We start from the raw sequence: 55,241 nt of genomic DNA on the forward strand, positions 1-55,241 counted from the left end.
ACGTCCTCGCGCGCCGCCCGCTGACCGGCGAGCGCGACGCACGCAGCGAGGACCGCCAGCTGCTGCTCGACGCGCTGCTCGCCGCCGACGAGACGCTGGTGATCACCTACACCGGCGCCAACGAGCACACCGGGGCGACCCGGCCGCCCGCCGTACCGCTGGGGGAGATCCTCGACGCCGCCGACCGCACGACCTCCGCGCCGGTGCGCGACCGGGTGCTGGTGCGCCACCCGCTCCAGCCGTACGACGCCCGCAACCTCGAGCCCGGCGGGCTGGTCGGCGACGAGCCCTTCAGCTTCGACCGCGCCGCGCTGGCTGCCGCCGAGGCCGCGGCGGGCGAGCGCTGCGAGCGCCCGCCGTTCCTGCCCGGGCCGCTGCCCGCCCGGGCCAGCGACGACGTCTCGCTGGCCGACCTCAAGGCGTTCCTCACCCACCCGGTGCGCACCTTCCTGCGCCAGCGCCTCGACGTCGGGTCCCCGCTCGCCGCCGAGGAGGTCAGCGACGCGATCCCGGTCGACCTCGACGCGCTCGAGGTGTGGGAGGTCGGCGACCGCCTGTTGCGCGAGGTGCTGGCCGGCCAGGACCCGACCGCGGTGATGGTGGCCGAGCAGCTGCGCGGTACGTTGCCGCCCGGCGGGCTCGGCACGCGCGCCCTGACCCGCGTCGTCGAGGAGTCGCAGCGCCTCTTCACGCGCACCGCCGAGCTCCGGGCCGGCACGCCGCGCAGCATCGACGTCGACGTCGACCTCGGTGACGGCCGGCGGCTGACCGGCACCGTCGGCGGCGTGCACGGCAGCCGGATCGTCTCGCTGGGCTACTCGCGGCTCAAGCCCCGGCAGCGGCTGCTCTCGTGGGTCGACCTGCTGGCCCTGAGCGCCGCCCTGCCCGACGAGTCGTGGACCGCCCACGCGGTCGGCCGCGACCGCGCCGGGCCCAAGCGGGCGCTGGCCGGGCCGCTCGACCACCGGGCCGTCGACTGGCTGCGCGACCTGTGCGACCTGCGCGACGAGGGGCTCCGCGCCCCGCTCGCCGCCCCCCTGCTGACCGCGCAGGCCTGGGCCGAGGCGCACGCGCTCGAGCTGATGGGCAACGACCGGCCTCCGGCGCAGGCCGCGGAGAAGGCGTGGCGCACCGACGCCAACAATTCCTTCGGCATCCAGGGCGAGGACGCCGACCCCGCCCACGTGCGGGTGTGGGGCGAGGGTGCGCCGGTCTCGGTGCTGCTCGACGCCGGCCTCGCGGCCCACGCGTGGCGGATCTGGGAGCCGCTGCTGACCGGCGGGGAGCGGGTGGCCGCGCTGTGACCCCGACCCCCGCGACCCCGCGTCCCGCCCCGTTCGACGTCTGCGGACCGCTGCCCACCGGCACCACGCTGCTCGAGGCCAGCGCCGGCACCGGCAAGACCTGGACCATCGGTGCGCTGGTCACCCGCTACGTCGCCGAGGGGGTGTGCCGGCTCGAGGAGATGCTGGTGGTCACCTTCGGCCGTGCCGCCAGCCAGGAGCTGCGTGAGCGGGTGCGGGCCCAGCTGGTCGAGGCCGAGCGGGCCCTCGCCGACGACCCGTCGCTGCCCGCGGTCGAGCCGTCGTCCCTGATCGACCTGCTCCTCGACGCGGACGCCGACGAGCGCGCGCTGCGGCACCGCCGGGTGACCGAGGCGCTCGCCGGCTTCGACGGCGCCACGATCGCGACCACCCACCAGTTCTGCTCGATGGTGCTCGACAGCCTCGGTGTCGCCGGCGACACCGACTCCCGGGCCCGCCTGGTCGAGGACCTCGACGACCTGCTCGTCGAGGTGGTCGACGACCTCTACCTGCGCGCCTTCGCGTGGGCCGAGGGCGATCCGGTCTTCTCGTTCGCCGAGGCGATGTCGATCGCGCGCACCGTGGTCGGCGACCCGCAGGCCCGCATCGAGCCGGCCGACGCCCCGCCCGACACGCCGGCCGGCCGGCGGGTGGCCTTCGCCGGCAAGGTGCGCGAGGAGATGGAGCGCCGCAAGCGGCGGCTCGGCATCCTCTCCTACGACGACCTGCTCAGCCAGCTCGCCGACGCGCTCGAGGACGCCGATGCCCCCGCCCGCGCGCGGATGCGGCAGCGCTGGCGGATCGTGCTCGTCGACGAGTTCCAGGACACCGACCCCGTGCAGTGGCACGTGCTCGACCGGGCGTTCTCCGGCCACGCCACGATGGTGCTGATCGGCGACCCCAAGCAGGCCATCTACGCCTTCCGCGGCGGTGACGTCGCCACCTACCTCGAGGCCGCGGCCACCGCCACCACCCAGCAGACGCTCGGCGTGAACTGGCGCAGCGACGCCGACCTGCTCGCCTCGCTGCAGACCGTGCTCGCCGGCGCCGAGCTCGGGGACCCCCGGATCGTCGTCCACGACGTCGAGGCGCACCACCAGGACTCGCGGCTGTCCGGGGCCCCGCACGACGCGCCGTTCCGGCTGCGCGTCGTACGCCGCGAGCACCTCGGGCGCCGCGGCAACGCGCCGCTGCTGGTCAACCTCGTGCGGCCGCACGTGGCCCGCGACCTGGCGCACGACGTCCGAGCCCTGCTCGCCTCGGGGGCGCAGTTCGAGGGGCGGCCGCTCGAGCCGCGTGACGTCGCGGTGATCGCCTACCGGCACGCCGACCTGGCCATGGCCCGGGCCGCGCTGCTCGAGGCGGGGGTGCCGGCCGTCATCGCGGGGGGTGGCAGCGTCTTCGCCACCCCGGCGGCGCGCGAGTGGCTCGAGCTGCTCGAGGCCCTCGAGCAGCCGCACCGCAGCACCCGCGCGCGCACCGCGGCGCTGACCTGCTTCGTCGGGCACTCCGCGGCCGAGCTCGCCGCGGGGGGCGACGACCTGACCGACGGGGTGGCCGACCGGCTGCGGCAGTGGGCCGACGTCTTCACCCGGCGCGGCGTCGCGGCGGTGCTCGAGGCGGCCACCGAGGCCGGGCTCGCCTCGCGGGTCCTGGCCCGGGTGTCGGGCGAGCGGCTGCTGACCGACCTGCGTCACATCGGCGAGGCGCTGCACGAGGTGGCCCTCACCGAGCGGCTCGGACTGGTCTCCCTGCTGGCCTGGCTGCGCGGCCAGGTCGCCGAGGCCGCCGACGGTCGCGGCACCGAGCGCACCCGCCGCCTCGACTCCGACGCCGCGGCCGTGCAGCTGGTGACCATCCACGCCAGCAAGGGGCTGGAGTACCCCGTCGTCTACGTGCCCGCGCTCGCCGACCGCAACGTCCCGAAGCCCTCGATGCCGCTCTTCCACGACGCCGAGGGCCGGCGCTGCGTCGCCGTCGGCGGACCGGGCGCGCCGGGGTGGGCCGACCACGTCGCGCGCTGGCAGGCCGAGGAGGCCGGCGAGTGGCTGCGGCTGCTCTACGTCGCGGTGACCCGCGCCCGCTCGCAGGTGGTGGCGTGGTGGGCGCCGACCCGCAACACCCCGGCCTCCCCGCTGCAGCGGCTGCTCGTCGGCCGTCGGCCGGGGCTGGCCGAGGTGCCCGCGGAGTTCGCCGTCGACAGCGACGACGACGTGGCCGCGTTCCTGGAGCGCTGGCACGCCGCCGGAGGTCCCGTGCCCGAGCCCGCCGTACCGGCCGACCCCGGCGACGAGCCGCCGCGGCCGCCGCAGCCGACGCTCGCCGTCCGCACCTTCGACCGCCAGGTCGACACCGCGTGGCGGCGCACGTCCTACTCCTCGCTGACGGCGGTCGACCTGCCCGTCGTGACGGGTGGCGTCGGCAGCGAGCCCGAGGTCGTCGCCCGCGACGACGAGGAGGTCGCCGAGGTCGCCGTGCTGCCCGAGCCGACGGGTCCGGCGGCGGAGGTGCCCTCGCCGATGGCGGGGCTGCCGGTGGGCGCGACGTTCGGCTCCCTCGTGCACGCGGTGCTCGAGCACGCCGACCCCGACGCCCCCGACCTCGCCGCCGAGCTGCGCGCCCACGTCGACGAGCAGCTCGTGCGGTGGCCGGTCGACCTCGGTGAGGGCGGCCCCGACGCGCTCGTCGACGCGCTGGTCGCGGTCTGCGACTCCCCGCTCGGCAGCGTCGCCCCGACCACGTTGCGCGAGGTGCCGCTGCGCGACCGGCTGCGCGAGCTCGAGTTCGAGCTCCCGCTGGCCGGCGGTGACCTCGCCCGGGGCGCCGCCGCCGAGGTGACCCTGGGCGACCTCGCGCCGCTGCTGCGCCGGCACCTGCCCGAGGGCGACCCCGTCCGTGGCTACGTCGACCAGCTCGCGCACCCGGTGCTCGGTGGCCAGCCGCTGCGCGGCTACCTGACAGGCTCGGTCGACGTGGTGCTGCGGCTGCCCGGTCCGCGCTACGTGATCGTCGACTACAAGACCAACTGGCTGGGCCCGCGCGACGAGCCGCTGACCGCGCACGCCTACCGGCCGGCGGCGCTCGACGCCGCGATGGGCCACTCCGACTACCCGCTCCAGGCGCTGCTCTACGCGACCGTGCTCCACCGCTTCCTGCGCTGGCGCCAGCCGGGCTACGACCCGGCGACCCACCTCGGCGGCGTGCTCTACCTCTACCTGCGCGGCATGTGCGGCCCGCGGACCCCGCTGGTCGACGGCGAGCCCTGCGGTGTCTTCGCCTGGCGGCCACCGGTGGCCCTGGTCGAGGAGCTGTCCGACCTGCTCGACGGGAGGGTGCCGGCGTGACCACCACCCTGTTCGAACCCGTCGGCGACCACGACTGGCGGCTCGTGGCCGGCGCCACCGGCCTGCTCGGCGACCTCAACCGCGCCGGCGTGCTCGAGGCCTCCGACGTCCACGTGGCCCGGCGGGTCGGCGACCTCGGCGACGAGAGCGACCCGTCGGTGCTGCTGGCCGTGGCGCTCGCCGTGCGTGCCGTGCGGCACGGCTCGGTCGCCGTCGACCTCGCCTCGGTGGCCGAGGTGGCACCGGAGCTGGCGTGGCCCGAGCCCGCGGCGTGGCAGGCCGCCGTGGCCGCCTCCCCCCTCGTCGCGGCCGGTGCGGTGCGGGTCGAGCACGGGCTGCTCTACCTCGACCGCTACCACCGCCTCGAGCAGCAGGTCTGCGCCGACCTGCTGGCGCGGGCCGACCAGGCGCCGCCGCGGGTGGACGGGCCCGCGCTCTCGGCGGCCGTGGAGCGGATCAGTCGCGGCCACCTGAGCGACGAGCAGCGCGACGCCGCCGTCGCCGCGGTCCGGCAGTGGACGACCGTCATCACCGGAGGTCCCGGCACCGGCAAGACCACCACCGTCGCGCGGATGCTGGCGCTCCTGGCCGACCAGGCCGACCGCCGCGGCTCGCGGCTGTCGGTCGCGCTGAGCGCCCCGACCGGCAAGGCCGCGGCCCGGCTGCAGGAGGCGGTCGAGACCGAGCTCGCCGCACTCACCGACGACGACCGCCGCCGGGTCGGCCGGCCCGAGGCGATGACCCTCCACCGGCTGCTTGGCTGGCGGGCCGACAACGCCACGCGCTTCCGCCACGACCGCACCAACCGGCTCAAGTACGACGTCGTGGTCCTCGACGAGTCCTCGATGGTCGAGCTGACGATGATGGCCCGGCTGCTCGAGGCCGTGCGGCCGCAGTCGCGGCTGGTGCTGGTCGGCGACCCGCGCCAGCTCACCTCGGTCGGCGCCGGGGCGGTGCTCTCCGACCTGGTGGCCGGTTTCGAGGGGGACCCCGCGAGCCCGGTCGCCTCGCTCAGCGAGAACTTCCGCGCCACCGGCGACCTCCGCGAGCTCGCCGAGGCCCTCCGTCTCGGCGACGCCGACGCGGTGCTGGCCCGGCTGCGGGCACCGTCGACCCAGATCGAGTTCATCGAGACCGACGACGCCGCGGGCGCTCTGCGCGCCGACACGGTCGCCTCGGCGCTCGCGGTCCGCCGGGCGGCCGAGGTCGGAGATGCCGCTGCTGCCGTGGCGGCGCTCGACGAGCACCGCCTGCTCTGTGCCCACCGCGAGGGACCCCACGGCGTACGCCACTGGAACCGGCAGGTCGAGGCCTGGCTGGGCGAGGAGCTCGGCCTCGACCTCCGCTCGCCCTGGTACGTCGGTCGGCCGCTGCTGGTGACCACCAACGACTACGCGCTCGAGGTCTACAACGGCGAGACCGGCGCGGTCGTGCTCGGCGACGACGGCCGGTTGCGCGCATGGATCGCCGGGTCGCGCGGCCTGCGCAGCTTCGCGCCGGGGCGGCTCGACGCCGTGGAGACCATGCACGCGATGACCATCCACAAGAGCCAGGGCAGCCAGGCCCGGCGGGTCACGGTGCTGCTGCCCGAGGCGGGGTCGCGGCTGCTGACCCGCGAGCTCTTCTACACCGGCGTCACCCGCGCCCAGGAGCAGGTGCGCGTGGTCGGGTCCGAGGAGGCCGTGCGGGCCGCGGTCGCCACCGACGCCCGCCGCGCGACCGGGTTGGTGCAGCGGCTGCGCGCCGCCCGCGCGACCTGACCGGCTGCTGGAACGATTCCCGGGCCGCGAGCGCGGTGTTGGCTACCGTGGGCGCATGTCCTTCCTCCTCCGCGTGGAGCTGCCCGACGTCCCCGGTTCGCTGGGACGGCTGGCGAGCGCGATCGGTGAGGCGGGCGGCGACATCGAGGCGATCGAGATCATCGAGAAGTCCGGCGACGGCACCGCCGTCGACGACGTGCTGCTCGAGCTCGTGGGCGGCACGATGCCCGACTCGATCGTGTCGGCGTGCACCGAGCTCGACGGCGTGCGCGTGCTGTGGATCAGCCGCTACGCCGCGGGCGGCAACGTCTTCCTCGACCTCGAGGCCGTCGAGGACCTGACGGCCCACCCCGAGCACGCGATGGACCGGCTGGTCGACCTGCTGCCGGCGGTCTTCCGCTCCGACTGGGGCGCCCGGGTCAGCAGCGACGGTCGCGTGCGGCACCGCACCGACGCGGCCCCCGACCACGTCTCGTGGGCCGACCTCGCCGGCACCGCGCGGCTGCACTCCGACGACGACGTGACGCTGCTGTGCGCGACGCGTGTCGACGAGGAGGAGATCGTGGTGCTCGGCCGGCACGGCGGCCCCGAGTTCCTCGACTCCGAGCTGGCCCGGCTCGGCCACCTCACCCAGCTGGCGCGCTCCATCCACCGCGCTCCGAAGGTCACCGCCGAGGTCGTCGAGCCCGCCTGACACCCCGCCTGTGGACAACCTGACGCTGACCCGCCGTTGGTTGACGGCGGGTCAGCGCGCGGAGCGGTGTCGGGCCAGGGTGAAGATCGCAGGGGGCTCGGCCACGCCGAGCACCAGGTCGCGCACCAGCTCACCGACCCACGGGACGAACTTGAAGCCCTCGCCGTTGAAGCCGGCGGCGACGGTGACCGGTCCGACCCGGTCGATGACGAAGTCGCCGTTGTCGGTGTTGTCGTAGACGCAGCTGATCGCTGTGGAGCGGTCGGCGTCGAGGCCGGGGAACCAGTCCCGGACGTAGGACCGCAGGACCTCGTCGCGACGCGGTTCCGGGAGGAAGTCGCGGTGGTCGGGGTCGACCACCACGCCACCGGCATGGAGCCCGACCTTGACCGTGCCGTCCTCGAGGAGGCCGTAGCTCTCGATCCGGCCCCACTCGCCCGTCTCGTGCCGCCAGTGCACGAAGCACGGCCACGCGTGGGCCGGGTCGCGCGGCTCGAACAGCCGGGGCTGTTCCTGGGTCGCGGTGATCGCCGGCATCGTCAGCACGCCGGCGAGCAGGGACGCCGTCCACGGGCCGGCGGTCACCACCAGTCGGCGCGCCCGGATCGTCTCGTCGCCGGCGCGCAGGCCGACGCCGTCACCGTCGCTGTCCACCGTGACCTGTTCGACCCGGACCCCCGTGCGGAACGTCGCACCGGCGTCGCGGGCCAGCCGCTGGAGGCCGGCCACCACACGGTCGGCGTGGATGACCGCGCCACCGGGCTGGAGGAGCACCGGGCCCTCGAAACGCATGCCGGGCCACCGGGTGGTGGCCTCTCCCGGGTCGAGGACCAGGTGGTCGACCCGGTGCTCGGTGAGCAGGCCGGAGAAGTCGGCGATCACCCCGGCGCCGAGACCGTGCTCGACCGCTCCCGTCACGGTCAGCAGTCGCGTGTCCAGCTCGGACTCGAGCTCGCCCCAGAGCGACCGCGCCTGCTGCGCCATCTCGAGGTAGTGGGTCTGCTCCGTGCCGACCCGGAAGATGCGGGTCCTGCCGTGGGATCCGCCCCGGTCGTGCCCGAGCCCGAGCTGCTCCAGCACGAGCACCTCGCGCCCGGACCTCGCGAGGGCACGGGCCGCGGCCGAGCCCATCGCTCCGGCGCCGATGACGGCCACGTCGTAGGAGTGGGTCACGCCGGCTCACGATAGCCGTGGCAGGCGGCGCGGAGCTCAGGCGGCCGGGAGCCTCCAGACCGAGACGTGCTGCTCGCTGTCCCCGGTGAACGGCGCGCGGTGCCAGTCGGCGTACCGCGCCTCGAGCTCCATGCCGGCCAGCCGCGCCATCAGGTCGAGCTCGGAGGGCCACACGTAGCGGAAGTGGTGCGCGCCGTACCGCATCCGGCCATCGGCCTCGCGCGTGTAGTGGTGGGAGACGGCGTCCTGGGTGGCGAGGTCGAAGGTGTCGAAGCCGACGTGGCGGTCGCTGACGTCGAAGGGCACGGCGGTCTGCCCGGGCGGGAAGCGGCGCAGCGGCGGGACCTCGACCTCGATCACGAACCGGCCACCCGGGGCGAGGTGCAGCGCGGCGTTCGCGAAGGTCGCGACCTGCTCGTCCTGGGTGCGCAGGTTCCCGATGGTGTTGAAGACCAGGTAGACGAGCGCGAACCCACCGGCCCCCCCGACCCGGGTCGCCGCCATGTCGCCGACGGCCACCGGGATCGTCGCCTCGCCGACCTTCTCGCGGAGCCTGGCCACCATCGGCGCGGAGAGCTCGATGCCGCTCACCGGCACCCCGCGCTCCGCCAGGGGTACGGCGACGCGGCCGGTGCCGATCGCCAGCTCCAGCGCGGCGCCGTCCCCGGCCAGGTCGGCCAGCAGGTCCACCGTCGGCCGGAGCACCTCCGGCGCGAACATCTCCGGCACCGCCTCGTCGTACCGCTCGGCGTCGTCCTCGTCCCACAGGTCGCTGCTCGTCACCCGCTGACCCTCCCCGGTCATCCACACCCTGTCGACCGAATTTGCGCTGACCCGCCGTTAACTAACGGCGGGTCAGCGTCAGGGGACGCTGCGGATACGGGTGACGAAGACCGAGCCGAGGATGCTGACCGCGAAGGCCACGGCGTACAGCCAGAAGTAGCCGACCGAGAAGCCGTCGCCGCCGGTCTCCACGGTGCCGCCGCCGGCCTCCACGATGTTGAGGATGATCGTGGCCAGCACGGGCGCGAACACCTGGGGCAGCGCGTTGGCGATGTTGATGACGCCGAGGTCCTTGGCGCGGTCGGCGGCGCCGGGCAGCACCTGGGTGATCATCGCGAAGTCGACCGAGGTGTAGATGCCGAACCCGCAGCCCATCACCGCGGCCGCGGCCAGGGCGGTGCCCCAGTTCTGGCCGACGCCGAGCATCAGCGCGGCCACGCCGGCGACGACGCCCGACCAGATCACGAACACCTTGCGGCGTCCGATCCGGTCGCTCCAGATCCCGAAGACCACGGCGGTCAGGACCAGCGTGACGGCGTAGATCGCGGTGAGCACGAACACCCGGTCCTCGGCCGCCTCCTTGCCCGAGCCGACGACGTCCTGGAGGAAGTAGAGGAGGTAGAGCAGGCCGAGGGCGTTGCCGAGGTTGACCAGGAACCGCGTGCCCCACGCCCAGGCGAAGTCGGGGTAGCTGCGCGGGGAGACCCAGAACGACTGGGCGAACCGGCGTACGTCGAACGGCTCGCGCGCTGCCTTCGGCAGCGGGATGTCGCGCGAGTCGAGCGCGTAGGGGACGGTGAGCACAACCAGCACGACCGCGGTGGTCAGGTAGCCGACGGCGATGCTGCCGGTGATCGACGCGATGGCGGTGCCGCCCACCACGCCGAGGGTCTGGGCGACGGCCAGGATGCCGCCGACCCGGCCGCGCCGGTCGACCGGCACCTGGTCGGGCACGGTGGCGGTGACCGCGGCGAGCATCGCGTTGAGCGCGGCCTGCACGCCGCACCAGCCCAGTGCCATCAGCCACACGCTGGTGGCGGTGGAGAGCACGGCCAGTGCGACCGCGCCGCCGAGCGCTCCACCGACGATCCACGGGAGGCGTCGCCCGGCCCGCAGCGTGGTGCGGTCGGAGAAGGCGCCGAAGACCGGGTTGCAGATCGTCGAGACCAGCGCGCCGAGGCCGAGGACGAGGGAGAGGATCTCCTTCTTGGCGTCGGGGTCGATCGACTCCGCCTGCTGGGCGAGCAGCACCTGGATCGGGCCGAAGAAGCCCGCCCACAGGCCGATGCTGGCCAGGGTCAGCGCCGCCACCCATCGCGCGGGCGGGTGCTCGGTCGGTTCGGCCAGCGCCGCGGGCAGGGCGGCCGGCTCGGAGGTGCTCACGGGCACATCATGGGCCCCGAACACGCTGACCCGCCGTCAACCAACGGCGGGTCAGCGTGGATGTCTGGTCTCAGACGCGCTCGAGGACGAAGACCGGGATCTCGCGGTCGGTGTTCTGCTGGTACTCGGCGTACGGCGCGAACTGGGCGACCGCCCGCTCCCACCACACCGCCCGCTCCTCGCCCTCGACGATCCGCGCGACGTACTCCTGCGGCTCGGGGCCGTCCTGCAGGAGGACGTGGGGGTCGGCGACGAAGTTGTGGTACCACTCCGGGTGCTCCGGAGCGCCGCCCTTGGAGGCCACCGCGGCGTACACGCCGTCGTGCTCGACGCGCATGACCGGGTTCTTGCGCAGCTTGCCCGAGCGGGCGCCGCGCGAGGTGATCACGACGATGGGCCAGTCCGGGTTGCCGCGCAGCACGTTGGCGCGGGTCCCGCCCGAGGCCTCGTACTCCTCGACCTGGTCGCGCACCCACTGCGACGGGCTGGGTTCGTACTCTCCGACGAGCGTCATGACCGTCCCAACACCCGACGGCCCGGGGAGATTCCGGCCGGCGATAGCGTGCGGGCCATGAGCGCGATCCCCGGCGTGTCCGACACCTTCGACCCCGAGGCCTGGCAGGAGGTGCCTGGTTTCGAGGACCTCACCGACCTCACCTATCACCGGGCGCGCGCCCACGGCACCGTGCGGATCGCCTTCGACCGGCCCGACGTGCTCAACGCCTTCCGCCCGCACACCGTCGACGAGCTGCTGCGCGTGCTCGAGCACGCCCGCACCTCCAGCGACGTCGGCTGCGTGCTGCTCACCGGCAACGGCCCGTCGCCGAAGAACGGCAAGCACTCGTTCTGCACCGGCGGTGACCAGCGGATCCGCGGCCGAGCCGGCTACCAGTACGCGGAGGGCGAGACCGCCGAGACCGTGGACAAGGCGCGCCTCGGGCGGTTGCACATCCTGGAGTGCCAGCGGCTGATCCGGTTCATGCCCAAGGTCGTGATCTGTCTGGTGCCCGGCTGGGCGGCCGGCGGCGGCCACAGCCTCCACGTGGTCTGCGACCTGACCCTGGCCAGCGCCGAGCACGCGGCCTTCAAGCAGACCGACGCCGACGTCGGCTCCTTCGACGGCGGCTTCGGGTCGGCGTACCTCGCCCGCCAGGTCGGCCAGAAGATCGCCCGCGAGATCTTCTTCCTCGGCCAGGAGTACTCCGCGGAGGAGGGCGTGCGGATGGGCACCGTCAACCGCGCAGTGCCGCACGCCGACCTCGAGAAGGTCGGCCTCGAGTGGGGGCGCCTGGTCAACGGCAAGTCGCCGACGGCGCAGCGGATGCTCAAGTACTCCTTCAACCTCATCGACGACGGCCTGGTCGGCCAGCAGCTCTTCGCCGGCGAGACCACCCGCCTGGCCTACATGACCGACGAGGCGCAGGAGGGTCGCGACCAGTTCCTCGAGAAGCGGGAGCCCGACTGGTCGCCGTTCCCCTGGTACTACTGAGCTCTTGACCTGGCGGGCGGGATACTGGACGCGACCCGCCCCCGACCCCGGAGGTCCGCGTGCGCAGCCGCGCCCCGCTCATCGCCGTCGTGCTGACCGTGCTGCTGGCCGCGCTGGTCGTGCTCGTCTGGGGGCGCAGCATGTTCTCGTCGGTGGCCGCGGTCTCGCAGTCGGAGCTCGAGCAGGAGGTCGCCGGGCGCTACACGCCCGGGGCGTCGGGCGAGGGCGTGACGGCGAGCTGCGACGGGGACCTCGAGTCGGAGGTCGACGCCACCCAGGACTGTGCCGTGCAGGTCGGCGCGGACGTCGCGCGCGTGCACGTCGTGGTGGACCGGGTGGACGGCACCGACGTCCGCTTCACCTCCACGCCGTACCTCTCCGCGGCCGACGTCGCGGAGGCGATCAGGAAGTCGCTGGGCAGCGGATTCCAGGTGGATACCATCGAGTGCGCGGGCGAGCTGCAGGGCGTCGAGGGGAGCCGGACGACCTGCACGTACACGCCGCCCGCATCGGGCCGCGAGGTCGAGGCCGAGGTCACCGAGGTCGACGGGCTGATGATCAACTTCGACTTCCAGGAGACGAGCTGACGTGCGGGTGGTCGTCCTCACCGGTGCGGGCGTGTCCGCGGAGAGCGGCGTCCCGACGTTCCGTGACGCCGACGGCCTCTGGGAGGGGCACCGGGTCGAGGACGTCGCCACCCCCGAGGCGTACGACGCCGCGCCGGACGTCGTGCACCGGTTCTACGACGCGCGCCGCGAGGCGCTCGCCGCGGTGGAGCCCAACCCGGCCCACCACGGCCTGGCCCGGCTCGAGCAGCACCTCGGCGACGCGCTGACGGTGGTCACGCAGAACGTCGACGACCTCCACGAGCGCGCCGGCTCGCAGCGGGTGCTGCACATGCACGGCGAGCTGCGCTCGGCGCTCTGCCGGGCCTGCCGGCGCCGGGTGCGGTGGCTGGAGGGGCTGGGGCACCAGCCGCCCTGCCCCGGCTGCGGCCTGCGCGCCCTGCGGCCCGACGTGGTGTGGTTCGGCGAGGTGCCCTACGAGATGGACCGCATCGTGGAGCTGCTCCGCTCCGCCGACCTGTTCGTCGCGATCGGCACCTCCGGCGTCGTCTACCCCGCCGCGGCCTTCGTGCAGCTGGCGGCCCGGGCGGGGGCGCGCACCCTCGAGCTCAACCTGGTGAGCAGCGGCGTCTCCCCGGACTTCGACGAGGCCCGCCGCGGGCCGGCCGGCGAGCTGGTCCCGACATGGGTCGACGAGGTCGTCTCCGCGACCTGAGCACCGGTGTGGTCTGATGCTCCGGACGTCGAGAGGAGACGCATCGTGGGCAGGTACCGGATGCTGGCCGTGGGGGCGGGCGCGATCGCCCTGCTGAGCGGTTGCGGGGGCAACGACTTCGCCGAGGAGTCGGCGGCCGACATCGTGAAGGCGGCGGGCGCCGACATGCAGGACCTGTCGTCGCTGCGCATGCAGGGAGCCCTGACCAGCAACGGCCAGGACGTCAGCATCGACCTCGCGCTCAACACCGACGGTGACTGCCAGGGCAGCATCGGCCTGGGTGACGGCACCGCGGAGATCGTGCAGCAGGGCGGCCAGGCGTGGTTCAAGCCCGACCAGGCGTTCTGGGAGGCCAACGCCCCCGACCAGGCCGACCAGATCATGCAGGTCGTCGGCGACAAGTGGGTCGTGCTGCCCCCCGGCGACGAGAGCTTCACCTCGTTCTGCGACCTCGACACCCTCCTGAAGGACATCGGCGACGGTCCCGAGTCCGACACCAGCACCGAGGGCGAGACCGAGGAGGTCGACGGTCAGGACACCGTCATCGTGAACTCGACCTCGGACAGCGGCGACCCGGTCAAGGCCTGGATCGCGACCGACGACCCGCACCACATCCTGAAGATGCAGGTCACCCAGGGCGACGAGCCCGGCACCATCACCTTCTCCGACTTCGACGCCGACCTCGAGATCGAGGCGCCGGCGGACGAGGACACCATCGACCTCAACAACATGCAGTAGGTCGAACCGTCACTCAGATCATTCGAACCGTCAGTGGGGGCGGTTCGCTCGCGACCGAAGTGACGGCTCGGTGGATCTGAGTGACGGTTCGGGTGTCAGCGGGTGAGGGCGCCGGCGTGGGGTGGGAGGTGCAGCCCCTGGGTGGTCAGGGCCACGCCGTCCCCGGTGCTGAAGAGCAGCTCGCTGCGGCCGGCGACGTCGGCCGGGGAGTCGCCGGTGTTCACGGCGACGAGCAGGTTGCCGCGCCGCATCGTGAACAGCCCGCCCTCGACCCGGCACGACGTCGACCCGAACGACGGGTCGGTGAGCTCGGGCAGGCTGCGACGCAGCGCGACCAGCTGGCGGTAGCGCGCGAGCAGCCGCGCGTGGACGCCCTGCTCGCGCTCCGACCAGTCGAGCCGGGAACGCTCGTAGGTCGCGGGGTCCTGGGGGTCGGGCACGGCCGCGGGGTCCCAGCCCATCTTCGCGAACTCCTGCACCCGTCCCTCCGCGGTGGCGAGGGCCAGCTCGGGCTCGGGGTGGCTGGTGAAGAACTGGAACGGCGCCGACGCGGCCCACTCCTCACCCTGGAACAGCATCGGCGTGAACGGCCCCGTCAGCGTCAGCAGGGCGGCGCAGCCGAGCTGGTGCTCGTCGAGAGCCTCCGTGAGGCGGTCGCCGGCGGCCCGGTTGCCGACCTGGTCGTGGTTCTGGTTTGAGACCACGAGCCGCCACGTGGGCATGGTCGCCGTGTCGATCGGGACGCCGTGGTCGCGCTCGCGGAACGACGACCAGGTGCCGTCGTGGAAGAACCCGCGCTCGCACACCTTCGCCAGCGCCTCCAGCGGCTCGAAGTCGGCGTAGTAGCCGCTGGTCTCACCGGTCAGCGCCACGTGCACCGCGTGGTGGAAGTCGTCGCTCCACTGGGCGTCGACCCCGTAGCCGCCCGCCTCGCGCGGCGTCACCAGCCGCGGGTCGTTGAGGTCGGACTCCGCGATCAGCGTCAGGGGCCGGCGCAGGTGCGCAGACAGCGCGGCCACCTCGACCGCCATCTCCTCGAGCAGGTGCACCGGCGACTCGTCGACCAGGGCGTGCACGGCGTCGAGCCGCAGCCCGTCGACGTGGTAGTCCTCGAACCACATCCGCACGTTGTCGAGCACGTAGCGGCGCACCTCGGCCGAGCCCTCGCCGTCGAGGTTGAGCAGGTCGCCCCAGGTGTTGCGGCCCTCCTTGAGGTACGGCGCGTAGAGCGGCAGGTAGTTCCCCGACGGCCCGAGGTGGTTGTGCACGACGTCCTGGACCACGCCGATCCCGCGCGCGTGGCAGCCGTCGACGAAGCGCTGGTAGCCCGCCGGCCCGCCGTACCCCTCGTGCACGGCGAACCACAGCACGCCGTCGTAGCCCCAGTTCCGGGTGCCGTTGAAGGCGTTCACCGGCATCACCTCGACGAGGTCGACACCGAGCTCGACGAGGTGGTCGAGCCGCTCGAGCGCGGCGTCGAAGGTGCCCTCGGGGGTGAACGTGCCAACGTGCAGCTCGTAGACGACCGATCCCGCGAGCTGGCGGCCGGTCCAGCGCTGGTCGGTCCAGGAGAAGGCGTGGGGGTCGAAGGTTCGCGAGCGCTCGTGCACGCCCGCCGGCTGACGCCGCGACCGCGGGTCGGGCCGGGGCGTGTCCGCGTCGTCGATCAGGTAGCCGTAGTCGACCTCCCCCTCCGGCACGGGCTCCGCGGGCGTCCACCACCCGTCGTCCCCGGCCGTCATCGGCACGGTCTCACCGGCCACCGACAGGGACAGCCGCGACGCCCGGGGAGCCCAGACGTCGAAGCGGCCCCGCGTCGCCCGGATCACGCGTCCCTCCTCACCAGCAGGGCCACGGGGTACCCGTCGAGCAGGTCGCCCACGCGTGCCGACGCGGGCCGGTCGGCGACGACGTCGTGCCAGTCGCCGGGCGGGAGGTCGAGCTCGGTGTCGCCCCAGCCGCCGCGCGAGGCCAGCCCGACGGGCAGCCGGGTCGCGACCGTGATCGCGCCGCCGCGGTCGAAGGCGAGCACGTGGTCGGCCGCGTGCCCGCGCGCGTCGACCGGCGCGTACGACGTGAACAGCTCCGGCCGGTCGCGCCGCAGGCGGAGCGACGACGACACGACCCGCAGCTTGGCGGCCCCGGGGTCGTCGGTGCCGGAACTGAGCGGCGACCGGTCGTCGGCGACCAGCATCAGCCCCCGCAGCGCGAACTCCACCGGCCGCCGGTTGTCGGGGTCGACCAGGCTCTGCTCCCACAGTTCGCTGCCCTGGTAGACGTCGGGCACGCCCGGCACCGTGATCGACAGCAGCTTCGCGGACAGCGCGTTCACCCAGCCGGGTCCGGCAGCCCGCTCGACGGCCGTCTCCAGCACGCCGCGCACCCGCGCGTCGTCGTACGCCGCATCGACCGCGGCGTGCACCGCGGCCTCGTAGGCCTCGTCGGGGTCGGTCCATGTGGTGCGGTCACCGGCCTCGCGCATCGCCTTCTCGGCGTAGGTGTGCAGCCGCTCGCGCGACAGGGGCCACGCGCCGACGGCCGCCTGCCACAGCAGGTCAGCGAACCCAGCGTCGGGGAGCGGCGCCAGCGACTGCAGCTCCGCGAGCGTCGCCGCCCACACCGCGGGCAGCTCGGCGAGCACGGTGATCCGCGCGCGGACGTCCTCGCTGCGCTTGGTGTCGTGGGTGGTCAGCGTGGTCATCGCGTGCGGGTGGGTCGCCTGCCGCACCGCCATCGCCTCGTGGAAGCCGCCCACCGAGACCGAGCCCACCGAGGGGTCGCCGCCCACCTCGGTGAGCGAGGTCAGCCGCGGGTAGCGGTAGAACGCGGCGTCCTCGACCCCCTTGGCCATCACCGCGCCGCTCGTCTGCTGGAACCGCAGCGCCGCGGGCTGCTCCGGGTCGGCGAGCACCGGCTCGATCAGGTCGTACGACGCGGCGAGGTCGGGCCGGCTCGCGCGCGCGGCAGTGAACGCGGCGTCGAGGTGCTCGCGCCCCTCGGGGAGGTAGGAGCGGTAGACCGGGAAGCAGGCGAGCAGCTCTGCCACCGCGTCGACGAGCTCGTCGCCGTCGTCGTTGGCGTCGAGCGGCAGCTCGCGGACCACGCGTCTCACCTCCGACCCCAGCACGCCGTCGGCGGCGGCACGCTTGAGGTCGTGCACCAGTGCGTGCCAGTCGACGTCGGCGTGCGGCAGCCGCGCCACGCCCTCGGAGTCGGTGAGCACGCGGTCGATCGAGGCCAGCGCGTCGTACCCGGTGGTGCCGGCGGTCGCCCACGACGCCGGCAGCTCCTCGCCGGGCTCGAGGATCTTCTCGACGACCACCCACGCCCCGCCGGTCAGCGCGGCCAGGTCGTCGAGGTAGCCCCGCGGGTCGCGCAGGCCGTCGGGGTGGTCGATCCGCAGGCCGTCGACGAGACCCTCGTCGAACCACCGCCGCACCTCGACGTGCGTCGCCTCGAACACCCGCGGCTCCTCGACCCGCACCCCCGCGAGCGTGTTGATCGCGAAGAACCGCCGCCAGTTCAGGCCGTGGTCGGCGACCCGCCAGTGCACCGGCTCGACGTAGGGACTGTCCGGCAGCGCGATCGCGAGGTCGTCGAGGCCGCCGTCGCCGAGCACGGGCAGCCGCACCTTGCCGTCGCCGGCCTCCCAGTCGACGTCGAAGGCCTCGGCGTACGCCGACTCCGGCCCGTGGGCGAGCAGGTCCCACCACCACGCGTTGTGCTCAGGCACGGCCACGCCGACGTGGTTGGGCACGATGTCGACGACCACGCCCATGCCGAGGCGGCGGGCCTCCTCCGACACGGCGGCCAGCCCGGCGGCCCCGCCGCGGGCGGCGTCGACCCGGTCGTGCGCGACGACGTCGTAGCCGTGGTCGCTGCCGGGCTCGGCCTCCAGGATCGGTGAGAGGTAGACCCAGTCGACGCCGAGTTCGTGCAGGTAGGGCAGCAGCCGGGCGACGGCGAACAGGTCCTGCTCGGCCGTGACCTGCACCCGGTAGGTGCTGGTGGGGACGCGCACGGGTGTCAGCGCCTCCCCGCCTGCTGCCGGACCGACGCCGCCACCGAGTGGTCGGGTGCCTCCTCCACCGGCGCGTGCTCGCGGAGCACGACCACGCAGCGCGCGTCGAGTGAGATCGTCTCGCCGGCCCTGACCGGCGTCCCCTCGGCCAGCGAGGCGCCGGTGTCGATCACGACGTCCCAGGCGGCGGCGTACTCGTCGGGCGGCAGGTGCACCTCGACGGCGTCGCCGGCGTTGAAGTAGAGCAGGAAGTGGTCGTCGGTGATCGCGCCGCCGCGGTCGTCGAGGCCGGCGATGCCGTGCCCGTTGAGGTACATGCCGAGCGCGCGCGACCCGTTGCTCCAGTCGTGCTCGTCCATCGGCGTGCCGTCGACGTGCAGCCACACGATGTCGTTGAGCCGCTCCTCCTCGCCGGTGCGCACCGTCGTGCCGGTGAAGAAGCGCTTGCGCCGGAACGTCGGGTGGTCGCGCCGCAGCCGGGCCACCGCGGCGGTGAACTCGACGAGCGGCTGGTCGGCGTCGTCCCAGTGCACCCAGCTGATCTCGGAGTCCTGGGCGTAGGTGTTGTTGTTGCCGCCCTGGGTGCGCCCGAGCTCGTCGCCGTGCAGCAGCATCGGCACGCCCTGGCTCAGCAGCAGCGTCGCGATGAAGTTGCGCTGCGACCGCGCCCGCGACTCGAGCACGGAGGGGTCGTCGGTCGGGCCCTCGACGCCGTGGTTCCAGGAGCGGTTGTGGCTCTCGCCGTCGTTGTTGTCCTCGCCGTTGGCGTCGTTGTGCTTCTCGTTGTAGGACACGAGGTCGCGCAGGGTGAAGCCGTCGTGGGCGGTGACGAAGTTGATGCTCGCGACCGGACGTCGGCCCGTGTGCTCGTAGAGGTCCGAGGAGCCCGAGAGCCGGCTGGCGAACTCACCCAGCGACGGCTCGCCGCGCCAGAAGTCGCGCACGATGTCGCGGTAGGCGCCGTTCCACTCGGTCCACTGCGGCGGGAAGCCGCCGACCTGGTAGCCGCCCGGGCCGACGTCCCAGGGCTCGGCGATCAGCTTCACCTGGCTCACGACCGGGTCCTGCTGCACGAGCTCGAAGAACGTCGCCAGCCGGTCGACGTCGTAGAACTCGCGCGCCAGTGCGGAGGCGAGGTCGAACCGGAAGCCGTCGACGTGCATCTCGCTCACCCAGTAGCGCAGCGAGTCCATGATCAGCTGCAGCGAGTGGGGGTGGCGCACGTTGAGAGAGTTCCCGGTGCCCGTGTAGTCCATGTAGTACTGCGGGTCGTCCTCGACCAGCCGGTAGTACGCCGGGTTGTCGATGCCCTTGAAGCTCAGCGTGGGCCCGAGGTGGTTGCCCTCGGCCGTGTGGTTGTAGACGACGTCGAGGATGACCTCGATGCCGGCGGCGTGCATCGACTTCACCATCGACTTGAACTCCTGCACCTGCTGGCCGAGGTCGCCGGTCGCGGCGTAGTCGGCGTGCGGGGCGAAGAAGCCCAGGGTGTTGTAGCCCCAGTAGTTGCGCAGGCCCTTGTCGAGCAGCGTGTTGTCCTGCACGAACTGGTGGACCGGCATCAGCTCGATCGCGGTGACGCCGAGCTTGGTCAGGTGGGAGGTGATCGCCGGGTGCGAGAGCCCGGCGTAGGTGCCGCGCTGCTCCTCGGGCACCTCGGGGTGCAGCTCGGTGAGGCCCTTGACGTGCGCCTCGTAGATGACCGTGCGGTCGAGCGGGATGTCGAGGCGGCGGTCGCCCTCCCAGTCGAAGAACGGGTTGATCACCACGCCGTAGGTCATGTGGGGCGCGGAGTCCTCGTCGTTGCGCGCCTCGGGGTCGTCGAAGTCGTAGCCGAACAGCGACGGGTGCCAGTCGATCTCGCGCGCCGTCGCCTTGGCGTAGGGGTCGAGCAGCAGCTTGGCGGGGTTGCAGCGCAGGCCGCGCTCGGGGTCCCACGGGCCGTGCACGCGGTAGCCGTAGCGCTGGCCGGGCTGCACGCTCGGCAGGTAGCAGTGCCACACGTAGGCGTCGACCTCCGTCACGGGCATCCGGACCTCGGTGCCGTCCTCGTCGAAGAGGCAGAGCTCGACGCTCTCGGCGGCCTCGCTGAACAGCGCGAAGTTGGTGCCGCTGCCGTCGAAGGTGGCGCCCAGGGGGTAGGCCTGTCCGGGCCAGGTGTCCACGTGCCACGTCCATTCGTCTCGGGGGTTGCCGGGGTCGCCGGTACCCGCGGTTTGGATCGATCAAACCATAACGGTCGGCGACCTCCGCCTGCTGCCGTGAACGCCGTTCCCGGGCCGTTGCTACCCGCGAGTAGCATGCTGCTCATGAAGCGCGAGATCTACGACGACGACCACGAGGCCTTCCGCGCCTCGGTCAAGGAGTTCCTCGACCGCGAGGTGGTGCCCCACCTCGACGAGCACGCCGAGAGCCACGGCCTGCCGCGCTCGTTCTGGAAGGCCGCCGGCGCCCAGGGCTTCCTCGGCCTGGAGATCCCCGAGGAGTACGGCGGGTCCGAGGCGGGCGACTACCGCTTCAACGCGGTGCTCACCGAGGAGCTGGCCAAGGTCAACATGACGCTGCCCTCGTGCCTGGGCATCCACGCCGACATCGTGGCGCCGTACCTCGTGCACCTGACGACCGAGGAGCAGAAGAAGCGCTGGCTCCCGGACTTCTGCTCCGGTGACCTGCTCACCGCGATCGGCATGACCGAGCCGGGCGGCGGCTCCGACCTGGCCAACCTGAAGACCACCGCCGTGCGTGACGGCGACGACTGGATCATCAACGGCTCCAAGACCTTCATCACCAACGGCGGCAGCGCCGACCTCGTCGTGGTGGCCGCGCGCACCAGTCCGGAGAAGAAGGCCAAGGGCATCTCGCTCTTCGGCGTCGACACCAGCCTCGAGGGGTTCTCGGTCGGCCGGGTGCTCGACAAGGTCGGCCAGGACGAGTCCGACACCGCCGAGCTGGCCTTCGAGGACGTGCGCGTCAGCAACGACGACCTGATCGGCGAGCTCGACACCGGCTTCATCTCGATGATGCAGTTCCTCCCGCAGGAGCGGCTCGGCTCGGCGGTGACCAACCTCGCCCACGCCGCGCAGATCCTGCGCGAGACGGTCGAGTACGCCAAGGAACGCAAGGCCTTCGGCCACCCGATCGGCAGCTTCCAGGCCAACCAGTTCCTGCTCGCCGAGCTCGTCACCCAGGTCGAGGTCACCCAGGCCTACGTCGACCAGTGCGTGATCGCCCACACCAAGGGCGAGCTGACGGCCGTCGACGCCGCCAAGGCCAAGTGGTGGACCTCGCAGGTGCAGAACGACGTGCTCGACCACTGCGTGCAGCTCTTCGGCGGCTACGGCTACATGAACGAGTACCGCGTGGCCCGGGCCTGGCGCGACGCCCGCGTCACCAAGATCTGGGCCGGCTCCAACGAGATCATGAAGATGCTGATCGGTCGCGACCTCGGGCTGTAGCAGGCCGGTCCTTAGCCCAGCCTCGCCTTGCTTGCCGGGGCCTGTCAGGACGCGAAGGATGGACCCATGACCTCCGACACCGGTGCCGTCGACGTCCCCGTCGGCCCGCACGCCGACGAGCCACACGCGGGTGGCGTCAACAACCGTCTCAACTGGCTGCGTGCCGGGGTCCTCGGCGCCAACGACGGCATCGTCTCGACCGCCGGCATCGTGATGGGTGTCGCGGGCGCGACGAGCAGCCGGTCGGCGATCATGATCGCCGGCGTCGCGGGCCTCACGGCCGGGGCGCTGAGCATGGGCGCGGGGGAGTACGTGTCCGTCAGCACGCAGAGCGACAGCGAGCGCGCCCTGCTGCGCAAGGAGCGCCGCGAGCTCGAGGAGGAGCCCGAGGACGAGCTCGCCGAGCTCGCCGGCCTGTACGTCGCCAAGGGGCTCAGCGACGACCTCGCCCGCCAGGTCGCCCTCGAGCTCACCGAGCACGACGCGCTGCGCGCCCACGCCGAGGTGGAGCTGGGGATCGATCCCGACGACCTCACCAACCCGTGGCACGCCGCGTGGGCGTCGATGCTGGCCTTCACCGTCGGGGCGCTGCTGCCCCTGCTCACGATCCTGTTCGTCGGTCAGTCGGCCCGGGTGTTCGTCACCCTGGGCGTGGTCGCCGTGGCGCTGGCGATCACCGGCTGGATGAGTGCCCGCTTCGGCTACGGCTCCGCCGGTCCTGCGGTGCTGCGCAACGTCGCCGGCGGGGTGTTCGCGATGGTCGCGACCTACCTGATCGGCGCGGCGCTCGGCACGCGCATCGGCTGACCGGGGCCGCGCGCGGTGCGGATGTTCGCGGCCCTGGTGCCGCCGCCCGGAGCGCTGGAGGACCTCGAGGAGTTCCTCGAGCCGCGCCGGGAGGCCGGGGCCTTCCGGTGGTCGCTGCCCGAGCAGCTGCACGTGACCCTCGCCTTCTACGCCGAGGTGCCCGAGCGCCACCTCGACGAGCTGGTCGAGCGGCTGGGCCGCGCGGGACGACGTCGTACGCCCTTCGAGGTGGCGGTCGCCGGAGGCGGTGCGTTCCCCCACGCCGCCCGTGCCCGGGTCCTCTGGGCCGGACTGCGCCCCGACACCACAGGGGAGGTGGAGCTGCCGCGGCTGGCGACGGGTGCCCGGGCCGCGGCCGCGCGTACCGGCATCGCCGTCGACGGCCAGCGGTTCCGCGCCCACCTCACCCTGGCCCGGCTCGGCCGCCCCGCCGAGGTGTCGTCGTGGGTGCGGCTGCTCGAGGGGTACGCCGGGCCCACCTGGACCGCCGACCGCCTGCACCTCGTGGCGTCGCACCTCGGGGAGGGACCCCGCCGCCGGCCGCGCTACGAGACGGTCGCGGAGCTCCCGCTCGGGCGCTGAGGTCCCGGGACTTCGGTCACCTCGTGCGATTCCTCACCACGAACCGCCGTGAGATGCCTGTCGGTGAGCGGCAATCCCGTCTAGGTTGCGACGGGTGAAGATCGCGGTGACAAGGGAGACCCGGGACGCCGAGGCCCGGGTGGCGATGGTGCCCGAGCTGGTCGGCAAGCTCACCGGCCTGGGCTACGACGTGGCGGTCGAGCCGGGCGCGGGGGCACATGCGCTGATCTCCGACGAGGAGTACGTCGCCGCCGGCGCGACGGTCGCGGACAACGCGCTCAGAGGCGCCGCCCTGGTGCTGTCGGTGCAGCCGCTGCCGCTCGAGGTGGTGCGCGGGCTGCCCGCGGGCACCACGACGATCTCGTTCCTGCCCTCGCACCAGGAGCTCGAGCTGGTGGCGGCGCTGCGGGACAACGGCGTCACGTCCTTTGCCGTCGAGCTGGTGCCGCGCATCAGCCGCGCGCAGTCGATGGACGCCCTGTCGTCGCAGGCGCTGGTGTCCGGCTACCGCTGCGCGGTCGTCGCGGCCGGCATGCTGCGGCGCTTCTTCCCCCTCAACATGACCGCGGCGGGCACCGTGCAGCCCGCGACCGTGGTGGTGCTCGGCGCCGGTGTCGCCGGTCTCCAGGCGATCGCCACCGCGAAGCGGCTCGGCGCCGTCGTGCACGCCTACGACGTGCGCGCGGCCGCGGCCGAGGAGATCGCCTCGATGGGCGCCAAGCCGATCGACCTGAAGCTCGAGACCCTCGAGGGCGCGGGCGGCTACGCCCGCGAGATGACCGAGGACCGCGCGGCCCGCCAGCGCGAGCTGCTCACGCCGTACATCGCGGCCGCCGACGCACTGATCACGACGGCGGCCGTGCCCGGCCGGACGGCGCCGATGCTGGTGACCCGCGAGATGGTCGAGCAGATGAGCCCCGGCTCGGTCGTGGTCGACCTCGCCGCCGAGACCGGCGGCAACGTCGAGGGCTCGGTGCCCGGCGAGGTGGTGCGGATCGGCAACGCCTCGGTGTGGGGCGGGCGCAACGTGCCTTCCCAGATGCCTGGGCCCGCCTCGAGGCTCTACGCCCAGAACCTCGTCAACCTGGTCACCCTGATGACCGCGGAGCCCGACGGCGACGAGGGGGGCGACGGCGGGCCCACCGGCCTCCTGGCCCCCGACTTCGAGGACGAGATCGTCATCGGGTCGTGCGTCACCCACGCCGGCGAGGTCCGGCACGCCCCGACCCGCGAGGCCATGGAAGGAACCCAGGCATGAGCGAGCCCGTCGTCTGGCTGACGATCTTCGTGCTCAGCGTCTTCGTCGGCATCGAGGTGATCTCCAAGGTCTCCTCGACGCTGCACACGCCGCTGATGTCCGGCGCCAACGCCATCCACGGCATCATCCTGCTCGGCGCGATCATCGTCACCGGCAGCACCGACAACACCATCGCGCTCGTCGTGGGGCTGATCGCGATCGTGCTGGCGACGGTGAACATGGTCGGCGGCTTCGTGGTGACCGACCGGATGCTGCAGATGTTCGTGCGCAAGAAGCCGAAGGCGCCCGCCGGCGGGACTCCCACCGGCGGCTCCACCCCGGGCGGTGCGGCATGACGCCGACCTGGGTGCAGCTGGTCTACCTCGCCTGCGCGGTCTGCTTCATCCTCGCGCTCAAGGGGCTCTCCGGCCCCAAGACCGCCCGCAACGGCAACCTGCTCGGCGCCGCGGCGGCCGTCGTCGCCGTGATCGTCCCCTTCATCTACCTCGACCTCGACCACGTGCCGCTGATCCTGGTCGCGATCGCCATCGGCACCGTGGGCGGCGTGGTCGGCGCACAGCGCGTGCAGATGACGCAGATGCCGCAGATGGTGGCACTCTTCAACGGCGTCGGCGGCGGCGCGGCGGCGCTCGTCGCCCTGCTCGAGCTGCACGAGATGATGCCGTTCATCGAGCTCGAGGGCGGCCGCAACGCGGTGGGCTGGTTCACCCTCGCGGCGACCGCGTTCACGATCGTGGTCGGCTCGGTCTCCTTCGCCGGCTCGCTCATCACCTTCGCCAAGCTCCAGGAGCTGATGACCTCGCGGCCGGTGGTCTTCCCCGGCCTCCCGCTGGTCTTCGCGGGGGCGCTGCTGGCCGCCGTCGTCCTGTCGGTCACCACGGTCACCAGCACCGCGCTCTGGATGGGCATCGTGCTGGCCCTGCTCGGCCTGCTGATCGGCGTGCTGCTGGTGCTGCCGGTGGGTGGTGCCGACGTGCCGATCGTGATCTCGCTGCTCAACGCCTTCACCGGCCTGACCGTCGCCGCCGGCGGCTACATCCTGTCCAACACGCTGCTGCTCGTGGCCGGCACTCTCGTCGGGGCCAGCGGTACCTTCCTCACCCTGCTCATGGCCAACGCCATGGGCCGCTCGGTGACCAACATCCTGTTCGGCGCGCTCAAGGGCGGCTCGACGCTCGGCAGCGGCGAGGTCTCGCAGCGCCCCGTGCGTTCGGCGGGCCCGGCCGACGTCGCGATCATGCTCGCGTACGCCGACCGCGTGATCATCGTCCCCGGCTACGGCCTCGCGGTCGCCCAGGCGCAGCACACGCTGCGCGAGCTCGTCGACGTGCTCAGCGCGCGCGGGGCGAAGGTCGACTACGCCATCCACCCGGTGGCCGGCCGGATGCCCGGGCACATGAACGTCCTGCTCGCCGAGGCCCAGGTGCCCTACGAGCAGCTCAAGGAGATGGACGACATCAACGGCGACTTCAAGGACGCCGACGTCGTCCTCGTGGTCGGCGCCAACGACGTCGTCAACCCGGCCGCCAGGAGCGAGCCCAGCGCCCCGATCTACGGCATGCCGATCCTCAACGCTGACCAGGCCAAGCAGGTGGTCTTCATGAAGCGGTCGATGCGCCCCGGCTTCGCCGGCATCGAGAACGAGCTGCTCTTCCAGGAGAACACCACGCTGCTCTTCGGCGACGCGAAGGAGTCGATGGGCAAGCTGCTCAACGAGGTCAAGGCGCTCTGAGCCCTGGCACTTCGCCTCGCCGGAGGCCGACCCGGTCGTCTCCGCCCACCCCGTCGCGTAGCGCTGGAGCGACAGGTGCATGTGCCCCTGTCGCTCCAGCGGCCCCGAGGTCCCTGGTGGATCTCTGCCGGCACCTTCGGGCGAGCCGCTCGTTGAGGGGGCATGAGCAACGAGGACGAGGAGCGCCTGGCGCGCCCCGACGGCCACCGGTACGACGCGCCGGAGTCCGACGACACCCGGATCAGCAAGGAGTGGGCGTATGCCGCGCTGGGCCTGCTGGTGCTGGCGCTGCTGGTGCTGGTCGCCACCGGCACCGTGCAGGTCTTCGCGGGCTGATCAGCCCACGACGCCGTACAACCGGTCCCCGGCGTCGCCGAGCCCGGGCACGATGTAGCCCTTGTCGTTGAGCTTCTCGTCGAGGGCAGCCGTCACCACGGTGACCGGCACGTGGAGCCCCTCGAGGTCGCGCTCGAGCCGCTCGCACCCCTCCGGGGCGGCGAGCAGGCAGATCGCGGTGATGTCGTCGGCACCCCGGTCGGTGAGGAAGCGGATCGCCGCGGCCAGCGTGCCGCCGGTGGCGAGCATCGGGTCGAGCACGTAGCACTGCCGGCCCTGCAGGTCCTCGGGCAGTCGCTCGGCGTACGTCGAGGCCTCGAGCGTCTCCTCGTTGCGGACCATCCCGAGGAAGCCCACCTCCGCCGTCGGCAGGAGCCGCATCATGCCGTCGAGCATCCCGAGCCCCGCGCGCAGGATCGGCACCACGAGCGGCTTGGGCCGCGCGAGCTTGACCCCGGTGGTGGGGGCGACGGGCGTGACGATGTCCTTGGGGGAGACGCGCACGTCGCGCGTCGCCTCGTAGGCCAGCAGCGTGACCAGCTCGTCGGCGAGGCGCCGGAAGGTCGGTGAGTCGGTCTTCTCGTCCCGCAGGGCCGTGAGCTTGTGGGCGACCAACGGGTGGTCGACGACGTGGGTCCGCATGGCAGGACCCTAGTGGCCCGCCAGGTAGTGGGGTACAGCACGCCGTCGCTGGACCGGAACGGGGTGGTCCCCCGCGCAGCGGTCTGACACTCTGGAAGCAGAGACGCACGGCGGACCAGGTGAGGAGGCGTGATGACCGAGTACGAGGACGGCATCGACTTCGCCGTCGCTGCCTTCCGCGAGGAGGGCGTCTGGCAGGTCCAGGAGCTCGCCCACGACGTCCTCGGCGACATCGAGACGCTGAGCCACGCGCTGCGACGCTTCCCCGGTGACGGCGGTGCAGTCGGCATGATCGCGATCGACGAGGACTTCTTCATCGTGGTGCGCGTGGCCGGGGCCCACACCCGGGTCCTGCTCTCCGACGTCACCGCCGCCGACGAGTGGGAGCTCGCGCGGAGCGCCGTGGAGTTCCTCGGTCTGCCCTTCCCCGAGGAGGACGACGACCAGGTGCCCGCCGGTGACCTCGACCTTCTCGGCGACCTCGGGATGCACGCCATGGACATGGGCGTGCTGCTCGACGACTTCGACCTCTACCCCGACGAGATGCTCTCCGACGTCGCACGCCGGGTCGGCTTCGGCGCCCAGTTCGACGAGGTCGTCGGCCTCGCCTCGGCCTGACCCGCCGACCGTGCCATCCTCGCCGGCCCTCGAGCAGTGGGGTGCGCCGATGCGTGCAGCACTCGACGAGGCGCGAGCGGCGCTGGGGACCGGTGACGTACCGATCGGCGCCGTGGTCGTCGACAGCGACGGCGCGGTCGTCGGCCGCGGGCGCAACGTCCGCGAGGCCGATGCCGACCCGACCGGGCACGCCGAGGTGGTGGCGCTCCGCGAGGCCGCCCGCACGCGCGGCGGGTGGCGCCTCGACGGCTGCACGCTCGTCGTCACCCTCGAGCCCTGCACCATGTGTGCGGGGGCGCTGGTGCTGGCGCGCGTCGACCGCCTCGTCTTCGGGGCGTACGACGACAGGGCCGGCGCCGTGGGCAGCCTCTGGGACGTGGTCCGCGACCGCCGCCTCAACCACCGGCCCGAGGTCGTGGCGGGCGTGCTCGCCGAGGAGTCGGCCGCCCTGCTCGACGCCTTCTTCCGCGAGCACCGCGACGCGCCACCCGGCTGAGTGACGGATTGGCCGCGGAGCGAGCGCCGCGACCTGCTCGTCGCCCCGAGGCGATTTCTGCCGTGCCCGCCGCCTCTAGTAACCTTCCCGGCGGTGGCGTGTCCGAGCGGCCTAAGGAGAACGCCTCGAAAGCGTTTGTGGGTGCAAGCCCACCGAGGGTTCAAATCCCTCCGCCACCGCCAACCACGACGATGACCCCCGGGGTGACAGCGCGTAGCGCTCTCACCCCGGGGGTCTCGTCGTGTCGGCGAGGTGTCCACGGCCCGCAAGCCGCCCACCCACCCGCCCGTCCGACGTGCCCGCCGCGGGAGTCCGGGCCGCTGCGGGAGCTATCCGGGGGCGGCGATGTCGCGGCGGTCGAGCAGCCGCAACGAGGCGACGAGCACGACGAGGGTGCCCAGCACCAGCCAGAGGTACGACGCGGGCAGGCCGGCGCCGAGGGGGCCGTCGGCGAGGGCCTGGTGGATCGGGGAGAGCTCCTGCCAGGGGTCCACCTCGGGGATCAGCAGCGACACCGCGTGCAGCACGTACGCCGCGACCGCCAGCGCGGCGGGGATGCCGACGGCCAGCGACCGCCGGCCCGTGGCCGCGCCCGCGGCCAGCGCGAGCACGCCGAACTCCACGCCGAGCAGCACCTGCGCCAGCACGCCGGTGGCGGCCTCGCCGGCGTCGATGCCCATGCCGATGACCAGGCTGCAGGCCAGCGTCACCAACCAGAGCACCAGCCCGAGCACGGTGCTCGCGGTGATCAGGGCGAGCGCCTTGCTGAGCACCAGCCGCGTCGTCGACACGGGAGTCACCAGCAGCACGTCGAGCGTGCCGGCCTCCTCCTCGCCGGCGATCATCCGGGCGCCGCGCCCGATGCCGTGGATGATGAACAGCGCCGGCAGCAGCAGCGTGAAGAGCTCGGCGTTCATGAACCCCAGCCCGCTCGTCATCGACTCGATGTCGAAGAGGTCCTTCATGTAGTCGGGGTACTGCGACATCAGGTCGTCCATGGCGGGCATGTCCTTGAACGACGGCCACACCGCGGCCTCGACGAGCACGATGAGCGCGATGCCGATCGACCAGCCGATCAGGCTGCGGCGCTGGTCGCGCATCGTCTTGAGGTACACCGACCGCAGCAGGAGCGGGGCCGCCGTCCGCCGCCGGCTCGTGGGGCGGGCTCCGGCGTCGGCGGTCGGTGGGGGTGCGGACTGCGTCAGGCCGGCCACGACTGCTCCTCCCGGTCGTAGAAGCGCAGGAAGACCTCGGTCAGGTCGCCCTCGTGGGTGGTCACGTTCTCCACGCCGTACGGCGCGGCGCGGCGCAGCAGCTCGTCCGCCGGGCCGACGAGGGTCAGGTGCGCCACCCGGCCCTGCACGGTCAGCGCCTCGACGCCCGGCGCGCTGCGGAGCAGCTCGGTGGGCACGGTGTCGAGGAAGGCGAGGTCCCAGCGCCGCACCATCCGGGAGCGCAGGTCGGTCACCGTGGAGGTGGTCACCAGCGCGCCCTCGCGCAGGATGGCCACGGTGTCCGCGGCGGCCGCCACCTCGGACAGCACGTGGGAGGAGAGGAAGACGGTGCCGCCACGCTGCGCGGTCTCCAGCAGCAGGGCCAGGAACTCCTGCTGCATCAGGGGGTCGAGCCCCGTCGTCGGCTCGTCGAGCACGACGAGGTCCGGGCGGTGCATGAACGCCTGCACGATGCCGACCTTCTGGACGTTGCCGTGCGAGAGGGCCGCGATGCGTCGGCCCGGGTCGACCTCGAACCGCTCGAGCAGCCGGTCGACCACCGCCGGCTCGACGCTGCCGCGCAGCGAGGACAGGTAGGTGAGGTACTCGGAGACCGTCAGGTCGGCGTACGCCACGAAGCGCCCGGGCAGGTAGCCGATCCGCTCCTGGATCCGGTCGGGGTCGCGCCCGAGCTCGAGGCCGAGCACCCGCACGCTGCCGGCCGTGGGCCGCAGCAGGCCGGTGGCCAGCCGGATGGTCGTGGTCTTGCCGGCGCCGTTGGGCCCGAGGTAGCCGAACACCGAGCCGCGCGGCACCTCGAGGTCGAGCCCGCGCAGGGCGACGTGACCGCCGCGGAAGACCTTGCGCAGCCCGGTCGTCTGCAGGGCAGCGTCCACGGGGTGCCTCCTGTTCCTCCCGCCTCCGACGCTAGGTCGGCGGCTCCGGGACGAGGAGGGGCGTTGGACCCGCGCGGGGTTGACGTTCGTCCTGTGCGCCCGGTCACTCCCCGGTCGTGCCGGCGTGCAGGTTCTCGCCGAGGCTGGTGTCGACCACGATCGTGATGCCGTCGGGCACCTCGCCGTCGAGCGCCTTCATCAGGTCCGCGACGGGCGGGAGCTCGCCCGGCGTCTCCACCGCGATCCGCGCAGTGTCCGCCTCCCACTGGACGTCGGTGACGCGCGCACCCGAGGTGGAGGAGACCCAGTCGTCGGCGGTACTGCGGACCCGGTCGCTCCACACCTGGATGGCGTACGTCGCGGCGGTGTTGGCAGCGAGCGGGAGGACGACGAGGGCGGTGAGCAGCGTCATCCGCACCCGGTGGCGCGGGTAGGGGCCGGTCGCCCCCTCGCCGTAGCCGAGGGACCCGAAGACCAGGGTCCCGCACAGCACCAGCGCCACGAGGTTGGAGAGGAACAGCAGCAGCGCGCCCAGTGCGAGCGCGGGCGCGCCCTGGCCGAGGCACACCCCGACCACCGCGAGCGGCGGGACCAGCGAGATCGCGATCGCGACGCCGGGCAGCACCGCTGCGACGTCCCTGCGCGCCAGCGCCACGGCGCCGGCCAGGCCGGTGGCGGCCGCGGCGACGAGGTCGATCAGCCGGGGCGAGGTGCGGCCGGAGATCTGGCTGTTGGCGAGCAGGTCGTAGGAGCCGGTGAGCACCAGCGAGAACACCACGCCGATGCCCACCACGGCCGACGCCCCGAGCACGACGTAGGTCGCCGAGCCGTTGCGCTCCTGGCGCACGCTCGAGAGCGCGATGCCCATGATGGGGGTGGAGAGCGGGGCGATGATCATCGCGCCGATGACCGTGGCGGTCGAGTCCGCGATGACACCCGCCGAGGCGATCACGCCCGACAGCGTGAGCATGATCCAGAACGCCGACTGCTTGGCCCCCGCGTCACCGCTGCGCAGCACCAGGTCGTCGGTGAGCTCCTCGAGGGTGCGGCGCTGGTTCTCCGGCAGCACGCGGCGGCGCAGGTCGTCGATCATGGCGTGCAGCCCAGCACCACGGGCGCGCGGCCGGATCCCCCGCGCAGGGTGACCGGCCCGCCGGTGACCGGGCCCGGACAGGGCGGGGCCGCCGCCCGGCCCCCACCACGGGGTCAGGCGACGGCGCCCTGCAGGGACCCCGGCCGCTGCCTCGAGCACGTGGCGGCGGAGCGGCCCGTCGAGGGTGAGCCGCCGTACCACACGGGGTCGTCCGGACCGTCCGACCCGGGCCGGGGGTCCGGGCCGTTCCTGCCCGACCACCCCACCATCCCGGGGCCGGTCCGCGAATCCTCCCGTACGGACGATCCCCGGCGCACCGCGGTGCCCGATGCTCGGGCGTGGGCCCCGCCGACGGAGCCCGGGTCACGTCGGGGCAGGGAGCAGGAGGCGGAGATGGAGACCACCGTCGCCATCGCGGCAGCCGTCTTCGCGTGGGGCGTGGTCTCGTCACGGATGGGCCGCGCCCACCTGACGGCTCCGATCGTCTTCGTGGTCCTCGGTGCGGTGCTGGCAGCCACGACCGGCCTCGTCGACATCGACGAGCTGCCGACCTGGCTGCGGCCCCTGGTCGAGGTGACGCTGGTGTGGGTGCTCTTCTCGGACGCGGCCGGCATCCGCCTGTCCGATGCCCGGCGCGACGCGGGTGAGTACGGCCGGCTCCTCGGCATCGGCCTGCCGCTCACCGTGCTCGCCGGCTGGGCCCTGGCCGCCGGCATGTTCCCCGAGCTCGGCGTCTGGCTGGCGCTGCTGGTCGGCGCCGCGCTGGCACCCACGGACGCGGCCCTCGGGCTGCCCGTGGTCACCAACCCGGCGGTGCCCGCGACCGCCCGGCGGTGGCTGACGGTCGAGGGCGGGCTCAACGACGGCATCGCCACCCCCGTGGTGATGATCGCGATTGCCGGCGCGGCCACTGCCGAGGGCCTGTCGGACCTCGGGCTGAGCGAGGCCGTCGTCGAGCTCGTGCTCGGCGTCGTGATCGGCGGCGTGGTCGGCGCGGCGGGCGGGTGGCTGCTGCGCCGGGCACGGCGCGCGAGCTGGGCCGACGAGCAGCTCGCCGGCATCGCCGTCCTCGCGCTGTCGCTCCTCGCCTGGGCGGGCAGCGTGACCCTGCACGGCAACGGCTTCGTGGCGGCGTTCGTCGGCGGGCTCGCGTTCGGCGCCACCGCGGGGCCCCGCGGCGCGAACGAGCTGGTCTTCCTCGAGCAGGCGCAGAGCCTGGTCTCGCTGCTGGTGTGGCTGGTCTTCGGGGCCATCGCCGGGCCGGTCCTGGCCGACCACCTCAGCTGGTCGGTCGTGGCGTACGCCGTCCTCAGCCTCACGGTGGTGCGGATGGTGCCGGTCGCGCTGGCCTCGATCGGCGCCGACCTCGACCGCTGGACGGTGCTCTTCATCGGCTGGTTCGGCCCCCGCGGGCTCGCCTCGCTGGTCTTCGCGCTGATCGCCCTCGAGGAGCTCGACTCCGCGGCGCAGGAGGCGGTCGCGGTGATCACGACGACCGTGCTGCTCAGCGTCGTGCTCCACGGGGTCACCGCGGCCGTGCTCGCGCAGAAGTACGGCGAGGTCGAGGCCGGACGCACCCCGGCGGCGTGAGCACGGGACCGACCCCTCACCCCCTACGCTGACCGGCGTGACCGCACGGCCCGCCGTCCGGGTCGAGCGCGACGGACCGGTGACCGTCGTCGTGCTCGACCGCCCCGCTGCCCGCAACGCCGTCGACCGCGCCACCGCGGCCGCCCTCGCCGCGGCCTTCCGCGCCTTCGACGCGGACGAAGACGCCGCAGTCGCCGTCCTGACGGGGGACGGCGGCACCTTCTGCGCCGGCGCCGACCTCCACGCGCTCGACAACCGCGTGGAGGAGGACGGCGACGGGCCGATGGGGCCGACCCGGATGCGCCTGGGCAAGCCGGTGCTGGCCGCGATCGAGGGGTACGCCGTCGCCGGCGGCCTCGAGCTCGCGCTCTGGTGCGACCTCCGGGTGGCCGCGGACGACGCGGTGCTCGGGGTCTTCTGCCGGCGCTGGGGCGTGCCGCTGGTCGACGGCGGGACGGTCCGGCTGCCGCGGCTCGTGGGCACCGGCCGCGCGCTCGACCTCGTGCTGACCGGGAGGCCCGTGGGTGCCGAGGAGGCCCTGCGGATCGGGCTCGTCGAGCGGGTGGTGCCCCCGGGCACGGCGCTGGCGGCGGCGGTCGCGCTGGGCCACGAGCTCGCGGCGCTGCCGCAGACCTGCCTGCGCCACGACCGGCTCTCGCTGCTGGAGCAGGAGGGCCTGACCGAGGAGGCCGCCCTGGCCAACGAGCTGGCGCACGGCCTGTTCTCGCTCACGGAGGAAGCCGAGGGGGCCGCACGGTTCGTCGCCGGCGAGGGCCGGCACGGCAGCTCCGCCGGGGCGGACCGGGGTCCGGACGACTAGCGCAGGGGGCGCAGACAGACCGCCACCAGGGTGCGCGGGCCGTGCTGGCGGTAGATCTGCCAGCCGCGGTCGAAGCTCACGGCGTGCACGCGTCCGTCGGGGTCGCGGACGATCGCCGACCGGGGGATCGCGGTCGGCACCAGCCCGTCGGTCGAGCAGTCGTAGCGGCGCATGAGCCGGGCCTCGACCGGAGTCGCCCGCGCCGTCCCCGACTCGACCACCGGCCGGGCGGTCGGCTCGACCCCGGTCAGGTCGGTGGCGGGGCCGAGCAGCAGCACGCTCAGGCAGAAGCCCGCGAGGGTGGTGCCCAGGGCTGTCGTGAGCACCGAGGCGAGGCGTGACCCGCGGGACTCCGACGGCCCGGGGGCCGCCGCCCGGGGTGCCCGGTGGGGCAGCAGCACGCTCGTCAGGGACACACCGGCCCAACGACGACCCCGGGGAGAGGGTCACGGCCGGGCGCGCGTCCGGTCCGGACCTCGGCACCCCGTCTCCACGACCCGCAGGTGCGGGAGGATGGCGCGGTGACCTGGTTCTCCTCGCCCGCCGACGCCGCCGACCGCCTCGGTTCCGCCGGCTATCTCGCCGACGCGGCGACCGCGACCACGGCCTACCTCGCCGGCGCCCTGGAGAAGCCGTTGCTGGTCGAGGGTCCGGCGGGCGTCGGCAAGACCGAGCTCGCCAAGGCGGTCGCGCGGGCGTGCGACGCGGAGCTGGTGCGGCTGCAGTGCTACGAGGGGCTCGACGAGGCGCGCGCGCTCTACGAGTGGAACTACAAGAAGCAGCTGCTCCGCATCCAGGCGGCGAGTGGCGACGAGTCGTGGAGCGAGACCCACGACAACGTCTTCACCGAGGAGTTCCTGCTGACGCGGCCGCTGCTGACCGCGATCCGCCGCGACGACCCGACCGTGCTGCTCGTCGACGAGGTCGACAAGACCGACGTCGAGGTGGAGGGTCTGCTGCTCGAGATCCTGTCGGACTTCCAGGTCACCATCCCCGAGCTGGGCACGGTCGCCGCCGTACGAAGGCCGCTCGTGGTGCTGACCTCCAACGCCAGCCGCGAGCTGTCCGAGGCGCTCAAGCGCCGGTGCCTCTACCTGCACCTCGACTACCCCGACGCCGCGCGCGAGACGGCGATCGTGACCTCGCTCGTGCCCGACCTCGACCGCGTGGTCGCCGAGCAGCTGGTCGCCACCGTGGGACGGCTGCGCGAGCTGGAGCTGAAGAAGGCGCCGTCGATCGCCGAGTCGGTCGACTGGGCGCGCACCCTCCTGGCGCTGGAGATCGGCACCCTCGACGAGGCGGCCGTGGCCGAGACCCTCGGCGTGGTCCTCAAGCACGCCTCCGACCACGACCGGGCCGTGCGCGAGCTGCGGCTGCGGGGCTGAGGGTGCCGCCGTGAGCGGGCTGCTCGACCGGCACGTGGCCTTCCTCGAGGCCCTGCGGTCCGCGGGCGTCCCGGTCTCGCTGGCCGAGGACCTCGACGCCATCGCGGCCCTGCGCGCGCTGCCGTGGGACGACCGCGCCACCGTCCACGCGGCCTACGCCGCGACGCTGGTGAAGAAGCAGGCGCAGCGACCGACCTTCGACACGCTCTTCGACCTCTACTTCCCGCGGCTGGTGGGGGAGGGGGCTGCGGGCCTCGGCGGTGGTGAGGACGACCGGGACGACGACCGGGCCGGCGAGGGCGAGGCCTCGGTGCGCGACGGCGGGGCGCAGCTGGCCGGCTTCCGCGAGGAGCTCTCCGACGCCCTCGCCGGCGGGGACGACCAGGAGCTGGCGCGGCTCGCGGTCGAGGCGGTCGGGCGGTTCGGGGCGATGCCGGGGCGGGGTCCCGGCCTGTCGTCGTGGTCGGCGTACACCGCGCTGCAGCGGATCGCGCCCGCCGAGCTGGTCGCGCGGATCGTGGCCGCGCTGCTCGAGCAGGGCCGCGCCCCCGACGAGGCGCGGCGGGTGGCGGACCGCCGGCTCGCCGGCTTCGCGCGGCTGGTGGAGGCCGATGCGCGGCGCCGGATCGCAGAGGAGAAGGGCGCCGACCACGTGGCCGACGTGGCGGTGCGACCGAGCATCGACCGGATCGACTTCACCGCCGCCAAGCGGGCCGACATCGACGCGATGCGCCGCGAGATCTACCCGCTGGCGCGGCGGCTGGCCACCCGGCTCACCCGCGAGCACCACGCCCGCCGGCGCGGCCCGCTCGACTTCCGGCGCACCGTGCGCGCGTCGATCTCGACCGGCGGTGTACCGATCACGACCCACCACCGACCCAAGCGCCCGCACCGCACGGAGCTGGTCGTGCTCTGCGACGTCAGCGGGTCGGTGGCGAGCTTCGCGCAGTTCACCCTGCTGCTGGTCTTCGCCCTGCGCGAGCAGTTCCAGTCGGTGCGGGCGTTCACGTTCATCGACCACGTGCACGAGGTGACGTCGTACTTCCGCCCGGGCGCCGACGTCGCCCAGGTGATGACCGACCTCGCCGCCAGCACCGCCCACGCGGCCCTGTGGGGGCGCACCAACTACGGCCGGGCCTTCACCACGTTCGCCGAGAACCACCGCGACGCCCTCGGTCCGCGCTCCTCGCTCCTCGTGCTCGGCGACGCCCGCTCCAACTACAGCGACCTCGCGCTGCCGGTGCTCCGCGAGCTCGCCGGCGCCGCCCGGCACGCGTGGTGGCTCAACCCCGAGCACCCGCGCCACTGGGACACCGGCGACTCCGCCGCGAGCTCGTACGGCGCGATCGTGCCGATGGTCGAGTGCCGCAACCTCGCCCAGCTCGGCGAGTTCGTGCACGACCTGGCATGAGGGTGCCGGGTCAGGCCAGGTAGGCCGCGAGCCGCTCGAGGCCCGTCTCGACGTCGGTGCGCGGGCCGGCGAAGCTGAGCCGGACGAAGCGGTGACCGACCTCGGTGTCGAAGTCGACGCCCGGGGCGAGTGCGACTCCGGTGCGGGCGAGCAGGTCGTGGGCGAAGGCCATGGAGCCGTCGGTGAGGTGGCCGACGTCGGCGTACACGTAGAAGGCACCGTCGGCCGGGGCGAGCCGGGTGAGGCCGAGCCGGTGGAGACCGTCGAGGAGCAGCCGCCGGTTGTCGGCGTAGCGCGCGACGTGGCCGTCGAGCTCGGCGTACGCCGCGTCGTCGAACGCGTGCACCGCTGCGCGCTGGGCGAGCGCGGGCGGGCAGATCGTGAAGTTGCCCGTGAGCACGTCGACCGCGCGGCGCAGGCGCTCGGGCACCAGCATCCAGCCGATCCGCCAGCCGGTCATCGAGAAGTACTTGGAGAACGAGCTGAACACCACGGCCTCGCGCGAGGTCTCCCAGGCCGAGCGGGCGAGCGCGGGGTGTCCGTCGATCGGCGCGTACTCGATGCCGTGGTAGATCTCGTCGGAGATCAGCTGCACACCCGCGCGCTCGCACCAGGTCGCGATCGCCGCCAGCTCCTCGGGCAGGAGCATGGTGCCGGTCGGGTTCGCGGGGCTCGCGACGACGACCCCGACCAGCCCACCCGGACCGGCCGCCGCCTCCTCGAGCTGGGCCACGGTCGGCTGGAACCGCGTCTCCGGCCCGCAGTCGAGCTCGACCACCTCGCAGCCGAGCGCGGTCAGCACGTTGCGGTAGCAGGGGTAGCCCGGCCGCGCCATCGCCACCCGGTCGCCGGCGTCGAACGCCGCGAGGAACGCCAGCAGGAACCCGCCGCTCGACCCGGTGGTCACCACCACGTCGTCCGGTGCCACGTCGACGCCCTGCCGTGCGCGGTGGTGCTCGGCGATCCGCTCGCGCAGCTCGGGGATGCCGATCGCGACCGTGTAGCCCAGCGGGTCGTCCGACTCCAGCAGCCGCACCGCCTCGGCCCGCACGGTCGCGGGTGCGCCGGTGCTCGGCTGCCCGGCCACGAAGTTGACGACGTCGCCGTGCGTGCGGCGCCGGGTCTCGGCCGCCGCCAGCAGGTCCATGACGTGGAACGGCGGCACGTTCGCCCGCGTCGCCACCCCCCAGCGGTCGGTCGTGCTCATGGCCTGATCCTCTCGCAGACCGCAGCCCGCCCCCTAGGGCGTCTCGGCCTCGAGGAGCTTGCCCAGCAGCCGGCGCAGGTCGCGGTGCCCCCGCTCCCCGAGGATCTCGGTGACCCGGTCCTCCAGGCCCTCGATCGTCCGTCGCCCCGCGGCCACGGCGTCGCGGCCTCGTCGCGTCAGGACGACCAGCTTCGCACGGCGGTCGGCCGGGTCGGGGCGACGCACGACGTACCCGAGCTCGACGAGCTCGTCGACGATCTCCGCCATCGACTGGGGCGTCATGCCTGCCCGGTGCGCGAGCTCGGTCAGGCGGGACCCCTCCGGCGAGATCTGGGCGAAGACGGCCGAGTGCTTCGGCTTCTGCGGGTAGCCAGCGCCCACCACCCCCTCCACGACCTGGAACCCGAGCAGGCTGTAGGCCTGGCCCAGCATCGAGACCGTGTTCGGACGCGGATCCATTGACACCACCACGTGAGCAGAGTATTCAGGTTACCTGAACACTTTCGTTGCGCCACGCCGGTGCCGCCGCCGGCCGACAGGGGTGATGACCATGACGAACGTCGACGTCGGACCGACCCGGACGGGAGCGGCCCCGACCTGGGTGCCCGGTGCCGGGCTCGCCTGCCTGGTGGCCGGTGTGCTGGGCGCGCTCAGCGGCATCGCGCTCGCCGTGTGGCCGGGCCAGGTCTCCGAGGACATGTACAGCTACCCGCTCACCGCCGCCGGCTTCGCGGCCGCGCAGGCCTGGTTCTTCGTGCAGCACCTCGGGCTGCTCGCGGGGATCGCAGCCCTGGGCGTGGCCGGGGTGATGGCGCCGGGTGCCCTGTCCCGCTGGGGTGTCGGCCTCGCCGGGCTGGGCATGGCAGGACTCGCCGTGACCGAGCTGCTCGCGATCACCGCTCGCCACTCGAGCTACCCGGGCGAGGGCACCGGCGCGCTGGACACGGCGTACGGCGTGACCACGATCGTCACCGGGGTCGGTCTCGTGCTGGCGGGCCTCGCCGTGCGACGCGGCGGGGTGTGGGACGGCTGGCGCCGCGTCGTCGTGCTGGCCGCCGGGGTCTGGGTGTTCGTGCCGATGATCCCCGCGATCATGGGCCCGTTCGTGCTCGCGCGCCTCTCGATCACCGCGTGGATGGTGTTGTTCGCGGCCCTCGGCCACGTCCTGTGGAAGGACACGCGCGGCTGATGACCACGACGCGGGCCGCCGCGCTGTGCTCGTTCGTGCTGGGGCTGGGCTTCGGCCTGCCCGGCCTGTACGGCGCGCGCCACCTCACCCGCCACGGTGAGGTGTGGACCTTCCTCGGCTTCCCGACGTACGGCGGAGGCCCGTTCGAGGGATGGGGTGTGCCGACGAGCGTGCGGCTCCTGCTGGCGTTCGTCGCGGTGTGCGCCGCCGAGGTCGTGGTCGGGGTGCTGCTCTGGCGCGACCAGACGGCCGGCCTGTGGCTGGCGCTCGCGCTGCTCCCGGTGGAGGCCGTCTTCTGGATCGGCTTCGCGCTGCCGTTCGGCCCCCTGCTCGGGGCCGTGCGCACGGTGCTCGTCGTCCTGGCCCTGGTCCAGCGGCCGTGACAGGACGGCGTCCGGCCGCCCCTCAGCCGGCGGAGGCCGCCGCGTGCCGACCCGCCCGACGCCCGAAGAACGAGCCCTCGCCGAGCTGCGTGCCCGAGGCGTAGCCCTTGCCGTCCTGGGCGATGTTGGAGGCGCAGGCGCCGGCGGCGTACAGGCCGGGGACCACCGACCCGTCGGGCCGCTGCGCCTGGCCGTCGACGGTGGTGCGGATGCCACCGAGGGTGAAGCCGGCGTAGAGCGCCCTGCCGAGCGACAGGTCGTAGGCGCCCCAAGGCCCCGTGTCCTGTGGGGCCAGCCAGGCGGGCTGCTTGTGGAAGTCGGGGTCCTCGCCGCGCGCGGCGTGCTCGTTGTAGCGGTTGAGCGTCGCGACCAGCGACCCGGCGGGCAGGCCGAGCCCGGCTTCCATCTCCTCGACGGTCTCCCAGCCGTCGATGAAGGGCACGAGCGGCATCGCCGGGTGCTCGACGTGCTCGCTGTCGACGACGAGGTAGGCCACCTGGTCGGGCTGGTCCATGACGAAGCCGCTGGTGCGCGAGTGGTAGCTGTCCTCGGCCACGAACCGCTGCCCGAGCTTGTTGACGACGATGCCCGTCACCAGGCTCGACGGCGGGTAGAACGGCGCGGTGATGAAGGGCTCCTCCATGTGGCGCAGCTCCGCGCCCGCCGAGGCCCCGAGCAGGATGCCCAGCCCGTCGTCGTACGTCGAGCCCAGCGTGAACAGCTTCGAGCCCAGCGCCGGTGTGTGCCGGGCGACCATCTCGGCGTTCATCACGAAGCCGCCCGCGGCGAGCACCACCGCGCCCGCGCGGACGACGCCGGTCTCGGCGAAGCGCCGCCAGGCCAGGCCGACAACCGCGCCCTCGTCGTCGACGACGAGGTTGGTCGCGCCGGTCTCGTAGCGCACCTCGACGCTGGCCTCCTCGACCCGGTCGCGCAGCAGGTCCATCACGAGGCGGGTGCCCTCGGTGTCGCCGGGCACCGGCACCTTGTGCCCGCGTGGCGCCGGCACCGCGCGCTCGCAGAAGGGCCAGACCTTCTCGTTGCCGGTGTACATCAGCCCCTGGGTGCCGGGCTGGATCACCGCCTTCTCGGGGTAGAAGGAGCGCTCGAACTCGAAGCCGAGCGACTCCAGCCAGTCGAAGTGCTCGACCGAGCCGTCGCAGTAGGCTCGGATCTTGTCCGGCTCGGGGTCGAGCGAGACCGCCTCGAGGTAGGCATACATCTCGTCGGGCGAATCGGCGTGGCCGGTGGCCTGCTGCACCGCGGTGCCGCCGCCGAGGTAGAAGTGGCCGCCCGACATCGACGACGTGCCGCCGTGCACCGCCGCCCGCTCGAGCAGCAGCACCCGCGCACCGGCGCGGGCGGCCTCGAGCGCCGCGCAGCCGCCGGCGATCCCGAAGCCGACCACCACCACGTCGTACGCCGTGCCGGCGTCGCCGTCAGCGCCCCCGGCCCCGGCGCCGAGCGCATCCGCGGGCAGGGTCGCCGGCAGCGGGTCGAGCGGGGCGTCCACCATGCGCCCAGACTAGAACACGTTCCAGTTCCTGGGGAGAGGTGTCCCGGTAGGGTGAGGCCTGCCCACGGCCGCCCGCACCGACCGCGAGGTGCTCCTTGACCTTCGACGTCCACCAGCTCGACAGCTTCGTGCTGGTGGGCGCGTCGGTGACGATCCTCGCGATCCTCGCCGTGCGCGTCTCCAGCCGGGCCGGCCTGCCCTCGCTGCTGCTCTACCTGCTCATGGGCGTGGTCCTCGGCGAGGCCGGGGTCGGCATCCAGTTCGAGGACGCCGAGCTCGCCCACGCCCTGGGCTTCGCGGCGCTGGCGATGATCCTGGCCGAGGGCGGCCTCACGACGAGCTGGCCCGAGGTGCGCCCGTCGATGCGGCTCGGCGCGGTGCTGGCCACGGTCGGGGTCGCGGTCTCGGTGACCGTCGTGGCGCTCGGCGCGCACTTCCTGCTCGGGCTGTCGTGGGAGCTGTCGGTGCTCCTCGGCGCGGTCACCTCGCCGACCGACGCGGCGGCGGTCTTCTCGGTGCTGCGCGTGATCCCGCTGCCACGCCGGCTCACGGGCGTGCTCGAGGCGGAGTCGGGGCTCAACGACGCCCCGACCGTCGTGCTCGTCACCCTCGTCTCGACCGGCGTCGTGGCCGACAGCAGCCCCCTCGAGGTCGTCGGCATCGTCCTCGGCGAGCTCGTCCTCGGCGTCGCGGTCGGGCTGGCGGTCGGCTTCGCCGGCGGCTGGGTGATGCGGCGCGCGGCCCTGCCGTCGTCGGGCCTCTACCCCCTGGCCGTGGTCACGCTCTGCTTCCTCGGGTACGGCGGGGCCTCCGCCCTGCACGGGTCCGGCTTCGCCGCGGTGTACGTCGCGGGGCTGGTGCTCGGCAACACCGACCTCCCGCACCGCGCGGCCACCCGCTCCTTCGCCGAGGGCGTCGCCTGGCTGGCGCAGATCGGCCTCTTCGTCACCCTCGGCCTGCTCGCCTCGCCCGCGCGCATCGACCCCGCCACGGTCGGGCTGGCCCTCGCCGCGGGGCTGGTGCTCACGTTCGTGGCCCGGCCGCTGTCGGTCGTGATCAGCGCCGCGGTCGCCGAGCCGCGGCACCGGATGCCCTGGCGGGAGCAGGCGTTCGTGTCGTGGGCCGGGCTGCGGGGAGCCGTGCCGGTCGTCCTCACCACGATCCCGCTCGCCGAGAACGTCGACGATGCCGCCGAGCTCTTCGACATCGTCTTCGTGATGGTCGTGGTCTACACGCTGCTGACCGGGCCCACGCTGCCGATGGCCGCGCGGGTGCTGCGGGTCGCCCGCCGCTCCGAGCCGCGCGGGCTCGACGTCGAGGCCGCCCCGCTCGAGCGGATCGCCGCCGACCTGCTGCAGGTGTCGATCAGTCCGGCCTCGAAGATGCACGGCGTCGAGGTCGGCGAGCTGCGGCTGCCCGTCGGCGCCTCGGTCTCGCTGGTGATCCGCGACGGGGAGATCATCGTCCCCGAGCGGCGTACCGTCCTGCGCCACGGCGACGACCTGCTCGTCGTCACGCCGCGCAAGGTGCGCGACAAGACCGAGAACCGCCTGCGCCAGGTCTCGGCCGGCGGCCGCCTCGCCCAGTGGCTCGGCCCGGGCAGGTCGACGCCGCCGGGTCGCGGCTGACCGTCAGACGTGCGGACGTCATACGGTTCGGCGGTCGGGACCGGCAGAACGCATGACGTGGCGGCCGGGGATCAGCCGCTGGGGCTGCAGATCTCGGTGTCGTACGACGCGGTGACGAAGTCCTTGCCGTCGGTGAGGCTGGTGAACCCGTCTCCCACGACGACCACGACACCGGTGCCGGGGTCGCCCTTCCTGACCACCTTCGCCTGCTTGCCCAGGCGGCTCTCGACCAGCAGGACCGCGGGGTTCTTCGGCTCGGGCGTCCAGATCTCGGCGTACCGCACGTCGGCCTTGTCGGGTGCGTTCGCGGCCGAGGCGGTGTCGAAGCCCGCGTCGCGGAACTGCGACAGCGTCTCGGTGGCCAGGCCGTTGCGCTCGCTGGCGTTGAGCACGCTCACGGTGACCGCGCCGGGGTAGACCTTCTCGCCCTCGCTGATGGGGCTGTCGGTGCAGGCCGCCGTCGAGCCCCCGCCACCCGGCAGCGGCTCCGTCACGGCCGACCACGCCCACCACGTGGCCAGCACCAGCAGGAGCGTGAGCCCCGCCAGGGTGAGGGCCGACCGGGCGATCGACGTCATCAGCCGGCCACGGCGTGCACGCGGGCGTGCAGGACGTTGCGCTGGTGCAGCGCGGCCCGCAGGGCGCGGTGGAGGCCGTCCTCGAGGTAGTACTCCCCCCGCCACTCCACGACGTGGGCGAAGAGGTCGCCGTAGAACGTCGAGTCCTCGTCGAGCAGGGTGGCCAGCTGGAGGGTGTCCTTGGTGGTGATCAGCTCGTCGAGTCGCACCTGGCGCGGAGGCACCGCGGCCCAGGCCCGGGCGGTCATCCCGTGCTCCGGGTAGGGCCGGCCGTCACCGACGCGCTTGAAGATCACGCCGTGAGTGTAACGAGGGCCGCCGCGCGGCCCAGCCCCGCGCGACGGCCCTCGAGATCACGCCGACCAGCGCACCGCGTCGTCGAGGTGGTCGGCCACGCTGATCACGCCGCGCAGGTCGCGGCGGGTCTCGAGCAGGGCGGTCAGCGCTGCGACGCGCCGGAGCCGGAAGAGCTCGCGGTGCTCCTCGCGGCTGAGCCAGCGTCGGCTCTCGTCGTACTCCTCGGCGTGTGCGGGAGCGGCGTCGGTGGTCTCGGGGTGGTGGTCCACGGGTGGCCTCCTCGGGTCGGTCGGTGGTGCCTGTTGGCGTGGCACCAGCGTGGACGGCGTGTGTCGACGGGAGGTTGACCCGGCGTTACGGCCGGGTGACGTGCGTGGGCGGCGCGTGACGGGACGGGAAATTCGGGTCTGCTCGAACGGCTGCCGGGCCGCCCCGCGACCGCTAACGTGCTGGAGTGGACGACCTCGAGCAGATCCGTCAGCTGAAGTACCGCTACCTGCGCACCCTGGACACCAAGCAGTGGGACGACTTCGAGGCGTGCTTCGTGCCCGAGGCCACGGCCGACTACGCCGGCCTGTCGTTCGAGGACCGCGCGGCGCTGGTCGACTACATGCGGACCAACCTGCCGCGCGAGATCGTGACGATGCACCAGGTGCACCACCCCGAGATCGGCATCGACGGCGACATGGCCACCGGGCGCTGGTACCTCTACGACCAGGTGCTCTCGGCCGAGTTCGGCTTCCGGCTCGAGGGTGCGGCGTTCTACGACGACGTCTACCGGCGTACGCCGGACGGCTGGCGGGTGTCGCACACCGGCTACACCCGGACCTTCGAGGCGACCTGGGACCTCAAGGACCTGCCGGGCTTCAAGCTCAGCCTGCCCGACTGATCGCGGCCCGGGCCCTCACCCCTCGAACATCGAGCGGCAGGCCTCGACGCCCTCGACGACCACGGCGCTGGCGTGGGCTCCGGCGTCCCACCGCTCCCGGCCGCCGCGTCCCCCGCTCCCCGCGCCGACCCCCTCGACCCGGCCCGTGAGCGCGCACTGTGGTGGGCCCTGGTCGGCGGCACCGTGCTGGTGCTGGCGCTGCTCCTGCGACCACTCCTCGTCCGCCGCCGCTGACCCGTGTCGATTCCTCGCCGCCCGTTCGACGTAGTGGTAGGCAGACCACCGACGACGGAAGGACACCACCGATGGCGCAGTACGCGATCCTCATCTACGCCGACGACTCGGCCCACGGCCCGGAGGCCACCGCGGACGACACCGCGGCCCACGACGAGCACGGGCGCGAGCTCGAGGAGTCCGGCGGCCTCGTCGCCGCCTTCGCCCTGGAGCCGCGCGACGTGGCCACGTCGATCCGCGGCGACGTGATGACCGACGGCCCCTTCGTGGAGACCAAGGAGATCGTCGCCGGGTTCTACGTGATCGAGGCCACGGACCTCGATGCGGCGCTCGCGGTCGCGCGGCGCAACCCGGTGCTGGGTCAGGGCGGTGGCGTCGAGGTGCGGCCCGTGGCGGGCGGCTTCGTCCGCCAGGACGGGGCGCAGTGACCCCACCGCCACCGGCTGACACCGTCACCGCTCTCGCGGACGCGCACCGCCGCGGCTGGGCAGCCGCTGTCGCCGCGGCGGCGCGCGTGAGCCGCGACCTGGACGTCGCCGAGGAGTGCGTCCAGGAGGCGTACGCCGCGGCGATGTCCACGTGGCCCCGCGACGGGGTGCCCGCCAACCCCACGGGCTGGCTGGTCACCGCGGCCCGCCGCCGGGCCGTCGACGTGGTGAGGCGGGAGCAGGTGCTGCGCAGCAAGCTGCCCCTGCTCGTGGTCCCCGAGGAGGACGACGCGGCGGGTGACGGGCGGGCCCTCGCACCGGCGGAGGAGGAGCACGCGATCCGCGACGAGACGCTGCGGCTGGTCTTCCTCTGCTGCCACCCGGCGCTGGCACCGGAGGCCCAGCTGGCCCTCACCCTGCGGCTCGTGTGCGGGGTCGAGACGCGCGACCTCGCGCGCCTGTTCGTGGTGCCGCAGCCGACGATGGCCGCCCGGCTGACCCGGGCCAAGCGGAAGATCGCCACCGCCCGCATCCCCTTCCGGGTCCCGCCGGAGGACGAGTGGGCCGGTCGGCTCCAGGGGGTGCTCGGCGTGGTGTACCTCCTGCTCACCGCCGGGCACGCAGTGCCCTCGGGGCCGTCGCTGGTCCGCGACGAGCTCGCCGACCGGGCCCTCCACCTGGCGCGGACCCTGCACGACCTGGTGCCCGACGAGCCCGAGGTCCGCGGCCTGCTGGCGCTCCTCCTGGTCACCCGGGCCCGACGCGGCACCCGGGTCGACGACGCGGGACGCCTGGTTCCCCTGGCCGACCAGGACCGCGTGCAGTGGGACGCCGAGGCCGTCGCCGAGGCCGACGCACTGGTGACCGGCGCCCTGCGGGCCGGGCCGCCCGGCCGCTACACCCTGCAGGCGGCCATCGCCCTGCTGCACGCCCAGGCCCCGTCGTACGAGGAGACCGACTGGGCGCAGATCGTCGTGCTGTACGACGCGCTGCTGGCCGCGTGGCCCTCGCCCGTCGTCCGCCTCAACCGGGCCGTCGCGCTCGCCGCCGCCCGGGGTCCGGAGGCCGCGCTGGTCGAGGTCGACCTCATCGAGCGTGGCGGCGAGCTCGCCGCCTTCCGCTACCTGCCCGCGGTCCGGGCCGACCTGCTCGCCCGCCTCGGCCGCGACGCCGACGCCGCCCGCGCCTTCGAGCAGGCGATCGCCCTCGCCGACAACGAGGTCGAGCGCGACCACCTGCGTGGGCGGCTCGAGGCGCTGCGTCGGCCCTGATCCCGGCGGCCGACCACATCGCCCGGCTCGCGACGCACGAAGGGCGCCGCGCGTGCGGCGCCCTTCGGTGCGAACCTGGCGGAGGATAGGGGATTCGAACCCCTGAGGGCTGTTAACCCAACCCGCTTTCCAAGCGAGCGCCATAGGCCACTAGGCGAATCCTCCGCGGAGGAGACTACAAGGACGCGGACGGCCCGGGGAAATCGCCCGCCCCCGACTTGGGAGCCTCCGCCGGCTCCACCTAGACTCCTGCGCAACCCCCCGCGTGGCGGCATCTTGCCGAACTCCCCCAGGGCCGGAAGGCAGCAAGGGTAAGCGAGCTCTGTCGGGTGCGCGGGGGGCCTCTTCGTCTCCCGGTGGCGGCCGCCTACCGGGTGTCGGGACCGGTGGTTAGTGTTCAGGCGTGGATTCCCCGCTGGCCCTCTACCGCCGCTACCGGCCGGAGACGTTCGCCGACGTCATCGGCCAGGACCACGTGACCACGCCGCTGCGGGCCGCGCTGGCGGGCAACCGGGTCAACCACGCCTACCTCTTCTCGGGGCCACGCGGGTGCGGCAAGACGACGTCCGCGCGCATCCTCGCCCGCACGCTCAACTGCGCCCAGGCGCCCACCGCCGACCCGTGCGGCGAGTGCGAGAGCTGTCGCGACCTCGCCCGTGGCGGCCCGGGGTCGATCGACGTGATCGAGATCGACGCGGCCTCGCACGGCGGCGTGGACGACGCCCGCGACCTGCGCGAGAAGGCCTTCTTCGCCCCGGTGCGGAGTCCCTACAAGGTCTACATCATCGACGAGGCCCACATGGTCACCCCGCAGGGCTTCAACGCCCTGCTCAAGCTGGTGGAGGAGCCGCCGCCCCACCTGCGCTTCATCTTCGCGACCACGGCGCCCGACAAGGTGCTGCCGACGATCCGGTCGCGCACCCACCACTACCCCTTCCGGCTGATCCCGCCGCGCCTGCTGTCGACCTACCTCGCCGAGCTCTGCGAGCGCGAGGGCGTCGCCGTCGAGCCGGCCGCGCTGCCGCTGATCGTGCGCGCCGGTGGCGGCTCGGCCCGTGACTCGCTGTCCGTGCTCGACCAGCTGATCGGCGGCGCCGGGTCGGAGGGCGTGACCCTCGCCCTGGCCACCGGCCTGCTCGGCTACACCCCCGACACGCTGCTCGACGACGTGGTCGACGCCTTCGCTGCGGGCGACGGCGCGGCGGTGTTCGGTGTGGTCGACCGCGTGATCGAGACCGGACAGGACCCCCAGCGCTTCGCCGAGGACCTGCTGCGCCGGCTCCGCGACCTCGTGATCGTCTCCGCCGTGCCCGACGCCCCGACGACGGGCCTGATCGACGTCTCCGAGGAGCAGGGCGAGCGGCTGATGGCGCAGGCCGCGCGGTTCGGCGCGGCCGAGCTCAGCCGCGCCGCCGACCTGGTCGCCACCGGCCTGACCGAGATGCGCGGCGCCACCGCGCCGCGGCTGCTGCTCGAGCTGATCTGCGCGCGCGTGCTGCTGCCGGCCGCCGACCACCCGGTCGACGGCATGATGGCGCGGCTCGAGCGCCTCGAGAAGCGGGTGTCCATCACCGGCGGCGACCCGAGCCCCGCCGTGCTGCGCGACGGCTCCACGCACGCCGCCCCGGCCACCCCCGTCACTGCCGCGCCGCGTCCCGCGGCCGTCGCGCCCACCCCGGCCCCCGAGCGGGCGCCGGAGCCCGAGCCCGAGCCCGCGACGGCGCGCCCGGCCCCGGTGGAGCCGGTCGCCGAGCCGGTCGCCGAGCAGGTGGCCGAGCCCGCCGCGGCGCCCGAGACTCCCGCGCCCGCACCGCAGCCGCCGGCCGCGACGCACGAGACCGCTCCCGCTCCCGAGCCGGGCGCGATGACGCTGGTCGAGGTACGCCGCCTGTGGCCCGACGTCGTCGAGGCGACCAAGCTGCGGCGCCGCGTGGCGTGGATGCACCTGACGCAGAACTGCCAGGTGATCTCGCTCGACGGGCGAACGCTGGTTCTCGGCTTCACCAACCTCGGTGCGCGTGACTCCTTCGTGGGTGGCGGGTGCGACGAGATCCTGCGCCAGGCCGCGATCGACGTCGTGGGCGTCGACTGGCGGATCGAGGCGATCGTCGACCCCGGCGCCACGGCCGAGCCGGCCGCGCACCGCCCGGCACCCGCAGCGCCGGCCGCGCCGGCCGACCCTGCCGCCGACCCTGGCGCCGACCCTGGCGCCGACCCCGCGCCCGTCCCGCCGCCGGCCGACGAGGTGCCGCCGGCCCCCGAGCCGCCCGCGGACGACGACCCGGGCCCCGCCGCACCGGTGCGTCGTCCGGCCGACCCGCAGTCGATCGCGGCCGCGCGCGAGAACATCTCCACCATCCGGCCCTCCACCGACACCCCCGAGCAGCGACGCGCGCTCGCCGACGCCGACGCCCACCCCGACGACCCCGACGCCGACGACGACGCGTCCCTCGACACCGCCGGCCTCCTCGAGCGCGAGCTCGGGGCGCGGGTGATCGAGGAGACCCCCCGCTCCTGACCAGCCCCCACGAAACGAGGACCTGATGACCCAGAACCCCTTCGACGCGCTCGGTGGCGCCGGCGGATTCGACGTGAACGCGCTCATGCAGCAGGCCCAGCAGATGCAGCAGCAGCTCCAGGACGCCCAGGCCCGCCTCGCCGAGACCACGGTCGAGGGCACGGTCGCGGGTGGCGCGGTCACGGTCACGATCAACGGCGTCGGCGACCTGGTGGGGGTCCAGATCGCCACCGGTCAGTTCGACGGCTCCGACGTCGACGACCTCTCCGACCTCGGCGACATGGTGGTCGCCGCCTTCCGTGACGCCAAGGCGCAGGCCGACGCGCTGGCGTCCGAGGCCCTCGGGCCGCTCGCCGGTGGCGGCGGGCTGCCCGGGCTCGGGTAGCGGGGGGTCATGTACGAGGGGATCGTCCAGGACCTCATCGACGAGCTCGGCCGGCTGCCCGGCGTGGGGCCGAAGTCCGCGCAGCGGATCGCCTTCCACCTGCTGCAGGCCGACCCGGTCGACGTACGACGCCTCGCCGACGTGCTCATCGAGGTCAAGGCCAAGGTGCGCTTCTGCTCGGTGTGCTTCAACGTCTCCGAGGACGAGCAGTGCCGGATCTGCCGCGACCCGCGGCGCGACCCGGCCGTGCTGTGCGTCGTGGAGGAGTACAAGGACGTCGTCGCGATCGAGCGCACCCGCGAGTTCCGCGGCCGCTACCACGTGCTCGGCGGGGCGATCTCGCCGATCGACGGCATCGGCCCCGACCAGCTCCGCATGCGCGAGCTGATGACCCGCCTCGCCGACGGCGAGATCACCGAGGTGATCCTGGCGACCGACCCCAACCTCGAGGGCGAGGCCACCGCGACCTATCTCACCCGCCAGCTGCGGCCCCTCGGGTTGCGCGTGACGCGGCTGGCCAGTGGACTACCCGTAGGTGGCGACCTCGAGTACGCCGACGAGGTCACCTTGGGCCGAGCATTCGCTGGGAGGCGATCCGCCGATGACTGAGACCGTGCACGACTCCGAGACCGTGGAGTTCGCACAGCAGATCGCCGACCAGGTCGAGAGCTTCCTGATCGCGCTGAAGGCGATCGCCGCGGAGGGCGACGCCGGCCGCTCGGTCTCGCTGCTCCTCCTCGAGATCAGCCAGGTCCTGCTCGCCGGCGCCCGGCTCGGCGCGCAGCGCGACTTCACGCCGCGCGAGGAGTACCAGCCCGACGTCGGCCCCGAGCCCGACCTCGACCAGATGCGGCTGCGGCTCGCGGAGATGCTCGGCGGTGCCGACACCTACAGCCTGGTGTTCGACCCCTACGACCCCGAGGTGGTGGAGAGCCAGCTCTCCGACGACCTCACCAGCATCGCCTACGACCTCGAGAACGGCCTGCGCCACTACCGGCTCGGCGACGTCGAGGAGGCCCTGTGGTGGTGGCAGTTCTCCTACGTGTCGTCGTGGGGCAACCTGGCCGGCGCGGCGCTCAACGCGTTGCTGTCGGTGGTGGCACACGACCGGCTCGACGCCGAGATCACCGGCGAGGAGGAGCGGGTCGCCGCGGCCAATGAGATGCTGGAGAGCGGCGAGACGGCGCCTCGGTAGACTCATCACTTCGCCGCCCGCGCAACGGCGCGCACCCGGGCGGGACCAGCCAGGCCTCGAGGGAAGCAGCAGCAGTGGGCATTGTCGTGCAGAAGTACGGCGGCTCGTCGGTCGCCGACGCGACCGGGATCAAGCGGGTCGCCCAGCGCATCGTCGCGACCCGCAAGCACGGTCACGACGTGGTCGTGGTGGTGTCGGCCATGGGTGACACCACCGACGAGCTGCGTGACCTCGCGGAGCAGGTGACGCCGCTGCCGCCGCCGCGCGAGCTCGACATGCTGCTCACCGCCGGTGAGCGGATCTCGATGGCCCTGCTCGCGATGGCGATCGCCCAGCTCGGCCACCAGGCCCGGTCGTTCACCGGCTCGCAGGCCGGCGTCATCACCGACTCGGTCCACGGCAGGGCGAAGATCATCGACATCACGCCTGGCCGCATCGAGGCCGCGATCGCGGACGGCGCGATCGCGATCGTGGCCGGCTTCCAGGGCGTCTCGCAGGACACCAAGGACGTCACCACGCTCGGCCGTGGCGCCTCCGACACCACCGCGGTCGCGCTGGCCGCAGCTCTCGGCGCGGAGGTGTGCGAGATCTACTCCGACGTGGACGGCGTCTTCACCGCCGACCCGCGCCTGGTGCCGACCGCCAGCAAGCTCGACCGGGTCTCGACCGAGGAGATGCTGGAGATGGCGGCCTCGGGTTCCAAGATCCTGCACCTGCGCTGCGTCGAGTACGCCCGGCGCTACCAGATGCCGATCCACGTCCGTTCCTCGTTCTCCACCAAGGAGGGCACCTGGATCATCCCCGACGACGACGCAGGAGAGCAGCCCATGGAGCAGGCCATCATCGCCGGAGTCGCGCACGACACCAGCGAGGCCAAGATCACCGTGGTCGGCGTGCCCGACAAGGTGGGCGAGGCCGCCCGGATCTTCGAGGCGCTGGCCGCCGCCGAGATCAACATCGACATGGTCGTGCAGAACATCTCCGCGGCCGCCACCGGCCGCACGGACATCTCCTTCACCCTGCCGCGTGCCGACGGCCAGACCGCGATGAGCGCCCTGGCGCGTCTCCAGCACGAGGTCGGCTACGACAAGCTGCTCTACGACGACCAGATCGGCAAGGTCTCGCTGATCGGCGCCGGCATGCGCAGCCACCCCGGCATCACCGCGAGGTTCTTCGCCGCGCTGGCCTCGGCCGGCGTGAACATCGAGATGATCTCGACCTCCGAGATCCGGATCTCGGTCATCGTCGACGAGGCGCAGGTGCCGACCGCCGTCCAGGCGACGCACACGGCGTTCGACCTCGACGCCCACGAGGTCGAGGCGGTCGTGTACGGCGGGACGGGGCGCTGACATGGCGGCACGCAGGCTGAACATCGGCGTCGTCGGTGCCACCGGCCAGGTCGGCGTCGCGATGCGCCAGATCCTCGAGGAGCGCGACTTCCCGGTCGACCAGGTGCGCTTCTTCGCCTCCGCGCGCTCGGCCGGCACGGTGCTGCCGTTCGCCGGCCGCGAGGTCGTGGTGGAGGACGCCGCCACCGCGGACCCCAGCGGCCTCGACGTCGCGCTGTTCTCGGCGGGTGCCACGACGTCGCGGGCGCTGGTCCCGACGTTCGTCGACGCCGGCGTGATCGTCGTCGACAACTCCAGCGCCTTCCGCCGCGACCCCGCGATTCCGCTGGTCGTCTCGGAGGTCAACCCCGGCGACGCCGACGAGGTGATCGCGGCGGGCCGCGGGATCATCGCGAACCCCAACTGCACGACCATGGCCGCGATGCCGGTGCTCAAGCCGCTGCACGACGAGGCCGGGCTGGTGCGGATGGTCGCCTCGACCTACCAGGCCGTCTCCGGCTCGGGCGTCGCGGGCGTGGAGGAGCTCGCCACCCAGGTGGCCGCCGCCGGCGACAAGGCCCGCGAGCTCGCCTACGACGGCGAGGCGGTGAGCTTCCCCGAGCCGGAGAAGTACGCGCGCACGATCGCCTACAACGTGCTCCCGATGGCCGGGTCGATCGTCGACGACGGCCTCGGCGAGACCGACGAGGAGCAGAAGCTGCGCAACGAGTCGCGCAAGATCCTCGGCATCCCCGACCTGCGGGTCAGCGGCATCTGCGTGCGGGTGCCGGTCTTCACCGGCCACTCGCTCGCGCTGAACGTCGAGTTCGAGCGCCCGCTGACGGTCGCCCGCGCCCAGGAGCTGCTCGCCGCCGCCCCGGGCGTCGAGCTGAGCGACATCCCGACGCCGCTCCAGGCCGCCGGCCGCGACCCGTCGTACGTCGGCCGGATCCGCCAGGACCCCGGCGTCGACCACGACCGCGGCCTCGCGCTCTTCGTCAGCAACGACAACCTGCGCAAGGGCGCCGCCCTCAACACCGTGCAGATCGCGGAGCTCGTCGCGGCGCGGTGAGGGGGCAATTCACGGGTCAACCCGTGAATTGGTCCTTGTCGGACCGAAATAACCATCCGGAAGTCGACAATTCGGTCCGGTAGTCGGGCGGTCCGTCGGCCTGAACGGCGATTCAGGCGTCGGCGTCCTCGCCGGCGAACGACGTGGTCACCCGGTGCGACAGCACGAAGGTGAGCCCCGAGAGCAGCGGGACGGCGATCACGACCCACCACTCGAAGAGCGAGCCCACGAGGAACAGCAGGGCGAACACGGTGAGCAGGCCGACGGCGAGGAAGCCGGTGCTGCCCGGGTCGGGCACGCGGGCCAGGCGCAGAGCGCCCGCGCCCAGGAGCACCATCGCCGTCAGGATCGCGAGCAGCAGGAGCAGGCCCGGCGCGCCGCACGACGACGTGCCCCGCACGGCCTCGCAGCCGCGCTGGCCGAGCCAGGTCAGCCCGACCGTCAGCGCACCGACGAGCAGCCCGGTGGCGAGCACGGCGACGACGCCGCCCGCCGAGCGCGGGGTCCGGCTCGGCCGGGCCTGACGGCGCGCCCCACGGACCGGGGCGGGGGCCGGGGCCGGGGCGGCGGCCGGCGCGGCCGGCGCTGCCTCGGCGGTCTCCTCGACGAACAGCGGCCGGGTCGCCGGCACCGGGGCCGGCTCCTCCTCGACGTGCGCCTCCACCTCCTCGAGGGGCGCGGTCAGCGGGTCGGGCTCGACGAACCGGTCCTTGCGTGCCCGGCGTCGTCCGAGACCGAAGGAGGGGAGCTCGAGCGACGGCTCGTCGTGGTCGTCGTCAGCCATGGCGGGAGTATGCCGAAGCGAGGGGCCCCGGAAACCACGGATCCCCGGCCCTCGTGCGAGGACCGGGGATCCGGTGTGGGTCGGGCTGACAGGATTTGAACCTGCGGCCTCCTCGTCCCGAACGAGGCGCGCTACCAAGCTGCGCCACAGCCCGAAGTGCCCGCTGCAGACCCGGACTCACCGTCCGGCCCGCGGGCACGGGCGAGCATACCCGAGCCGCGTGGGGCCTCCCCAATCGGCCCACAGAGCGCGAGACCGGGTCAGGAGGCGGCCCGGGGCGTGAGCGTCAGCAGGGTCGCCTCCGGGCGGCAGGCCACCCGGATCCGGGCGTAGGGGCTCGTGCCCAGGCCTGCCGAGACGTGCAGCCAGGCCGATCCCGGGTCGCCGGGCCGCGAGCTCGCCGGGTGGCGGTGCAGCCCCTGGGCCCGGGCGGGCTCGAGGTCGCAGTTGGTCACCAGTGCGCCGATGCCGGGCAGGCACACCTGGCCGCCGTGCGTGTGCCCGGCGAGCACGGCGTCGTACCCGTCGGCGGCGAACTGGTCGAGCACCCGCAGGTACGGCGCGTGCGCGACGCCCACCCGCACGTCGGCCGTCGTGTCGGCCGGGCCGGCGACGGCCCCGAGGTCGTCGTAGCGCAGGTGCGGGTCGTCGACGCCGGCGAAGGCGAACGTCGTGTCGCCGACGACCATCCGGTCCCGCCGGTTGGTCAGGTCGTGCCACCCCGCCTGCTCGAGCAGAGCACGGAGCTCACGCCAGGGCAGCTGGGCGCTGTCGGTGTGCCGCTTGCCGTCGTCGGGCAGCAGGTAGCGCAAGGGGTTGCGCAGCGTCGGGCTGAAGTAGTCGTTGGAGCCGAAGACGAAGACCCCCGGCACGTCGAGCAGGTCGCCGTAGGAGCGCTCGAGCGCCGGCAGCGCGTCGCGGTGCGCGATGTTGTCGCCGGTGTCGACGACGAGGTCGGGGCGCAGCCCGCCGAGCTCGCGCAGCCACGCCTGCTTCCGCTCCTGACCGGGGGTCAGGTGGACGTCGCTGAGGTGCAGGACCCGCAGCGGCCGGTGCCCGGGCGGCAGCAGCGGCACGGAGACCTCGCGCAGCTGGTACTGCCGCGCTTCCCACGCGGCGTACGCCGTGAGCGCCGCGCCGGCGAGGGCGCCACCGGCGAGACCCGCGCGCAGGAGACGGGGACCGGAGGGAGGCATGGCGCAAGGCTGCCACAATGGCCCGCATGAGCGCCCTCAAGGACCGACTGCGCAGCGACCTGACCACCGCCATCAAGTCACGCGACGAGGTCCGCGCCTCGACCCTGCGGATGGTCCTCACCGCCATCACCAACGCGGAGGTCGCCGGCAAGGAGGCGCGCGAGCTCTCCGACGACGACATCGTCGGCGTGCTCTCCTCGGAGGCCAAGAAGCGCCGCGAGGCCGCCACCGCGTTCGCCGACGGCGGCCGCGAGGAGATGGCCGCCAAGGAGCAGGCCGAGGCGGCGGTGATCGCCGACTACCTGCCGGAGCAGCTCGGCCCCGACGACATCACCCGCATCGTCACCGAGGCGGTCGAGAAGGTCGGTGCCGCCGGCGAGGGCATGAAGGCCATGGGCAAGGTGATGGGCGTCGTGCAGCCGCAGGTCAAGGGCCGCGCCGACGGCGCCGCCGTCGCGGCGGAGGTGCGCCGCCAGCTCGGCGCCTCCTGACGGGGTCGCCGCTCAGGTCAGCGCCGGCTCAGCCCGCCTGCCGCAGCAGCACCGTCCACATCGTGGCGTTGCCCGAGGCGGCGTCCGCGGTCGCGGTGAGCCCGCCGTAGCTGCCGGCCGCCACCGGACCCCCGGAGTCGGCCAGCACGCTGCACACGTGTCCCGTGCTGCTCCCGCAGCTGGCCTGGAGCTTGGTCACGCCGTCCGGAAGCGTGTAGCCCGTCGTCGTCGAGGACTTGTCGGCCCAGTACGACAGCGCCCAGTCGCCGGCCGCCGCGTCGAGGGTCGGCGTGCTGTGCGAGGTCGTGGCCACGGTCTCGGAGGCCTTGGTGAGCTGGGGGGCCAGC

Annotated in this window: 56 protein-coding genes, 3 tRNA genes and 1 other RNA gene (2 of these 60 running past the window's edge); 37 read left to right on the forward strand and 23 right to left on the reverse strand. The window is 73.5% G+C overall.

What is annotated here, in order from left to right; genetic code table 11:
- The 4 genes in view from recC to ACFPGP_RS12770 are tightly spaced (at most 55 nt apart) and all read left to right on the forward strand, a layout consistent with a single transcriptional unit that may run on beyond the window.
- On the forward strand, positions 1-1,304 hold the 3' portion of the coding sequence (gene recC, locus ACFPGP_RS12755; RefSeq protein WP_378590666.1) for an exodeoxyribonuclease V subunit gamma. Its footprint begins 2,026 nt before the window's first position; 1,304 of the gene's 3,330 nt are visible here — the last part of the coding sequence; its start codon lies beyond the left edge, outside the window; it ends in the stop codon at positions 1,302-1,304.
- On the forward strand, positions 1,301-4,648 hold the full coding sequence (locus ACFPGP_RS12760) for a UvrD-helicase domain-containing protein (protein WP_378590668.1): 3,348 nt from the start codon (positions 1,301-1,303) through the stop codon (positions 4,646-4,648). The genes recC and ACFPGP_RS12760 overlap by 4 nt, the downstream gene beginning before the upstream one ends.
- Positions 4,645-6,408, forward strand: a complete 1,764-nt coding sequence (gene recD / locus ACFPGP_RS12765) for an exodeoxyribonuclease V subunit alpha (RefSeq protein ID WP_378590670.1) — start codon at positions 4,645-4,647, stop codon at positions 6,406-6,408. Before ACFPGP_RS12760 ends, recD begins: the two co-directional genes overlap by 4 nt.
- 55 nt (positions 6,409-6,463) lie before the next feature.
- The gene (locus ACFPGP_RS12770; protein WP_378590672.1) at positions 6,464-7,102 is read left to right on the forward strand and encodes an ACT domain-containing protein; all 639 of its coding nucleotides are present in this window, start codon (positions 6,464-6,466) and stop codon (positions 7,100-7,102) included.
- Positions 7,103-7,153: 51 nt separating this feature from the next.
- Here ACFPGP_RS12770 and ACFPGP_RS12775 read toward each other — a convergent pair whose 3' ends face one another.
- From ACFPGP_RS12775 to ACFPGP_RS12790, 4 genes are all read right to left on the reverse strand, one after another.
- A complete protein-coding gene (locus tag ACFPGP_RS12775) occupies positions 7,154-8,275 on the reverse strand; it encodes an FAD-dependent oxidoreductase (RefSeq protein WP_378590674.1) in 1,122 nt (373 codons plus the stop codon).
- A gap of 36 nt (positions 8,276-8,311) precedes the next feature.
- Entirely contained in the window at positions 8,312-9,058 is a 747-nt protein-coding gene (locus ACFPGP_RS12780; RefSeq protein WP_378590676.1) for a class I SAM-dependent DNA methyltransferase, read from the reverse strand.
- A gap of 78 nt (positions 9,059-9,136) precedes the next feature.
- Positions 9,137-10,441 carry an MFS transporter gene (locus tag ACFPGP_RS12785; protein WP_378590678.1) on the reverse strand — a complete coding sequence of 435 codons (1,305 nt, stop codon included), beginning with the start codon at positions 10,439-10,441 and terminating at the stop codon, positions 9,137-9,139.
- 70 nt (positions 10,442-10,511) lie between these two features.
- Complete coding sequence (locus ACFPGP_RS12790) at positions 10,512-10,955, reverse strand: nitroreductase family deazaflavin-dependent oxidoreductase (RefSeq protein ID WP_378590680.1); 444 nt, start codon at positions 10,953-10,955, stop codon at positions 10,512-10,514.
- A 57-nt stretch (positions 10,956-11,012) separates the two neighbouring features.
- On the opposite strand from ACFPGP_RS12790, the gene ACFPGP_RS12795 reads away from it, so the two are divergent.
- Genes ACFPGP_RS12795 through ACFPGP_RS12810 form a run of 4 tightly spaced genes read left to right on the forward strand, consistent with a single transcriptional unit; the run spans position 11,013 to position 13,949 of the window.
- Positions 11,013-11,930 carry a 1,4-dihydroxy-2-naphthoyl-CoA synthase gene (locus ACFPGP_RS12795; protein ID WP_378590682.1) on the forward strand — a complete coding sequence of 306 codons (918 nt, stop codon included), beginning with the start codon at positions 11,013-11,015 and terminating at the stop codon, positions 11,928-11,930.
- Between the two features lie 59 nt (positions 11,931-11,989).
- The gene (locus ACFPGP_RS12800) at positions 11,990-12,517 is read left to right on the forward strand and encodes a DUF4333 domain-containing protein (RefSeq protein WP_378590684.1); all 528 of its coding nucleotides are present in this window, start codon (positions 11,990-11,992) and stop codon (positions 12,515-12,517) included.
- Position 12,518: 1 nt separating this feature from the next.
- Entirely contained in the window at positions 12,519-13,211 is a 693-nt protein-coding gene (locus ACFPGP_RS12805; RefSeq protein ID WP_378590686.1) for an NAD-dependent deacylase, read from the forward strand.
- A 45-nt stretch (positions 13,212-13,256) separates the two neighbouring features.
- The gene (locus tag ACFPGP_RS12810; protein ID WP_378590688.1) at positions 13,257-13,949 is read left to right on the forward strand and encodes a LolA-like protein; all 693 of its coding nucleotides are present in this window, start codon (positions 13,257-13,259) and stop codon (positions 13,947-13,949) included.
- 95 nt (positions 13,950-14,044) lie between these two features.
- Here ACFPGP_RS12810 and treZ read toward each other — a convergent pair whose 3' ends face one another.
- From treZ to glgX, 3 genes are read right to left on the reverse strand one after another with little or no spacing between them, the layout of a single operon-like run.
- Positions 14,045-15,778: a malto-oligosyltrehalose trehalohydrolase gene (gene treZ, locus ACFPGP_RS12815; protein WP_378590690.1), complete on the reverse strand. Its 1,734-nt coding sequence runs from the start codon at positions 15,776-15,778 to the stop codon at positions 14,045-14,047.
- Positions 15,775-17,970, reverse strand: a complete 2,196-nt coding sequence (gene treY / locus ACFPGP_RS12820) for a malto-oligosyltrehalose synthase (protein WP_378590692.1) — start codon at positions 17,968-17,970, stop codon at positions 15,775-15,777. The genes treZ and treY overlap by 4 nt, the downstream gene beginning before the upstream one ends.
- A gap of 5 nt (positions 17,971-17,975) precedes the next feature.
- A complete protein-coding gene (glgX, locus tag ACFPGP_RS12825; RefSeq protein WP_378590694.1) occupies positions 17,976-20,135 on the reverse strand; it encodes a glycogen debranching protein GlgX in 2,160 nt (719 codons plus the stop codon).
- 144 nt (positions 20,136-20,279) lie between these two features.
- Between glgX and ACFPGP_RS12830 the strand changes: the two genes are divergently transcribed.
- The 7 genes from ACFPGP_RS12830 (at position 20,280) to ACFPGP_RS12860 (ending at position 26,140) form a co-directional block, all read left to right on the forward strand.
- Positions 20,280-21,425, forward strand: a complete 1,146-nt coding sequence (locus ACFPGP_RS12830; RefSeq protein WP_378590696.1) for an acyl-CoA dehydrogenase family protein — start codon at positions 20,280-20,282, stop codon at positions 21,423-21,425.
- Positions 21,426-21,491: 66 nt separating this feature from the next.
- The gene (locus ACFPGP_RS12835; RefSeq protein ID WP_378590698.1) at positions 21,492-22,232 is read left to right on the forward strand and encodes a VIT1/CCC1 transporter family protein; all 741 of its coding nucleotides are present in this window, start codon (positions 21,492-21,494) and stop codon (positions 22,230-22,232) included.
- A gap of 21 nt (positions 22,233-22,253) precedes the next feature.
- The gene (gene thpR, locus ACFPGP_RS12840; RefSeq protein ID WP_378590763.1) at positions 22,254-22,814 is read left to right on the forward strand and encodes an RNA 2',3'-cyclic phosphodiesterase; all 561 of its coding nucleotides are present in this window, start codon (positions 22,254-22,256) and stop codon (positions 22,812-22,814) included.
- Positions 22,815-22,908: 94 nt separating this feature from the next.
- Positions 22,909-24,072, forward strand: a complete 1,164-nt coding sequence (locus ACFPGP_RS12845) for an NAD(P) transhydrogenase subunit alpha (protein ID WP_378590700.1) — start codon at positions 22,909-22,911, stop codon at positions 24,070-24,072.
- Entirely contained in the window at positions 24,069-24,407 is a 339-nt protein-coding gene (locus ACFPGP_RS12850; RefSeq protein WP_378590702.1) for an NAD(P) transhydrogenase subunit alpha part 2, read from the forward strand. Before ACFPGP_RS12845 ends, ACFPGP_RS12850 begins: the two co-directional genes overlap by 4 nt.
- On the forward strand, positions 24,404-25,804 hold the full coding sequence (locus ACFPGP_RS12855) for an NAD(P)(+) transhydrogenase (Re/Si-specific) subunit beta (RefSeq protein ID WP_378590704.1): 1,401 nt from the start codon (positions 24,404-24,406) through the stop codon (positions 25,802-25,804). Before ACFPGP_RS12850 ends, ACFPGP_RS12855 begins: the two co-directional genes overlap by 4 nt.
- Positions 25,805-25,966: 162 nt before the next feature.
- Positions 25,967-26,140 (forward strand): hypothetical protein, encoded by a 174-nt coding sequence (locus ACFPGP_RS12860; protein WP_378590706.1) that lies wholly within the window; start codon positions 25,967-25,969, stop codon positions 26,138-26,140.
- On the opposite strand, the gene upp is transcribed toward ACFPGP_RS12860, so the two are convergent.
- Positions 26,141-26,782 carry a uracil phosphoribosyltransferase gene (gene upp / locus ACFPGP_RS12865; protein WP_378590708.1) on the reverse strand — a complete coding sequence of 214 codons (642 nt, stop codon included), beginning with the start codon at positions 26,780-26,782 and terminating at the stop codon, positions 26,141-26,143. It abuts the gene before it with no gap.
- Between the two features lie 132 nt (positions 26,783-26,914).
- On the opposite strand from upp, the gene ACFPGP_RS12870 reads away from it, so the two are divergent.
- From ACFPGP_RS12870 to ACFPGP_RS12880, 3 genes are all read left to right on the forward strand, one after another.
- Positions 26,915-27,400, forward strand: coding sequence for a tRNA adenosine deaminase-associated protein (locus ACFPGP_RS12870; protein ID WP_378590710.1), 486 nt, complete (start codon positions 26,915-26,917; stop codon positions 27,398-27,400).
- Positions 27,401-27,449: 49 nt separating this feature from the next.
- On the forward strand, positions 27,450-27,896 hold the full coding sequence (locus ACFPGP_RS12875; RefSeq protein ID WP_378590712.1) for a nucleoside deaminase: 447 nt from the start codon (positions 27,450-27,452) through the stop codon (positions 27,894-27,896).
- A gap of 92 nt (positions 27,897-27,988) precedes the next feature.
- Positions 27,989-28,078 (forward strand) — tRNA-Ser (locus tag ACFPGP_RS12880).
- Between the two features lie 147 nt (positions 28,079-28,225).
- Here the strand turns inward: ACFPGP_RS12880 and ACFPGP_RS12885 are convergent.
- The 3 genes from ACFPGP_RS12885 to ACFPGP_RS12895 form a co-directional block, all read right to left on the reverse strand.
- Positions 28,226-29,110 carry an ABC transporter permease subunit gene (locus tag ACFPGP_RS12885; protein WP_378590714.1) on the reverse strand — a complete coding sequence of 295 codons (885 nt, stop codon included), beginning with the start codon at positions 29,108-29,110 and terminating at the stop codon, positions 28,226-28,228.
- Positions 29,098-30,006 (reverse strand): ABC transporter ATP-binding protein, encoded by a 909-nt coding sequence (locus tag ACFPGP_RS12890; RefSeq protein WP_378590716.1) that lies wholly within the window; start codon positions 30,004-30,006, stop codon positions 29,098-29,100. The genes ACFPGP_RS12885 and ACFPGP_RS12890 overlap by 13 nt, the downstream gene beginning before the upstream one ends.
- Positions 30,007-30,109: 103 nt before the next feature.
- Positions 30,110-31,099 (reverse strand): DUF389 domain-containing protein, encoded by a 990-nt coding sequence (locus ACFPGP_RS12895; protein WP_378590718.1) that lies wholly within the window; start codon positions 31,097-31,099, stop codon positions 30,110-30,112.
- A gap of 393 nt (positions 31,100-31,492) precedes the next feature.
- Between ACFPGP_RS12895 and ACFPGP_RS12900 the strand changes: the two genes are divergently transcribed.
- Positions 31,493-32,689 carry a cation:proton antiporter domain-containing protein gene (locus ACFPGP_RS12900; protein WP_378590719.1) on the forward strand — a complete coding sequence of 399 codons (1,197 nt, stop codon included), beginning with the start codon at positions 31,493-31,495 and terminating at the stop codon, positions 32,687-32,689.
- A 37-nt stretch (positions 32,690-32,726) separates the two neighbouring features.
- The gene (locus tag ACFPGP_RS12905) at positions 32,727-33,509 is read left to right on the forward strand and encodes a crotonase/enoyl-CoA hydratase family protein (protein WP_378590720.1); all 783 of its coding nucleotides are present in this window, start codon (positions 32,727-32,729) and stop codon (positions 33,507-33,509) included.
- Here the strand turns inward: ACFPGP_RS12905 and ACFPGP_RS12910 are convergent.
- Positions 33,506-33,835 (reverse strand): hypothetical protein, encoded by a 330-nt coding sequence (locus ACFPGP_RS12910; protein WP_378590721.1) that lies wholly within the window; start codon positions 33,833-33,835, stop codon positions 33,506-33,508. The genes ACFPGP_RS12905 and ACFPGP_RS12910 overlap by 4 nt on opposite strands.
- Positions 33,836-34,030: 195 nt before the next feature.
- Here ACFPGP_RS12910 and ACFPGP_RS12915 point away from each other — a divergent pair, with 195 nt between their 5' ends.
- Together ACFPGP_RS12915 and ACFPGP_RS12920 are read left to right on the forward strand one after the other, a co-directional pair.
- Positions 34,031-34,894, forward strand: coding sequence for an AAA family ATPase (locus ACFPGP_RS12915; RefSeq protein ID WP_378590723.1), 864 nt, complete (start codon positions 34,031-34,033; stop codon positions 34,892-34,894).
- 10 nt (positions 34,895-34,904) lie between these two features.
- Positions 34,905-36,305, forward strand: coding sequence for a vWA domain-containing protein (locus tag ACFPGP_RS12920; RefSeq protein ID WP_378590725.1), 1,401 nt, complete (start codon positions 34,905-34,907; stop codon positions 36,303-36,305).
- 10 nt (positions 36,306-36,315) lie between these two features.
- On the opposite strand, the gene ACFPGP_RS12925 is transcribed toward ACFPGP_RS12920, so the two are convergent.
- Both ACFPGP_RS12925 and ACFPGP_RS12930 read right to left on the reverse strand, forming a co-directional pair.
- Positions 36,316-37,512, reverse strand: coding sequence for a pyridoxal phosphate-dependent aminotransferase (locus ACFPGP_RS12925; RefSeq protein WP_378590726.1), 1,197 nt, complete (start codon positions 37,510-37,512; stop codon positions 36,316-36,318).
- Positions 37,513-37,545: 33 nt separating this feature from the next.
- Positions 37,546-37,971 carry a MarR family winged helix-turn-helix transcriptional regulator gene (locus tag ACFPGP_RS12930; protein ID WP_378590727.1) on the reverse strand — a complete coding sequence of 142 codons (426 nt, stop codon included), beginning with the start codon at positions 37,969-37,971 and terminating at the stop codon, positions 37,546-37,548.
- Positions 37,972-38,062: 91 nt separating this feature from the next.
- Here ACFPGP_RS12930 and ACFPGP_RS12935 point away from each other — a divergent pair, with 91 nt between their 5' ends.
- Positions 38,063-38,701, forward strand: a complete 639-nt coding sequence (locus ACFPGP_RS12935) for a hypothetical protein (protein WP_378590728.1) — start codon at positions 38,063-38,065, stop codon at positions 38,699-38,701.
- Entirely contained in the window at positions 38,701-39,084 is a 384-nt protein-coding gene (locus ACFPGP_RS12940; RefSeq protein WP_378590730.1) for a hypothetical protein, read from the forward strand. The genes ACFPGP_RS12935 and ACFPGP_RS12940 overlap by 1 nt, the downstream gene beginning before the upstream one ends.
- Positions 39,085-39,106: 22 nt before the next feature.
- Here ACFPGP_RS12940 and ACFPGP_RS12945 read toward each other — a convergent pair whose 3' ends face one another.
- A complete protein-coding gene (locus ACFPGP_RS12945; RefSeq protein ID WP_378590731.1) occupies positions 39,107-40,600 on the reverse strand; it encodes an FAD-binding protein in 1,494 nt (497 codons plus the stop codon).
- A 95-nt stretch (positions 40,601-40,695) separates the two neighbouring features.
- Here ACFPGP_RS12945 and ACFPGP_RS12950 point away from each other — a divergent pair, with 95 nt between their 5' ends.
- Positions 40,696-42,228, forward strand: a complete 1,533-nt coding sequence (locus tag ACFPGP_RS12950; protein ID WP_378590732.1) for a potassium/proton antiporter — start codon at positions 40,696-40,698, stop codon at positions 42,226-42,228.
- Positions 42,229-42,299: 71 nt separating this feature from the next.
- Here the strand turns inward: ACFPGP_RS12950 and ACFPGP_RS12955 are convergent, their stop codons facing one another.
- The 3 genes from ACFPGP_RS12955 to ACFPGP_RS12965 are packed head-to-tail and all read right to left on the reverse strand — an operon-like array spanning position 42,300 to position 43,372.
- Positions 42,300-42,806 carry a LytR C-terminal domain-containing protein gene (locus tag ACFPGP_RS12955; RefSeq protein ID WP_378590733.1) on the reverse strand — a complete coding sequence of 169 codons (507 nt, stop codon included), beginning with the start codon at positions 42,804-42,806 and terminating at the stop codon, positions 42,300-42,302.
- Positions 42,806-43,102 carry a type II toxin-antitoxin system VapB family antitoxin gene (locus ACFPGP_RS12960; RefSeq protein WP_378590735.1) on the reverse strand — a complete coding sequence of 99 codons (297 nt, stop codon included), beginning with the start codon at positions 43,100-43,102 and terminating at the stop codon, positions 42,806-42,808. Before ACFPGP_RS12960 ends, ACFPGP_RS12955 begins: the two co-directional genes overlap by 1 nt.
- A 57-nt stretch (positions 43,103-43,159) precedes the next feature.
- On the reverse strand, positions 43,160-43,372 hold the full coding sequence (locus tag ACFPGP_RS12965; RefSeq protein ID WP_378590736.1) for a hypothetical protein: 213 nt from the start codon (positions 43,370-43,372) through the stop codon (positions 43,160-43,162).
- 185 nt (positions 43,373-43,557) lie between these two features.
- Between ACFPGP_RS12965 and ACFPGP_RS12970 the strand changes: the two genes are divergently transcribed.
- From ACFPGP_RS12970 to ACFPGP_RS12985, 4 genes are all read left to right on the forward strand, one after another.
- Complete coding sequence (locus ACFPGP_RS12970; protein WP_378590737.1) at positions 43,558-43,992, forward strand: nuclear transport factor 2 family protein; 435 nt, start codon at positions 43,558-43,560, stop codon at positions 43,990-43,992.
- Between the two features lie 72 nt (positions 43,993-44,064).
- A complete protein-coding gene (locus ACFPGP_RS12975; RefSeq protein WP_378590738.1) occupies positions 44,065-44,226 on the forward strand; it encodes a hypothetical protein in 162 nt (53 codons plus the stop codon).
- Between the two features lie 71 nt (positions 44,227-44,297).
- Positions 44,298-44,654, forward strand: a complete 357-nt coding sequence (locus ACFPGP_RS12980) for a YciI family protein (RefSeq protein WP_378590739.1) — start codon at positions 44,298-44,300, stop codon at positions 44,652-44,654.
- Between the two features lie 86 nt (positions 44,655-44,740).
- Positions 44,741-45,925, forward strand: coding sequence for an RNA polymerase sigma factor (locus ACFPGP_RS12985; RefSeq protein WP_378590740.1), 1,185 nt, complete (start codon positions 44,741-44,743; stop codon positions 45,923-45,925).
- Positions 45,926-46,001: 76 nt separating this feature from the next.
- On the opposite strand, the gene ACFPGP_RS12990 is transcribed toward ACFPGP_RS12985, so the two are convergent.
- Positions 46,002-46,090: transfer RNA gene (locus ACFPGP_RS12990), tRNA-Ser, on the reverse strand.
- A gap of 90 nt (positions 46,091-46,180) precedes the next feature.
- On the opposite strand from ACFPGP_RS12990, the gene ffs reads away from it, so the two are divergent.
- From ffs to ACFPGP_RS13025, 7 genes are all read left to right on the forward strand, one after another.
- Positions 46,181-46,271: signal recognition particle sRNA small type (gene ffs, locus ACFPGP_RS12995), an RNA gene on the forward strand.
- Between the two features lie 57 nt (positions 46,272-46,328).
- Positions 46,329-48,443, forward strand: coding sequence for a DNA polymerase III subunit gamma and tau (locus ACFPGP_RS13000; protein ID WP_378590742.1), 2,115 nt, complete (start codon positions 46,329-46,331; stop codon positions 48,441-48,443).
- Positions 48,444-48,468: 25 nt separating this feature from the next.
- The gene (locus tag ACFPGP_RS13005; RefSeq protein ID WP_378590743.1) at positions 48,469-48,828 is read left to right on the forward strand and encodes a YbaB/EbfC family nucleoid-associated protein; all 360 of its coding nucleotides are present in this window, start codon (positions 48,469-48,471) and stop codon (positions 48,826-48,828) included.
- A 9-nt stretch (positions 48,829-48,837) separates the two neighbouring features.
- Entirely contained in the window at positions 48,838-49,437 is a 600-nt protein-coding gene (gene recR / locus ACFPGP_RS13010) for a recombination mediator RecR (RefSeq protein WP_378590745.1), read from the forward strand.
- Entirely contained in the window at positions 49,430-50,023 is a 594-nt protein-coding gene (locus ACFPGP_RS13015; protein ID WP_378590747.1) for a DUF5063 domain-containing protein, read from the forward strand. The genes recR and ACFPGP_RS13015 overlap by 8 nt, the downstream gene beginning before the upstream one ends.
- A gap of 74 nt (positions 50,024-50,097) precedes the next feature.
- A complete protein-coding gene (locus ACFPGP_RS13020; RefSeq protein WP_378590749.1) occupies positions 50,098-51,372 on the forward strand; it encodes an aspartate kinase in 1,275 nt (424 codons plus the stop codon).
- Position 51,373: 1 nt separating this feature from the next.
- The gene (locus ACFPGP_RS13025; protein ID WP_378590751.1) at positions 51,374-52,423 is read left to right on the forward strand and encodes an aspartate-semialdehyde dehydrogenase; all 1,050 of its coding nucleotides are present in this window, start codon (positions 51,374-51,376) and stop codon (positions 52,421-52,423) included.
- Between the two features lie 112 nt (positions 52,424-52,535).
- Here the strand turns inward: ACFPGP_RS13025 and ACFPGP_RS13030 are convergent, their stop codons facing one another.
- From ACFPGP_RS13030 to ACFPGP_RS13040, 3 genes are all read right to left on the reverse strand, one after another.
- Entirely contained in the window at positions 52,536-53,207 is a 672-nt protein-coding gene (locus tag ACFPGP_RS13030; protein ID WP_378590753.1) for a hypothetical protein, read from the reverse strand.
- An 80-nt stretch (positions 53,208-53,287) separates the two neighbouring features.
- A tRNA-Pro gene (locus tag ACFPGP_RS13035) sits at positions 53,288-53,361 on the reverse strand.
- 106 nt (positions 53,362-53,467) lie between these two features.
- Positions 53,468-54,403 (reverse strand): metallophosphoesterase, encoded by a 936-nt coding sequence (locus tag ACFPGP_RS13040; RefSeq protein WP_378590755.1) that lies wholly within the window; start codon positions 54,401-54,403, stop codon positions 53,468-53,470.
- A 26-nt stretch (positions 54,404-54,429) separates the two neighbouring features.
- Between ACFPGP_RS13040 and ACFPGP_RS13045 the strand changes: the two genes are divergently transcribed.
- Positions 54,430-54,894 carry a GatB/YqeY domain-containing protein gene (locus ACFPGP_RS13045; RefSeq protein ID WP_378590757.1) on the forward strand — a complete coding sequence of 155 codons (465 nt, stop codon included), beginning with the start codon at positions 54,430-54,432 and terminating at the stop codon, positions 54,892-54,894.
- Positions 54,895-54,922: 28 nt separating this feature from the next.
- On the opposite strand, the gene ACFPGP_RS13050 is transcribed toward ACFPGP_RS13045, so the two are convergent.
- Positions 54,923-55,241, reverse strand: partial view of a PKD domain-containing protein gene (locus ACFPGP_RS13050; RefSeq protein ID WP_378590758.1) — the 3' portion only. 4,511 nt of this gene lie beyond the right edge of the window; 319 of the gene's 4,830 nt are visible here — the last part of the coding sequence; its start codon lies beyond the right edge, outside the window; it ends in the stop codon at positions 54,923-54,925.

Source organism: Nocardioides taihuensis (genome assembly GCF_042657275.1).
GTDB classification, from domain to species: domain Bacteria; phylum Actinomycetota; class Actinomycetes; order Propionibacteriales; family Nocardioidaceae; genus Nocardioides; species Nocardioides taihuensis.

Bases quoted from the DNA above. Each gene is read 5' to 3' on its own strand.
- ACFPGP_RS12870 (WP_378590710.1), top strand. From the start codon at position 26,915: ATGACCGAGTACGAGGACGGCATCGACTTCGCCGTCGCTGCCTTCCGC.
- thpR (WP_378590763.1), top strand. From the start codon at position 22,254: ATGTTCGCGGCCCTGGTGCCGCCGCCCGGAGCGCTGGAGGACCTCGAG.
- ACFPGP_RS12900 (WP_378590719.1), top strand. From the start codon at position 31,493: ATGGAGACCACCGTCGCCATCGCGGCAGCCGTCTTCGCGTGGGGCGTG.
- ACFPGP_RS12830 (WP_378590696.1), top strand. From the start codon at position 20,280: ATGAAGCGCGAGATCTACGACGACGACCACGAGGCCTTCCGCGCCTCG.
- ACFPGP_RS13025 (WP_378590751.1), top strand. From the start codon at position 51,374: ATGGCGGCACGCAGGCTGAACATCGGCGTCGTCGGTGCCACCGGCCAG.
- ACFPGP_RS12945 (WP_378590731.1), bottom strand. From the start codon at position 40,600: ATGGTGGACGCCCCGCTCGACCCGCTGCCGGCGACCCTGCCCGCGGAT.
- ACFPGP_RS12850 (WP_378590702.1), top strand. From the start codon at position 24,069: ATGAGCGAGCCCGTCGTCTGGCTGACGATCTTCGTGCTCAGCGTCTTC.
- ACFPGP_RS12795 (WP_378590682.1), top strand. From the start codon at position 11,013: ATGAGCGCGATCCCCGGCGTGTCCGACACCTTCGACCCCGAGGCCTGG.
- ACFPGP_RS12940 (WP_378590730.1), top strand. From the start codon at position 38,701: ATGACCACGACGCGGGCCGCCGCGCTGTGCTCGTTCGTGCTGGGGCTG.
- ACFPGP_RS12980 (WP_378590739.1), top strand. From the start codon at position 44,298: ATGGCGCAGTACGCGATCCTCATCTACGCCGACGACTCGGCCCACGGC.
- ACFPGP_RS12955 (WP_378590733.1), bottom strand. From the start codon at position 42,806: ATGACGTCGATCGCCCGGTCGGCCCTCACCCTGGCGGGGCTCACGCTC.
- ACFPGP_RS13030 (WP_378590753.1), bottom strand. From the start codon at position 53,207: ATGGCTGACGACGACCACGACGAGCCGTCGCTCGAGCTCCCCTCCTTC.
- ACFPGP_RS12855 (WP_378590704.1), top strand. From the start codon at position 24,404: ATGACGCCGACCTGGGTGCAGCTGGTCTACCTCGCCTGCGCGGTCTGC.
- ACFPGP_RS12860 (WP_378590706.1), top strand. From the start codon at position 25,967: ATGAGCAACGAGGACGAGGAGCGCCTGGCGCGCCCCGACGGCCACCGG.
- recR (WP_378590745.1), top strand. From the start codon at position 48,838: ATGTACGAGGGGATCGTCCAGGACCTCATCGACGAGCTCGGCCGGCTG.
- ACFPGP_RS12895 (WP_378590718.1), bottom strand. From the start codon at position 31,099: ATGATCGACGACCTGCGCCGCCGCGTGCTGCCGGAGAACCAGCGCCGC.
- ACFPGP_RS12790 (WP_378590680.1), bottom strand. From the start codon at position 10,955: ATGACGCTCGTCGGAGAGTACGAACCCAGCCCGTCGCAGTGGGTGCGC.
- ACFPGP_RS13005 (WP_378590743.1), top strand. From the start codon at position 48,469: ATGACCCAGAACCCCTTCGACGCGCTCGGTGGCGCCGGCGGATTCGAC.
- ACFPGP_RS12930 (WP_378590727.1), bottom strand. From the start codon at position 37,971: ATGGATCCGCGTCCGAACACGGTCTCGATGCTGGGCCAGGCCTACAGC.
- upp (WP_378590708.1), bottom strand. From the start codon at position 26,782: ATGCGGACCCACGTCGTCGACCACCCGTTGGTCGCCCACAAGCTCACG.
- ACFPGP_RS12875 (WP_378590712.1), top strand. From the start codon at position 27,450: ATGCGTGCAGCACTCGACGAGGCGCGAGCGGCGCTGGGGACCGGTGAC.
- ACFPGP_RS12935 (WP_378590728.1), top strand. From the start codon at position 38,063: ATGACGAACGTCGACGTCGGACCGACCCGGACGGGAGCGGCCCCGACC.
- ACFPGP_RS13045 (WP_378590757.1), top strand. From the start codon at position 54,430: ATGAGCGCCCTCAAGGACCGACTGCGCAGCGACCTGACCACCGCCATC.
- ACFPGP_RS13040 (WP_378590755.1), bottom strand. From the start codon at position 54,403: ATGCCTCCCTCCGGTCCCCGTCTCCTGCGCGCGGGTCTCGCCGGTGGC.
- ACFPGP_RS13015 (WP_378590747.1), top strand. From the start codon at position 49,430: ATGACTGAGACCGTGCACGACTCCGAGACCGTGGAGTTCGCACAGCAG.
- ACFPGP_RS12770 (WP_378590672.1), top strand. From the start codon at position 6,464: ATGTCCTTCCTCCTCCGCGTGGAGCTGCCCGACGTCCCCGGTTCGCTG.
- ACFPGP_RS12835 (WP_378590698.1), top strand. From the start codon at position 21,492: ATGACCTCCGACACCGGTGCCGTCGACGTCCCCGTCGGCCCGCACGCC.
- ACFPGP_RS12925 (WP_378590726.1), bottom strand. From the start codon at position 37,512: ATGAGCACGACCGACCGCTGGGGGGTGGCGACGCGGGCGAACGTGCCG.